Origin of the sequence: Paenibacillus vietnamensis (genome assembly GCF_020169515.1) — a bacterium.
GTDB lineage: Bacteria > Bacillota > Bacilli > Paenibacillales > Paenibacillaceae > Pristimantibacillus > Pristimantibacillus vietnamensis.
On the sequence record NZ_JAHMHW010000029.1, the window covers coordinates 1 to 52,076 of the forward strand.

At 54.4% G+C, this 52,076-nt stretch carries 33 protein-coding genes and 2 pseudogenes; 31 read left to right on the plus strand and 4 right to left on the minus strand.

Going from position 1 to position 52,076, the window contains the following annotated elements; translation table 11 throughout:
• Positions 1–113: 113 nt before the first annotated feature.
• Positions 114–227 (plus strand): annotated as a pseudogene (locus KP806_RS28055) (DUF3231 family protein); the annotation flags it as partial.
• A gap of 105 nt (positions 228–332) precedes the next feature.
• Here KP806_RS28055 and KP806_RS26660 read toward each other — a convergent pair.
• On the minus strand, positions 333–1,208 hold the full coding sequence (locus KP806_RS26660) for an AraC family transcriptional regulator (protein ID WP_224726788.1): 876 nt from the start codon (positions 1,206–1,208) through the stop codon (positions 333–335).
• A gap of 144 nt (positions 1,209–1,352) precedes the next feature.
• Between KP806_RS26660 and KP806_RS26665 the strand changes: the two genes are divergently transcribed.
• On the plus strand, positions 1,353–3,815 hold the full coding sequence (locus KP806_RS26665) for a glycosylhydrolase-like jelly roll fold domain-containing protein (protein WP_224726789.1): 2,463 nt from the start codon (positions 1,353–1,355) through the stop codon (positions 3,813–3,815).
• Positions 3,816–4,050: 235 nt separating this feature from the next.
• Here the strand turns inward: KP806_RS26665 and KP806_RS26670 are convergent, their stop codons facing one another.
• Positions 4,051–5,805 (minus strand): SulP family inorganic anion transporter, encoded by a 1,755-nt coding sequence (locus KP806_RS26670; protein WP_224726790.1) that lies wholly within the window; start codon positions 5,803–5,805, stop codon positions 4,051–4,053.
• A 170-nt stretch (positions 5,806–5,975) separates the two neighbouring features.
• Positions 5,976–6,311 carry an ArsR/SmtB family transcription factor gene (locus tag KP806_RS26675; protein WP_224726791.1) on the minus strand — a complete coding sequence of 112 codons (336 nt, stop codon included), beginning with the start codon at positions 6,309–6,311 and terminating at the stop codon, positions 5,976–5,978.
• A gap of 187 nt (positions 6,312–6,498) precedes the next feature.
• Here KP806_RS26675 and KP806_RS26680 point away from each other — a divergent pair, with 187 nt between their 5' ends.
• The 29 genes and pseudogenes from KP806_RS26680 to KP806_RS26815 all read left to right on the plus strand — a co-directional run bounded on the left by KP806_RS26680 (position 6,499) and on the right by KP806_RS26815 (position 50,819).
• A complete protein-coding gene (locus tag KP806_RS26680) occupies positions 6,499–7,140 on the plus strand; it encodes a hypothetical protein (RefSeq protein WP_224726792.1) in 642 nt (213 codons plus the stop codon).
• A 109-nt stretch (positions 7,141–7,249) separates the two neighbouring features.
• A complete protein-coding gene (locus tag KP806_RS26685) occupies positions 7,250–7,591 on the plus strand; it encodes a zinc ribbon domain-containing protein YjdM (protein WP_224726793.1) in 342 nt (113 codons plus the stop codon).
• Positions 7,592–7,595: 4 nt separating this feature from the next.
• Positions 7,596–7,766: pseudogene (locus KP806_RS26690) on the plus strand (GMC oxidoreductase); the annotation flags it as partial.
• Positions 7,767–8,022: 256 nt separating this feature from the next.
• On the plus strand, positions 8,023–8,130 hold the full coding sequence (locus KP806_RS28045) for a hypothetical protein (protein ID WP_397376436.1): 108 nt from the start codon (positions 8,023–8,025) through the stop codon (positions 8,128–8,130).
• Between the two features lie 153 nt (positions 8,131–8,283).
• On the plus strand, positions 8,284–10,545 hold the full coding sequence (locus KP806_RS26695) for a rhamnogalacturonan lyase (protein WP_224726794.1): 2,262 nt from the start codon (positions 8,284–8,286) through the stop codon (positions 10,543–10,545).
• 16 nt (positions 10,546–10,561) lie between these two features.
• On the plus strand, positions 10,562–11,578 hold the full coding sequence (locus tag KP806_RS26700) for an SGNH/GDSL hydrolase family protein (RefSeq protein ID WP_224726795.1): 1,017 nt from the start codon (positions 10,562–10,564) through the stop codon (positions 11,576–11,578).
• Positions 11,579–11,851: 273 nt separating this feature from the next.
• A complete protein-coding gene (locus KP806_RS26705; RefSeq protein WP_224726796.1) occupies positions 11,852–14,155 on the plus strand; it encodes a glycoside hydrolase family 2 TIM barrel-domain containing protein in 2,304 nt (767 codons plus the stop codon).
• A 139-nt stretch (positions 14,156–14,294) separates the two neighbouring features.
• Entirely contained in the window at positions 14,295–16,625 is a 2,331-nt protein-coding gene (locus KP806_RS26710) for a TIM barrel protein (protein ID WP_224726797.1), read from the plus strand.
• Between the two features lie 188 nt (positions 16,626–16,813).
• Entirely contained in the window at positions 16,814–18,625 is a 1,812-nt protein-coding gene (locus KP806_RS26715) for a sialidase family protein (protein WP_224726798.1), read from the plus strand.
• A 5-nt stretch (positions 18,626–18,630) separates the two neighbouring features.
• Entirely contained in the window at positions 18,631–20,058 is a 1,428-nt protein-coding gene (locus tag KP806_RS26720) for a glycoside hydrolase family 28 protein (RefSeq protein WP_224726799.1), read from the plus strand.
• Between the two features lie 48 nt (positions 20,059–20,106).
• Positions 20,107–22,830: a hypothetical protein gene (locus tag KP806_RS26725; protein ID WP_224726818.1), complete on the plus strand. Its 2,724-nt coding sequence runs from the start codon at positions 20,107–20,109 to the stop codon at positions 22,828–22,830.
• A gap of 373 nt (positions 22,831–23,203) precedes the next feature.
• Positions 23,204–24,562 (plus strand): extracellular solute-binding protein, encoded by a 1,359-nt coding sequence (locus KP806_RS26730; RefSeq protein WP_224726800.1) that lies wholly within the window; start codon positions 23,204–23,206, stop codon positions 24,560–24,562.
• Between the two features lie 244 nt (positions 24,563–24,806).
• A complete protein-coding gene (locus tag KP806_RS26735; protein ID WP_224726801.1) occupies positions 24,807–26,963 on the plus strand; it encodes an MGH1-like glycoside hydrolase domain-containing protein in 2,157 nt (718 codons plus the stop codon).
• Between the two features lie 3 nt (positions 26,964–26,966).
• Entirely contained in the window at positions 26,967–28,055 is a 1,089-nt protein-coding gene (locus tag KP806_RS26740; RefSeq protein ID WP_224726802.1) for a sialidase family protein, read from the plus strand.
• 227 nt (positions 28,056–28,282) lie between these two features.
• Positions 28,283–29,167, plus strand: coding sequence for an AraC family transcriptional regulator (locus tag KP806_RS26745; RefSeq protein ID WP_224726803.1), 885 nt, complete (start codon positions 28,283–28,285; stop codon positions 29,165–29,167).
• A 579-nt stretch (positions 29,168–29,746) separates the two neighbouring features.
• Complete coding sequence (locus KP806_RS26750; RefSeq protein ID WP_224726804.1) at positions 29,747–31,219, plus strand: DUF5605 domain-containing protein; 1,473 nt, start codon at positions 29,747–29,749, stop codon at positions 31,217–31,219.
• A 38-nt stretch (positions 31,220–31,257) separates the two neighbouring features.
• Positions 31,258–32,382: an ABC transporter ATP-binding protein gene (locus KP806_RS26755; RefSeq protein WP_224726805.1), complete on the plus strand. Its 1,125-nt coding sequence runs from the start codon at positions 31,258–31,260 to the stop codon at positions 32,380–32,382.
• A 21-nt stretch (positions 32,383–32,403) separates the two neighbouring features.
• The gene (locus KP806_RS26760) at positions 32,404–35,382 is read left to right on the plus strand and encodes an extracellular solute-binding protein (RefSeq protein ID WP_224726806.1); all 2,979 of its coding nucleotides are present in this window, start codon (positions 32,404–32,406) and stop codon (positions 35,380–35,382) included.
• 37 nt (positions 35,383–35,419) lie between these two features.
• On the plus strand, positions 35,420–36,352 hold the full coding sequence (locus KP806_RS26765) for a carbohydrate ABC transporter permease (RefSeq protein WP_224726819.1): 933 nt from the start codon (positions 35,420–35,422) through the stop codon (positions 36,350–36,352).
• A 2-nt stretch (positions 36,353–36,354) separates the two neighbouring features.
• Positions 36,355–37,251 carry a carbohydrate ABC transporter permease gene (locus KP806_RS26770; protein ID WP_224726807.1) on the plus strand — a complete coding sequence of 299 codons (897 nt, stop codon included), beginning with the start codon at positions 36,355–36,357 and terminating at the stop codon, positions 37,249–37,251.
• A 19-nt stretch (positions 37,252–37,270) separates the two neighbouring features.
• On the plus strand, positions 37,271–39,415 hold the full coding sequence (locus KP806_RS26775) for a YIP1 family protein (protein WP_224726808.1): 2,145 nt from the start codon (positions 37,271–37,273) through the stop codon (positions 39,413–39,415).
• Positions 39,412–41,688: a DUF5696 domain-containing protein gene (locus tag KP806_RS26780; RefSeq protein ID WP_224726809.1), complete on the plus strand. Its 2,277-nt coding sequence runs from the start codon at positions 39,412–39,414 to the stop codon at positions 41,686–41,688. Before KP806_RS26775 ends, KP806_RS26780 begins: the two co-directional genes overlap by 4 nt.
• Positions 41,685–42,551: a carbohydrate ABC transporter permease gene (locus KP806_RS26785; RefSeq protein WP_224726810.1), complete on the plus strand. Its 867-nt coding sequence runs from the start codon at positions 41,685–41,687 to the stop codon at positions 42,549–42,551. The genes KP806_RS26780 and KP806_RS26785 overlap by 4 nt, the downstream gene beginning before the upstream one ends.
• A gap of 12 nt (positions 42,552–42,563) precedes the next feature.
• A complete protein-coding gene (locus KP806_RS26790; RefSeq protein ID WP_224726811.1) occupies positions 42,564–43,517 on the plus strand; it encodes a carbohydrate ABC transporter permease in 954 nt (317 codons plus the stop codon).
• A gap of 30 nt (positions 43,518–43,547) precedes the next feature.
• The gene (locus tag KP806_RS26795; RefSeq protein WP_224726812.1) at positions 43,548–44,969 is read left to right on the plus strand and encodes a DUF5060 domain-containing protein; all 1,422 of its coding nucleotides are present in this window, start codon (positions 43,548–43,550) and stop codon (positions 44,967–44,969) included.
• Between the two features lie 14 nt (positions 44,970–44,983).
• Positions 44,984–46,468 (plus strand): DUF5605 domain-containing protein, encoded by a 1,485-nt coding sequence (locus KP806_RS26800; RefSeq protein ID WP_224726813.1) that lies wholly within the window; start codon positions 44,984–44,986, stop codon positions 46,466–46,468.
• An 86-nt stretch (positions 46,469–46,554) separates the two neighbouring features.
• Positions 46,555–48,684 carry a hypothetical protein gene (locus KP806_RS26805; protein WP_224726814.1) on the plus strand — a complete coding sequence of 710 codons (2,130 nt, stop codon included), beginning with the start codon at positions 46,555–46,557 and terminating at the stop codon, positions 48,682–48,684.
• A gap of 3 nt (positions 48,685–48,687) precedes the next feature.
• The gene (locus tag KP806_RS26810) at positions 48,688–49,878 is read left to right on the plus strand and encodes an iron-containing alcohol dehydrogenase (protein WP_224726815.1); all 1,191 of its coding nucleotides are present in this window, start codon (positions 48,688–48,690) and stop codon (positions 49,876–49,878) included.
• Between the two features lie 11 nt (positions 49,879–49,889).
• Positions 49,890–50,819 (plus strand): pectinesterase family protein, encoded by a 930-nt coding sequence (locus tag KP806_RS26815; RefSeq protein ID WP_224726816.1) that lies wholly within the window; start codon positions 49,890–49,892, stop codon positions 50,817–50,819.
• Between the two features lie 29 nt (positions 50,820–50,848).
• Here the strand turns inward: KP806_RS26815 and KP806_RS26820 are convergent, their stop codons facing one another.
• Positions 50,849–51,832, minus strand: coding sequence for a sialidase family protein (locus tag KP806_RS26820; RefSeq protein WP_224726817.1), 984 nt, complete (start codon positions 51,830–51,832; stop codon positions 50,849–50,851).
• Positions 51,833–52,076: the final 244 nt, after the last annotated feature.

Below are 52,076 nucleotides of genomic sequence, written 5' to 3' on the forward strand. Positions count from 1 at the left end.
TAGTCTAATTTATTGTAGGGGAAGACTCCAGTTTAATTAGGGGGCTGTGGAGAAAACAAGGAAGAAATAGCGGAGAGAACGAACCTTACGCGAAATTTAAGGAGAAAATAAAAATGGGAATTCTAAGTGGTAATCCGAAAGACGAACCTATGCATTACGGGGAAGTTTACAACGTTTGGATGGCTTCGTGGGGCGCGAAAGGGGCAATATCCTGTTATCAGGCTTATTTTTTAAGAATTTTGCATCGATAGTCATAAAAGAGAACAGAGACGAGGGAGAGCCTCGTCTCTTTTTTGCGTAATTCCGAATGGAGCGGAAAGCAGGCGAATCCATTACCGGTTGTACATCCGGAACTCGGAAGGCGTCATGCCCGTCTCTTCCTTAAAACTCCTGTGAAAATAATGCGGGCCTCCATAGCCAAGCCTGCTGGCAATGACATCGATCGGCTCGCCGGCAAGCAAAAGCCGTTTGGCATGGCGAATACGCTGCTCCATCATGTAAGACTTCGGCGTTGATCCTACTGCCTTTTTGAATAACTCGGTGAAATAAGCGGTTTGATAACCGCAGGCATGGGCTAATTCAGGAACGGACCAGGCACGGTCCTGATGCTGCTCCAGCAATTGCAGTGCCGGCATGATTTTACGTTTGCTGCCGGGCTCCTTCTCTTCTCTCAGATGGCGAAGCAGTTCTGCAAGAAGAAGGCTCATTTTACCCCGGAGCGCGATTTCGTATCCGAACGACTGCAGCCGATATTCTTCCGCTATCCGGCTAATGATATCTTCCAGATGCGGCGCTCTTGTTGTAAAGGGAAGGGTGAAGCTGTCGCCGTCGTGCATCTTAATGGCAAGGGTTACCGGCTCCCGGTTCAACTGTTCCCTATCGCAATATACCATACGGGGGGACGGGTGAACGGGGCAGGCGGACTCGCGTTCCCAATCAAAATGAATGCTGTAATAGACAAAGGGGGTGTCCGAAGGGCTGCTCAGCATCATTGGCGTACCGCCCCCATATAGGCCGAGATCTCCCGGGCGGAGCTCGAAGGATTGCAGGCCAAGCCGCAATTCGGCCGTTCCCGAAAGGAGATAGACGAGATGGTAATCTGGGATAATACGAGGTCCCCAGCCGTAACCCGGTGCTGCGGCGGTTGTGCCCGCGTAATTAACAGATGGCCGAAGCTTGTCAAACTGGCCTACGATTAGCGCACACAATTTCATTCGCCTCCTTATTGCCTACATTATAAAGAAAATCCGGGAAAACTGCACGGTTAGCCGAGAAAGTTGCAATTACAGGCCGTGGCGCGCTCTGATATATTGGACTTTAACCAATCATTTGGCAAGGAGTGAGATAGCAATATGGTGCAGACGTTTGAAAGCTTAAAACAACATTTTACTGACCCGCCTGCCGAATTTTCGCCGATTCCGTTTTGGTTTTGGAATGATGAGTTATCGAAGGAAGAGATCATCCGGCAAATCCATGATTTCCACTCGAAGGAAGTGAATGGATTCGTTCTTCACCCCCGGATGGGATTGCCCCGGGAGATGCCTTATTTGTCGGACTCCTTCATGGAGATGGTAGAAGCGGCGGTAGCCGAAGCCGAGAAGCTGGGCATGAAAGTCATTCTTTACGATGAGGGGATGTACCCTTCCGGCTCCGCCTGCGGCATGGTCGTTAAGCAAAATGCCGGCTACGCCAGCCGCGGCCTGCAGCTCAGGGAGCATCCGTTAGGGGAAGGGAATGCTCCCGTGCGAATTCCTGTTTCACTGAGTCCGGGAGAGTCGCTCGTATCCGTACAAGCCGTTCGCAAGCAAACGGAACGCCGCATTGATGCAGGCAGTACCATCCTCCTTGCCTGCGTAGACGGATTTGTCGATTTCACCCCTCCGGTGCAGGGCGATTGGTCGGTACTTGTATTTGTGGATACGCCGTCGCAAGGGACGGTAAGGGGGGTTCATCCCGGACAGGATGACGGAGAACCCGATGCTCCGAAGGCCGCGGATTTGCTTAATCCGGAGGCAACAAAAGCCTTTATCTCGATCACACACGAACGCTACTACGAGAAGCTAAGCCGTTATTTCGGCGGAACGGTATTCGCCATGTTCACCGACGAGCCGGATCTGCTCGGCCGGGGGCATGTGCGTGGTCTTAAGCCATGGACGCGGGCGTTCCTGAACGAATATGAGGCATGCGGCGGCGGCGAACGGGATTTGCCGGCGCTCTGGTTGGATGCGGGGGAGGAGACCGATTCCATCCGGTCGCGTTTTGATGCGGCGATTCGAAGCCGCTTGATCCGAACTTACTACAAGCCCCTGGCCGATTGGTGTGAGGCGCACGGCATCGGGCTGACCGGCCATCCGGCGAGGAGCGACGATATTGGACTGTTGGAGCACTTTCAAATTCCCGGACAAGATGTCGTATGGCGATATATCGCGCCTGAAGACGACAAGTCGCTGACAGGCGTTCACAGTACGATGGGCAAATGCTCGTCCGACGCCGCGCGTCACCGCGGCAAGCGCCGGAATTTGAACGAATGCTTCGGCGTGTGCGGCATCGAAGGCGGGTGGACGCTTAGCGCCGACAACATAAAATGGTATTTGGACTGGTTGTTCATTAGGGGCGTTAATCTTATTAGCCCTCATGCCTTCTATTATTCCATTCGAGGCGAGCGCAGAGACGAGAGACCGCCGGATGTGGGCCCGAACAATATTTGGTGGCCGGAATACGCCAGGTTCTCCCGCTATATCAAACGAATGTCCTGGCTGATGACAGACTCCTTGAACAGCGCGAAGGTCGCCGTGCTTGCGGGCGAAGCTTTCCTGCCGTGGCAGATCGTCAAGCCCCTGTACCAGTCCCAGATCGAATTCAATTATTTGGAGGAAAGTCTGCTAGCAGGCAGATGCGAGATGATCGGCGGTACGATTCATATCGCGGGATATCGTTACCAGGCGGTTCTGATCGAGAACGGACGGCGACTGTCGCAGTCCAGTTGGCAGAGCCTTAAGAAGTTCGCTGAGCAGGGCGGCCGCCTTATCGAGCTAATCGCAGATGGCGAAAGCTCCCCGGACATCGGGCAATTACAGGTGAATGAGGAGTCACGGATACCGGAGCTGCTCGCCGGCACTTCCGGGACGGATTATGCGATAGAGCCTGCTGCCGCGGCGATTCGGATTAGCCGTATTCAGAAGGAGGGCCGTCTGTTCTACGTCATTGTGAATGAAGGCGAGACCGCTTACCATGGGAAGCTGCGGATGAGCGATACCGGCTTGACGGAATACTGGCGTCCTTGGACGGGAGAGTGCGATGCCGCCGCAGCCGAACAGTCGGAGGATGGTTTGACCATAGCCATTGCTGTAGAGCGTAGAGAAAGCTTAATCGTTGCCGTTGATCCAGGCCGTTCTCATGAAGGTGGGGGGCATCCGCTGGAAGCGAAGGCGATTTTGGATTTATCGCAAGGCTGGCGCGTGATCGAGGGTCCATGGAAGGGAAAATTAGCAGAGCTGTCGTCATGGACGGAATGGGAGGAGCTGACAAACTTCTCCGGAACGGTTGTGTACGAGAAGGAGTTCCAACTGGAAGATCCGGCCGAGGCTTCCGCTTGGATGCTGGAGTTAGGCGACGTGCATGAAGTCGCCGGCTTGCAGGTGAACGGCAAGGAAGCGGGCATTCAATTCTGGAAGCCATACGTGTTCGAAATCGGCAGGCACTTGCAGCCGGGCACAAACGTATTGCGCGTATCCGTGACGAATAGTTTGGCTAACGTATACGATGGCAAATCATTGCCTTCAGGACTGATTGGTCCAGTAAGAATTTACGGATAATAATACGGAAGGGGCAAGTATCCGGCTGCCGGGTACTGCCCCTTCTATTACATTCCAGTCTGGCATACGCTCGCCGATATAAGAATGCAACGTGTTCGAACGCAGGAAGAAACCTGGATCAAATTGGAAGGATGCGATGAAGGGGGAGGTAGTTGGTCGAGTGATTCGGATACGACAATCATGACCTTCCAACATAACGGAACGGAGAAGTGGGGAGAGTACATGACAAACCCGCTCATTTTCCGGATTTATGAGGTTCGTGGAACCTTCTAATTAGTAGGTTCTCTTTCGACACTGCTTCACATTCACGGAATGCGAAATGTTTACAACCAACACATTTGTTGAGGTCCAGCAGGGTTAATGCGTAATCAATTGCCTCACCTGTATGCTCAAAAAAGTGATCCTCTCCGACAAGTGAATACAATCCTGTTTTCTTAAATACTTTCAAAGACTGTTGTTGAACTCCCGAAATAAGGACGCTCCCGCCCAATTTCTCGAAATCATACACCAATCGGGCTAGCTTGGACTCGCCGGTCGTATCTGTGTAGGGTACCTTCGACATACGCAATAGTAAAATTTTTGGCCTTAGATAAATCATGTCCATAATAAACTTTTCTAATTTATTGGCGGTGCCGAAGAACAGCGGTCCTTCAAGTGTGAAAATGCTGATTTGCGGACAATCATGACTTTCGTTCACCATGTATGCTTTCACTTTTTCGTGTTTGTCGGTAGAATCGGGTAAAACTTTGGATACCGTCAATAATTCACTCATTCGCTTTACAAACAGAAGTACGGATAAGATTAAGCCGGCTTCAACAGCCGTTGTTAAGTTCGTAAGTATCGTTAGTAAAAAGGTGATCAGAAGCACAAAAGAATCGCTTGTTTTCGTTTTCAGGATATGAGCGAATTCTTTCCGCTCACTCATATTCCACGCAACCAACATGAGAATGGGAGCCATACTTGCAAGTGGAATAAGAGAAGCGTAAGGAGCAAACAAAAGGAGTACAAGCAAAACGACAATTCCATGAATAATACCGGAAAATGGAGATGCAGCCCCGTTTTTAATGTTGGTTGCTGTTCGTGCGATTGCTCCAGTCGCCGGAATTCCTCCAAAGAGAGGTGTTACTATGTTCGCAATGCCTTGGCCAATTAGCTCACGATTACTGTTATGGCGAGTACCGGTCATTCCATCGGCCACAACAGCCGATAACAAGGATTCTATCCCCCCTAATATGGCAATAATCAGGGCAGGTTGAATCAAGGTATACAAACGATCCACGGTTATGTCAGGGAAATGAAAATGGGGAAGCGTGCTCGAAATTTCCCCGAATGAAGAACCAATCGTTGCTACATGTCCTTTGAAGAACAAGGCTGCTATAACACTTGATGCCACAAGCCCCACTAACGAACCGGGAATCTTGGACAAAAATCTCGGCGAAAGTAGAGCTGTCGCTAAACAAATGGCAGCCGTAAAAACGCTGTAGATATTAATGGATGCTATATGCGTCACAATTTCGTTCATATTAGGAAGAAAATTTTCGTGTTTTTTCATATCATGAAGTCCTAAAAAATTAGCGATTTGACCGCTGAAGATGATGACGGCAATTCCTGCCGTAAACCCGATCGTTACGGGACGAGGGATAAATTTAATCAATGCGCCAAGCTTGAATACTCCCATGAAAACTAGAATGATTCCTGCTAAAAATCCGGCGATTAATAAATTTTCGTACCCATATTGTAGGACGATTGCGAAAAGAATGGGGATAAAGGCACCGGTCGGGCCGCCAATTTGAAATTTGGAGCCTCCGAACAACGATATTAAAATCCCGGCAATGATGGTTGTATAAATGCCGTACTCAGGCTTGACCCCGGAGGCAATAGCAAACGCCATCCCTAATGGGATGGCGATAATTCCAACTAGTAGCCCTGAAATGAGATCCTTACGAAAGGAGGCTGCATGATATTCATTATATCTTCCCGTCCATTTCATCTAAGTACCTCTATTCCTATATATTTGATTATTTGAATATATAAAATGTACTCCTGAGAGCCTGCAAAAGTCAAACGTAAAAATCCGAATTCTTTCCCCGAAAATGCAAGAAAAAAGAAAAAAAACAAGGTGCTCCTTGAAATTGCTCATGAATGCCCTTGTTTTATTGATTATTGTTCCTTCCGAATAACCTCAAGCAGCGAAATAGCATCGACGAGATGATTGTCAAAAATCTGCTTCGCAACAGCCAGCAACTCTTTAATCAGCGGATCTCTCAATGAATAAATCACTGATGTTCCATCTTTTATGCCACTCACTACATTTTTATTTCGCAGTACGGACAGTTGCTGAGAAACGGCAGAACCTTCTGAACCTAAGATGTTCTGTAATTCGTTAACGTTTCTATCGCCTTCGCTTAGAACTTCAAGTATTCGAATTCTCATTGGATGAGCTAGCGCTTTAAAAAAGTCTGCCTTAAACTGTTGAATATTTTGATTCTGATTCATAGCACATGCTCCTTAACACTCGAACTTTTGAATATATGATTATAATAGCATATTTCAAATCATCCTTTGTGGATAAAGGAAAAAAGCTCAGGAATCAATTGATTGTTATTTGGATGGATCTGCATTATAATGATTCTTATATTCAAATTTTTGAATATTTGATTTTTAGTTAAAAGGTGGACGACGAATGCCAAGCTTTCATTCAAATGACCAATCACAACCCAATTCGCAGTCCTTTTACGAATCAACCTGCAAAATGACGAATATGAGTAGACAAACGGTTATCAAGATTGGCGTCGATGCTTTGATTGAGGCCGGTTCCGATTTGATTTGCAAGGTCTGTATTATGAATGGGGGTTCCTGTTGTAATGGTTGCCGCCATCTTGCGGATGGAATTGGATGTAAAGAGCGTAATACAAGTTGTACGGCATGGTTGTGCGGATTTCTAAAATACCTGCTATATGCAACAGGGCTCCTGAAGGAATGGGATCATTTTTGGAGTCAAGTTCCTGGCCAAGATTATCGCGAAGATTTCACGCCGGAGTATTTTTTCGTGGAGAAGCCTTTACAAATGAAAAGTTTTCGGAATCTAAGTGAAGCCCTGGCGGCTGACCTGCAGGAGCTAGAATCAAGACATATTGCGATAGGGTTCATTATAACGCTCCGGGAGAAAATAGATAAAAACATCGATCGATTGGATCAGTGCAAGAATGATCCCAAAAGGCGGATTAAAATCGAAAGAAATATTAAAGTGTTATCTAGCCCGTTTCATCGTTTCCAAAACGAACTGCGTGAATACCATCATCAACTGAAGAACTCTCACACGTAACGATTACTAGCAGTTAGGTTTGTCATAGCGCAAAGGCTGTGATAGGATGTATGCCTACCGAACCCTTGAAAGTTATTGCACAGATCGAATAGATAGGAGAGAATGAACGATGGCGGATTTTCCAAATTGTCCTCTATGTAACTCGGAGTATACTTACGAAGACAGAGGATTATTTATTTGCCCGGTATGCAGTCACGAGTGGTTGAAAGAATCGGAAACTGAGAACAGTGAAGAAAATAAGATTATCAAAGATTCTAATGGGAATGTATTAAGCGACGGCGATTCCGTGACCATAATCAAAGATCTAAAAGTTAAAGGAAGTACATCTGTTTTAAAATTAGGTACAAAAGTAAAGAATATTCGCATTGTCGATGGGGATCATGACATTGAATGCAAGATCGACGGTTTTGGAGCGATGAAACTGAAGTCCGAATTTGTAAAAAAAGGGTAGGCAATCCTATGGACAGACGCATGTTATCGATAATTTATTCATCTGCGATGCTAGCACATTCGTGACTTCTGGCGGAGGGAACCCGACCAATACCGTTATGTCGCTAGCGCTGCGAACGGCAGATTATATCATTGAGAAAGCAAGAAAAAGGGAACTGCAGGCTAGCCGGTCTTAACCGGCCGGCCTGCAGTTTTTTGTTGCATTTCGTATGCGTATCGGTCAGCAATGTGCTTGATAGTCCTCGCTGAACAAACGCGGCTCCCAGCCGACATCCCCATAAATGCCCGCGCCCCCGAATTCCGTCATCAGCACCGGCGTATTGCCGGCTCCCATGGCTTCGGCTCGTTCATGGAACTGCCGCAGCATATCCTTAAAGCCGTCGACTTTCCCTTCATACCAGCCGTAGACCTACCATCTCTAACCTGCTGCGAATCCGGAAGGCAAAACAAATTTTATTGGAATCCAATCTCAGCATTACCCAGATCGCCTCGGAGGTCGGCTATGCCAATACTCAAAGCTTCAACCGGTTTTTATCCTGAAAACGCTTCAACACGGGAGTTGTCTCTGAAATACATCAAGATTTGCAATCTTTTCATCAATATCGGCTATGTCCTTTTCATCATCTGCTGTTACATTTAAAGGATACACTCCGAGAATTAGCTATGAAATCTCAATAAGGCGGGTAGTCATTTATGAAAACAGTCGATGAACAGCAGAAGAATAACGAAATCGAGAATTCCGCGGTGCAGCTTGAATACCTGGATCGGGGATTGGTTGCGGCAGCTACGTCTGAAGGAATTTTTCTCAGCTGGAGATTGCTCGGGAATGAAGTGACCGGCCATAGCGCCAGCGGTCTGACCGGCACCGATTTTAACCTGTATCGTGATGGCGTCTGTATCGCAGCCGTTAACGACAGCACAAACTATTTGGATCGCAGCGGAACTCTTGAATCGCGATATCATGTTTGCGCAGTCGTGGACGGACGGGAAGTCGACCGAAGCGCCGATGTCACCCCTTGGGTGAGTCCGTACTATGAATTGCCCTTGAAAAAACCGGCCGACGGCATCACGCCGGCCGGCCAAGCCTATACCTACTCGGCCAATGACATGAGCGTCGGAGACGTAGACGGGGACGGCGAGTATGAATACATCGTCAAATGGGACCCGTCCAACTCAAAGGACGTCTCGCATTCCGGCTATACCGGTCCCGTATATATCGACTGCTATAAGCTGGACGGAACGCTTCTCTACCGGATTGACCTTGGCGTGAACATTCGGGCAGGCGCTCATTATACACAGTTTCTGGTCTATGATTTTGACGGCGACGGGAAAGCCGAGCTGATCTTCAAGACGGCTCCCGGCACGAAGGTCATCCGGTACGATGGCGAGGGGAAACCATCCTCCGAAGCCTATATCACGATGCCTGCTGAGGATTTAGCTGCCGGCTGCAGCCATGAGGACGACTATCGAATGAGCAGTGCGGACTACTATGAGCATGTCGTGCGGATGTTCATGCGCTGGCACACACATGAAGAGGTCGTGGCCGGACGCTGGCCTTCCACGCTGGAAGAATGCTTCGGGATCGCTAATCTCTATCCATATCCGTTGTCGAAGGAGGATGCGGAGAGGCTGGCGGATCACTTCATCGATGTTTACGCTCCGGGCCGGAGCGGGCGCAACAGCTTGCGGACCTTCGAGGGCTTCATTCTCGAGGGGCCAGAATATTTAACCGTGTTTCGCGGGCAAACCGGTGAAGAATTGGAGACGATCCCTTATAAGCCGGGCCGGCATGATGACGGTCTGATGTGGGGGGATTATTCGTGGAACCGCATTGAGCCGGGCAACCGTGTGGACCGTTTCCTTGCCGGCGTGGCCTATCTGGACGGCAAAAAGCCGTATGCGATTTTCGCCCGCGGCTATTACACCCGGGCTGCCGTCGTATCCTATTCATGGGACGGCACGCACTTGAAGGAGAATTGGTTCGCAGACAGCGGCTGGATTACGATGAATAATCCTTTTCAGGATACGCTTCGCCTGGAAGACGGCCGGAACGAGAAATTCGGCAGCCTGGCCAAGCAAGGGGCGCATTCCTTAAGCATTGCCGACGTGGACGGCGACGGCTGTCATGAAATTATTTATGGGGCTGCGACGATCGACCATGACGGAACGATTCTGTACAGCTCCCGGGGGGTTATGTCTCCCGAAAGCAAGGCGCCCGGCAAAATCGTCAAGCTCGGACACGGCGATGCCCTTCATGTTGCGAACATCGATCCGGACCGGCAGGGATTGGAGATTTTTATGGTGCATGAAAGCGGCGCCTGGGGGCCTTACGGATATACGCTGCGAGATGCGGCGACCGGCGAGGTATTGTTCGGCGGCTTCGCTGACGATGACGTGGGGCGCGGGATGATCGGTCAGGTTGATCCGAATCTCCGGGGTCTTCAAGCATGGTGCAGCGAGGGTTATGAAAGCGACGAAACCTTCGGCTTGATGACGTGCAAAGGGGAACAGATTGCCAAGCAGGTTCCGGGTACGAACATGAACATCAGGTGGTCGGCCGACATGACAACCCAGATCGTGAGCGGCAGCTTCGATCAGCCTGTTGCGATCGACGATTGGAAACGGGGAAGGCTGCTTACGGCAGAAGGAACGGCTTCCAACAACGGAACCAAGGGAAATCCGTGTCTTGTCGCGGATGTATTCGGAGATTGGAGAGAAGAGCTGCTGGTCCGCACGGCGGACAGCTCGGCGATCCGGATCTACTTAAGCACCGAAGTAACGGATCGCAAAATGTATACGTTAATGCATGATGCCCAGTACAGAACCGGCGTCGCGTGGCAGAACGTCGTATACAATCAGCCCTGTTACCCTAGCTTCTATTTTGCTTCCGACATCGACTGGGCGAAGGTTCCGGTCCCGAATCTTCATCTGCCTAGGCGTCATTTTCAGAACTAACCAAGGAGGATCGCTTGTGATTAGTCATGATATGGAGTTTTATAACGTTGAAGAACTGGCCGATGCGCCGGGAGGGGGCTTGGCTTTACGCCGAATACCGTCCCGGGTGAGCGAGACGCTGAATCAGGGAGCAGCCGTCCATCGCTCCATCAATACATGCGGCTGCGAAATCCGTTTCAATATGGAGGACGAGGAAGTGCAGCTATTTCTGCGCCGTGACGTGGAAACCTCTTCTCCGTTTGGGATTGGGGAAGTTTACTTCGGCTCCTTCCAGGCGCCGTATGGCATTACGCCACAAATGATCGGCAAGGATACGACGGTCATTACGATCCGCAGGAAAGATGTAGAGGCGTCCAGCTTGCTGCAAAACAGTGACGACGGATTGTTCGACCGGAAGCTTGTCCGGGTGCTGCTGCCTTACGATTCGAAAACTTATTTTGTGGACAAGCAGGGTCAAACCTCGCCTCCATTGCCTGCCCAAGCACCTGCCCGGCGTTATTTGGCGTACGGGTCGTCGATTACGCATGGCGGCGATGCCGTTCGTCCCAGCGGCACATACGCCATGCGGCTGGCCAATATGCTGAATATGGATTTGATTAACCTTGGCTTTGCCGGGAGCGCGCAAATGGAGCCCTCGATGGCGGAATACATTGCCGAACGGAAGGATTGGCAGATCGCTACGATTGAAATGGGGATCAACGTCATCGGTCAATGGTCTGCCGCCAAGTTCAAGGACAGAGTGGACCGTTTTGTCGACATATTGGCACGGGATTTGGGAGATCGCAGCTTGTTTGTGACCGATTTGTACTTGTGCAAGTATGATCTGGAGAACGATCCGCTTATTTCGGAATATCGGGCAATTGTGAAAAACGCGGTTGAATGTGCAGGGCAAACTCGCCTTCATTATATTGCAGGCACGGAGCTGTTGGCGTCCGTTGAAGAGCTGACGGCCGATCTTATCCATCCATCGGCTGCAGGCCAGGAAGCGATAGCCCGGCGCTGGGATGATTTTATTCGCAGCCAAATGTCATAACTTAATTAATCCGCCATCATAGCTGAAGAAGCCTTACACCTGTTTTAAAAACAGGGTAAGGCTTTTTGTCTTTTTCAACGCTGATGCTTCCTCGAGGCCATATATGCTATTTTCCTTAATTTGCATTCCCCGCCCTTATTCCCTTCGCCCAAGCGCCTTCCGCTTATTCGATTATCTTAATATTTTAATGTTATTCTTAAAATCATTAGATTGTTAGGGTTATTTTATAAATTTATAATATAAATATATTAAAGTTAAAGCGAGGGTGCAACCATGAGCCGAATCGAAACGAAACTGATGGATGGCTGGCAATTTACATTAAGAGAGCCTGAGGATCAAAACTTTCAGCCTGTTCATCTGCCTCATGACTGGGCGATCCATGCCCCAATAAACAGAAAAATGAGCCAGGGGGAAGCACAAGGCTTCAGGGACAGATGGGGAATCGGATGGTACAGAAGAAACCTTGCACTTCAAGAAATAAAAGAAGGTTATGTTTACCAGATGCAATTTGACGGCGTTTATGAAAACAGTACGGTATGGGTCAACGGAAAAGAAGCAGGCGGACGCAAATACGGATATTCGAGATTTACGCTGGATATTACGGATCTCATCCACAAAGGGGACAATGTTATCCTGGTTAAGGTGGATAATACCGCTTTCCCGGCAGACAGATGGTATTCGGGGGCGGGCATCTACAGAACCGTTAAGCTGCTTGAGTTAAATAAACATCATCTGAAACCGGAAGATATTTATGCGAAAACAACAATTAACGGGGATAAGGGCCTCGTTACCATCACGACAGGAGTCTCATCCCTAGTAAAAGCATCTGTTTCCAATGAAAGTTTACGTCTCACAGGCGAATCCGACAACGGAACGATCCGTGTGGAAATCCCGAATGTGAAGCTGTGGAGTCCGGAACATCCGAATTTATACGATTTGGAGTTATCGCTTCTTGAGGGAAATGAAATAACGGATACCTATAAATTGCGGATTGGTTTCAGAGACATCGAAATGATCGCCGGCAAAGGGATGTACTTGAATGGCAAGGTGACAAAGATAAAGGGACTATGCGTTCACCAGGAAGCGGGCTGTCTCGGCATTGCCGTCACGCCGGAAATCTGGAGAGACCGGCTGGTCAAATTCAAAGAAATGGGATGTAATGCGATTCGTACCGCTCACCACATTCCAGCTTCGGAATTTTTGGACATCTGTGATGAACTGGGACTGCTCGTATATGAAGAACCGTTTGACAAATGGACCGGCGGTTCGTACAGACGGTATTTTGAGACGGAATGGCAGCGCGACCTGGAATGTATGGTAAAGAGGGATCGAAACCATCCGTGTATCTTTATATGGGGTGTCGGAAACGAAGTGGAAAATCAAGGACAGCAGTCCATGCTGGACATCTTGAAAATGCTTAAAGATCATTTGCTTACCCTCGATGATACCAGACCGGTTTCTTATGCGATGAATCCGCACTTTAAATATGAGAGTAACGCGGATCTTTCCAAGGTGAAGGATATACAGCAGTTTGTAGATGAAGTAAGCGATACGGAGATCTACGATTTGGACGAGAGAGTTGAGCGGATCCGGAGGATTGCCGAACACGTCGATGTGATCGGCTGCAATTATCAAGAGCAATGGTATCCTGCCATACACGAGGCCATTCCCGATAAATTAATTTTAGGATCGGAGACGTACCAATTTTTTAGAGGGCATCCCGATCAGATGCAAAATTTTAGCGAGGAAGTCCCTTGGCTGGATGTGGAAAAACATGATTATGTCATAGGCGGCATGCTTTGGACAGGCATTGATTATTTGGGCGAATCGATGGGGTATCCCGCCAAAGGGTGGGCGGGCTCCCTGTTCTGGACGAACAGCGAGCGCAAGCCGCTTTCTTACCTATATGAAAGCTATTGGTCGGAGAAACCGATGGTATACTTGTCGGTTATGGACTATTCTTTGCAGGATGAAGGGGCCAAGCAGCATTGGGACACTCCAAGATATGCGGGCCATTGGAACTTTCCACAGTTCAACAAGACGGTTATTCCCTATATGGTTGCAACGAATTGTGAAGAAGTAACCGTCGAATTGAACGGCAAACGGTTTTATGTCAATAAACCGTCCTCTTATCCAAACCGGATGATAACCGGCTATTTGCCATATTTACCGGGAACGATAACGGTAAGAGGTTTTATAGGCGGACAAGAGGTATGCCAATATATTTTGCAAACGGCAGGGCCGGCAGTGAAGCTTGGCTTTGATGCTGAAGCGCTTCAACTGGATGCGGTTGAAGGTTATCACAAGTTATTCACCGTCCGGGCAAAGGACGCGGAAGGAATACCCGTATTTCGTGAAAGCTCAAAAGTTACCTTCAAGGTGAGCGGACCGGCGGAAATCGTAGGCGTCGACAACGGCGATCTCTGTTCAAACGAGTCATATGACGAACATTGGATGCATATGTACCGGGGATTTGTCAGTACGGTCCTTAGATTAACGGGCGAAAAAGGGCGTGTCGTATTGACGGCGTTCTCCGACGGCATGGATCCTGCCGAGCTTGTTATTCATGTTAGTTAACAGGTGCCGATGAAGCTTTAACTTCAACCATCCAAGTGACCGTTTTTCCGGCAATCAGCCGGGAAAACGGTCATTTGCGTAATAATCGTGAAATCGAATCGTATGATATAAAAACTGTGCGCGAAAGGGGCCTACCCCCATGATCGAATTATCGGCCTTTGCGGATGAAATTTCTCCGGACTTGGACGTTCAAATGGACGTTTTGGACGCGGAACAGATCCGTTATATCGATTTGCGCAGCGTGGGGGGAAAACAAATTCTTGACCTCACGGATGAGGAAATCGCCGATATCAAGCAGCGCCTGGACGAACGCGGCTTTCACGTTTATAGCATTAGTACGCCGATCGGCAAAAGCGACATTACGGAGGATTTTACTCCGGAGCTCCAAAGGCTTGATAGGGCGATCGAGCTTGCGAAGCGGTTCGGTACACCTAATATACGGATCTTTTCTTTCTATACGCCTGCCGGAGAAGATCCTTGGAATTACCGGGATGAAGTGCTCCGCCGTCTTGATACGATGGTCCGGATCGCCGAACGGGAAGGGATCGTCCTAATGCACGAGAACGAGAAAGCGATCTATGGAGACAATGGCGAGCGAATACGGGATATTTTCGAGTCGATTCCATCCCCCCATCTGCGTTTAGCCTTTGATCCGGCCAACTTTGTTCAGTCCCAGGTGCTGCCGATGACGGATGCTTATCCGCTGGTCGAGCCCTATATCGGCTGGGTGCAGATCAAGGACGCCTTAGTCAATACCGGCAAAAATGTCCCGGCGGGAGAAGGAGACGGACAAGTACGCGAACTGCTGCGAGTGCTCAAGAAGAAAAACTATTCCGGTTTTATTTCCATTGAGCCGCATCTGCAGCCGACAGGAGAATATGAGGGACTCGGTCAGCCGGAATTGTTTCAAGTTGCTGCGAACGCAGTAAAAAAGCTGCTGGATGAGGAAGGGATCACGCCCCAGGCAGCTGCCGGTGCAGCCATTGTGCCTTTCCCTTTCAGGCCGGAGCAAACGTACAGCACGGAGGAGAATTGGATCCCGCTTACCTCGCTTGAGAAAATGTCGCAAACGGATTACGACGTGCTGATTGTCGGCAGCGGAGCCGGAGGGGGAGCAGCCTTATGGAGATTATGCGAGCAGTGGAGAAACAACGGAAAGCGGATTGGTATGATCGAAGCCGGCAATCTTTTTGTGCCTACCCACATAGCTAACATTCCAACCTCCAGTGTCGACGAGGTGGGCGGGGCTTGGAATTCTCCGAAATATGCCAGGCGATTTCAATCCGCCGTACCAAACGGAGGCATCCCTGTTCCGGTAGATTTTCTGGTCTCAACCGTGTTAGGAGGGAGAACGCTGCATTGGGGAACGGCATGTCCCCGTATGGACTCGTCCGCTCTTTCCCATTATCCGGTGTCTCCAGAGGAGATGAACAAGTATTACAACATTGCCGAAAGGGTGATGAGCGTCACTCCGTTTTTGACCGGCGATTCCGCGCTGCAATCCATCATGCTTGACCGCTTGCAAAATAGTGGACTGATCCATGCAATGACCTGTCCCCGGGCTGTCGATCTGCAGCCGACGCTGAATGGGCAAATTCATTCGAACGTTTTTTTTAGCTCGATTATTTTCCTGGCGATGGCGATGAATTGGAGGCCCGTCGATTTGGCGGTTCAAGCGCATGCGACCAAGGTGCTTACCCGGAATCGCAGCGTTACCGGCGTACAAGTCGTGTCTTCACAAGATAAGAAAACGTATGAGCTGAAAGCCAGGACGGTCGTCTTATCGACAGGCGCCATGGAAACGCCGCGGCTTTTGCTTTATTCCGGCATTCAAGGGGAGGCGATCGGCAGGTTTCTGGTCAACAATTCCAGGCTGGACGCCGCCGGTGCCGCTGCAAGATCAGAGTTTCCTGAGAATATGGGTATGCTTGATCTGCTGCTGCCCCGGTCCGGGCATCGTCCTTTTCAATTGCAGACGGACACCCTAAGTTTTTACCAGTATAGGGACGTTCCGTTTTCGGAGGAGGTTCGCTTTCGTCTCCTTCCTTCGGGTACGGTCGAATCGCGCTATGAAAACCGGGTTACCCTTGATCCGGCGAGAACGGATGAATTTGGGGTGCCCGAGCTGCAGGTTCATTTCTCTTACAGCGAAAAGGACTTCGAGATCATCAGGCGGATGGCTGAATTTGTAGAGCAGGCTGCAGAGGCCATGCAGATTACGTTATTAAAGAATGACGAGCAATCGGAGTTTTTCATAAGACCGGCCGGAGGAGAAAATCACGATAGCGGAACCTGCCGGATGGGAACCGACCCGGGCATCTCGGCCACAGATCCGTCTGGTCAAATTCATGGCGTTGCCGGACTTTATGTCGCTTCCAACAGCGTCCTTCCTTTTACAGGCGGGGTCAATCCGACTCTTACAACAGTTGCTTTGGCGATACGTACAGCCGATCATATTATGAGAGCATGAGCGGCCAGGGGGAAAACCTCATACTTTGGAGTAAAATTCGAAAGCCTTGATCATCAAAGGGGGACTGTCCTTGACGATCAAGGTTTTTTCTATTTTCTATCCCCCTATAAACAAAGTGCAATCGACCTATAAACGGAGCCCGGAAACCGTGTAAAGTATTGTTAAATAAACTAGGATGGAGGGTGCGAATGGGACAAACGGAGAATCAAATTCGATATGCCGGCGGAGTGACCGCCAATCTGGATTACCATCATGGACAGCTGCGTCCCGCGGTCGGCGTCCGGAGCAGGCAAGCGTTCAGGGCGAACCGTACGCATCCGGAGCTGTCGGATGGAAGCGGATGGACCTATAACCATGCGCCAATGCTGGCGTATTGGAAAGGAAGCTTTTATCTGGAATATTTGAGCTGCCCCGTTCACGAGCACGTACCGCCGGGCCAGACGCTGCTTACGACGTCCAAGGACGGCTGGCATTGGTCTGCGCCCGTTGTTTTGTTTCCTCCATACGTGCTGGACCATGAACATCATTATCCGGACGGCGAGTGCCTGCCGGAGGGGACGTACAGCGTCATGCATCAAAGGATGGGCTTTTACGCAGCTTCGAACGGACGCCTGCTGGCGCTCGGGTTTTACGGCTTTTGCCCGCTGCCGAGCGTAAGTCCGAACAACGGAAAAGGCATCGGCCGCGTCGTCCGGGAAATCGGGGAAGACGGCAGCTTCGGGCCGGTCTATTTTATCCGGCTGAACCGGCATTCGGGCTGGAACGAAAGCAATGTGAAATATCCGATGTATACGGAGTCCGGGGACGAAGGCTTTCGTGAGGCCTGCGGGGAGCTTCTGGCGGACCGCATCGCCACGCTTCAATGGTGGGAAGAGGACCGCAGCCGGGACGGCTTCTACGCGGTGGAAGCCGGAACCGCTTTCAATTCCTACCGGCTGCCGGACGGACGAATCGCGGGGCTTTGGAAGCATTCGGTTTATGCGGTAACGGAGGACGAAGGAAAGACCTGGTCCAAGCAGCAGCGCTCTCCTTCCCTTATTATGGCGGGAGGCAAAGTGTGGGGGGAACGCACCTCGGATTCGCGGTACGCCCTTCTTTATAACCCGTCGCCGATCGGCAACCATAGATGGCCGCTTGCGGTCGTAACGGGCGACGACGGTTTTACTTTCGACGACATGCTTGTTGTGAACGGGGAAGTTCCGCCGAGGCGCTATTTCGGATTTCATAAAAATTACGGCATGAGCTATACCCGGGGCATCGAAGCGGGAGACGGCGCGCCGCCGGACGGCAGCATGTGGGTCACCTACAGCTCGAACAAAGAGGATATTTGGGTCAGCGAAATACCCGTACCGGTTCGTTACCGGGTCAGCGGTCAGGTGAACGATACGTTCGACGGGCTGCGCCCGGAAGACCGGGTGCCGGACTGGAATGTGTACAGCCCGCTATGGGCAAGCGTTTCGGTCTCGGCGTTTCCGTCCGAGCAGGACAGGAGCCTGGAGCTCCGCGACTCGGAGCCTTACGATTATGCGAAAGCGGAGCGCGTGTTCGAGGAATGCGCCGCAGGCGAGCTTCGAATCCGTATGCTGGCGAAGCAGGCGGATGAAGGCCGGCTGTTTATCGAGCTGTGCGATGCCAAGAGCGCAGCGCCGATACGGCTTCGTTTCCATTCGGACGGCGCGATTCAAGTGCTGCAAGCCGGAACATGGATAGAGCTGCAGCGCTATGAGGCTGACAAATGGTACGAGCTGGCCGTCCGCTTCGATACGGAAAGGCAGCGGTTTGAAGTCCGGGTGAACGGCGAGCCTGCTCCGAAGGCTTACCAGTTCTCTATGCCGGCTTACACGCTCGAAAAACTCGTGCTGCGCACCGGACCGCTGCGTACGGAGCCGCATGCCGAGACGCCGCTTGTCGGTCCGGATCTGCCGGATGCGGACGAACAGGTGAAACCCGTTACTTATTATATTAATGAAGTGAACATCAAACCGATTACAGGAGGCTAGGACAAGTGACTACGACAAAATGGGCAGGCACCGAAGCATTGCCTTTCGACATGCCTGAGGTGGAATTGCCGGTAATTGAGGATAAAGCGTTCAACATTACGAATTTCGGCGCGATTGGCGACGGACTAACACTGAATACGGAGGCATTCGCGGCAGCAATCGATTTTTGCGCCTCACAGGGCGGAGGAACGGTCGTCATTCCGGCGGGCATATGGCTGACCGGCCCGATCAGGCTGCAAAGCGGAATCAGGCTGCACGCCGAAGCGGGGGCACTCGTCGTGTTTAGCGCGAACCGCGACGATTATCCGCTCATCCGCACAAGCTACGAAGGTCTTCGCACCGTGCGCTGCATGCCTGCGATTTACGGCGCTGATCTGGAAAATGTCGCGATTACGGGAACGGGTATTTTCGACGGCTCGGGAGAGGCCTGGCGGCCGGTGAAGCGAATGAAAATGACGGAGGGGCAGTGGAAGCAATTGCTTAACTCCGGCGGTTACGAGCAAGGAGGAATCTGGTGGCCGACGGAGCAGTCGCTGAAGGGCTCCGCGCTCGTGAAGAGCCTGATAGCGCAAAACGTCCAGGAGCCGTCCGCGTTCGAGCCGGCCAGAGACCATTTGCGGCCGACGCTTGTACAGCTCGACCGCTGCCGCAAAGTGCTGCTGGACGGCCCGACCTTCCGCAATTCGCCGGCCTGGAATGTGCATCCATGGCTGTGCGAGCATGTGACGATCCGGAACGTCTCGATCCGGAATCAGTGGCATTCGCAGAACGGAGACGGCCTTGATCTCGACTCCTGCCGGTATGCGAATATTTACGACTCCGTATTCGACGTCGGCGACGACGCCATCTGCATCAAGTCCGGCAAAGACGCCGACGGCCGGGCGCTGGGCGTTCCGACGGAATACGTCACGATCCGGAACTGCCAGGTGTTTCACGGACACGGCGGCTTTGTCATCGGCAGCGAGATGTCGGGGGACGTCCGGAATATTGCCATATCGGATTGCGTGTTCATCGGGACGGATGCCGGCTTGCGCTTCAAGAGCACGAGAGGCCGCGGCGGAACGGTCGAGCGAATCTATATCCGTAACGTCCTGATGAAGGATATCGCCAAGGAAGCGATTATTTTCAGCTCGTATTATTCGGGCAAAAACAATACGGACGAGCCGGTGCTCGTAACGGAGGAAACGCCGGTGCTCCGCGATTTCCATATAAGCGATACGACTTGCATCGGAGCGGGAACGGCGCTGCATATCAAGGGCCTTCCGGAAATGCCGGTCCAGAATATCGTGTTCGAGAGGGTGCTGTTGACCGCCCGTCACGGGGCGACCTGTACGAATGCACGGAATATTACGTTCCGGCAGACGAAGGTGCTGCCGGAGAACGGCGAGCCGTATACGTTGGACAATGCCGAGGAGATTCACGTAACCGATTAACGTAACCGGTTCATACACCTAACGAACGGAGGAAGCCGCTTGCTGGAGATGATTGCAATTGGATACGATTTGGATGCTTCGCCCCGTATGCTGCATGGCGTCCGGCTGCTGAAGAAGGAGCTAGAAGCTTGCGGGTATATGGTGGAGGAGAAGGCGGGCGGCTGGGCATGGAACCGGTACCGCGATACGGGTATCCGCAAAATTTACGTCGGCCGCCGCTCCGGCTCCGAGCTGCTGGCGGCGCTCGAAGAGCGCGATGTGCTGCTTTACCATACGGAGGAGCCGGCCTCGGAAGGCTTTTATTTGTGCTCCTGTCCGGGCCGGCTCGTCGTGGTCTCCGGCGGCGACGATAGCGGCGCCCTGTACGGCTGCCAGGAGCTGGCGAAACGGATTCGCGGGGAAGGCGGGCTGCCGCGCGAGCTGTCGTACGGGGACTCGCCCCGTTTCGCCTGGCGCGGACCCGTCATCGGCTTGCAGAAGCAGCAGGTGGAGCCGGGGCGGCAGCGCTTCGAGTATCCGCTTACGCCGGACCGCTTCCCCTGGTTGTATGACAAGGCGATGTGGCTGGACTACCTCGATATGCTGCTCGAGCACCGGGGAAATGCGCTTTACCTGTGGAACGCGAATCCGTTCGCCTCGCTGATCGATCTGCCTGATGAGCCTGAGGCCCGCGAGGTGACGAAGGAGCAGCTGGAGGCGAATGCAAGCTTGCTGCGCTGGCTGACGGAAGAGGCGGACAGACGCGGCATCCGGTGCTTCCTCGCCTTCTATAGCATTCATATCCCGCTTGGCTTTACCGAAAAACACGGCTTGCCGTACAGGCAGACTCAGCCCCTGCCGGTGACAAGCGGATATTTCCGCCGTTTGCTGGCCGCTTTCGTGCGCGAATTCCCGACGGTCGGGCTGATGGTATGTCTCGGCGAGAGGCTGAAGGGGCAGATGTACGGGGCGGAGTGGCTTTGCGAGACGATTTTGCCCGGCATTAAGGAAGGCTTTGGCGAGTCGGGCGCTGCAGAGCCGCCGCCGGTAGTGCTGCGCTCGCATGCCATCGACATCGAGAAGGTGCTGCAGGAAGCCGATTCACTTTATCCGAACTTGCATACCGAAATGAAGTACAACGGGGAATCCCTCACCACCTGGACGCCAAGGGGCGCAGCGCAGGCGCTGCACCAAAGGCTGGGAGCGCGTGACGGCAACCATATCGCCACGGTGCACATGCTCACCAATTTGGAGCCGTTCCGCTGGGGAGCTCCTTCGTTTATTCAACGCTGCGCCCAGGCGGCCCGGTATCGCTTAAAAGCGTCGGCGCTGCAATTTTATCCGCTGTCTTACTGGAGCTGGCCTTATTCGCCGGACCGGTCGGACGTCCGGATCAAGCAGACGGACCGCGATTGGATCTGGTTTGAAGCGTGGCTCCGTTACGCCTGGAATCCGGACCGGGACGTACTCGCAGAGAAGCTTCACTGGATATCCCGTCTGGAGGACAAATACGGAAGCAGGGAGGCGGCCGAGCATCTATTGCATGCCTATGAAGCGATCGGAACATGCGCGCCCAAGTTGCTGCGCCGATTCGGCATTACGCAAGGCAACCGCCAGACGATGAGCCTCGGCATGACGATGAGCCAGCTGACAAATCCGGAACGGCATGTCCCGTATAACGAGCTGTGGGAATCGCATGCTCCGCAGGGGGAACGGCTCGAGGAATTTGTGGTTAAGCAGCTGGCAGGAATGCCCCATCTGGGCGAGACGCCTCTCGACACCGTGGAGGAAGCGGAGCGGTCCTCCGAGGAGGCTTCCAGGGCGGTGAAGCAGGCCCGAATGACCGTGCAAAAAAATAAAGCCGAATTCGAGCGCCTCGCCGCAGATATTGAAGCGATCAAGGCGATGACGAGCATGTATACGTGCAAGGTAAGGTCGGCGCTGCTTGTATACATGTACAAACATACAATCGGCGGAAGATATACCGAGATGCTGGGACTGCTTGAGGAAGCGGCGGAGTGGCTGGATAAAAGCGTCGCTGTGTACCGAAAGCTGACGGATATGACGGAGAAGCAGTATTTGTCCGCTACTGCCATGCAGACGTCGCATCGTAAAATTCCGTTCCGCGACGGGAATGTTTTTCAGCATTGGAAGGACTGCCTGCCCATGTTCGAACGGGAGCTTGCCGCTTTCCGGCAGCGGATCGGGGAATTGCGGAAGGGCAAACCGCCGGCCTCTCTGGTTCAGGCGCCGTCCGTTTCCTACCGCCGTTATCGTGAAGCGGGCTTTAAGCTGCTGAACGAGGACGCGGAGCTGTACCGGATCGAGAAAGGCGCCCGCGTCTTTACCGACGGCGACATCCCGATTATATGCTGCGCGGAGGAGCTGTACGGCTTGACGGGGGTTCGTTACAGTCAGCTGAGCGCCGCCCATGCGGAAATTCAGCTTGAAGTGGAGCTGGAAGAGCCTTCCCTGATTCTGGTCGGATGCTTTAATTCCAGTGACGACCAATGGTTGAAGCCGGTCGGAGACAATACCGTGAATTATACGTTCGGACTCGGCCCGGTCATCCGCAGAGGCGTCAGGCTGTTCATCTATCCGTCCGTCCATGTTCATGCCGTGCCTTATGAGGCGGGCAGGCATACGATCAGCTTCGGTAAAGGCGCGTTTCTGATTTTGGGCGTCATCGAGCGGAATCAGAGCTTGTCCGACCGCGAATACGATATGCATAACGACGAGCGCAAGCTATTGGATTGGCTGTACGAAATAACGGAAGAAGCAGTGGTTCAGTGAAGCCCGAAATCGGAGCAATTGAAAATAGGGGGATATAGGGCTCCTGTTCCGGCTTTTCTCTCAAAAGTATCATTGTATTCCCCTATAAGAAAGCGGTTTCGCCCTACGGAAGGCAGTGAAATTCTAATTATAATTAGACTTGTCTGCAGCACGAAATCACATACGGCCGTCAAGCGAAAGGGGGAAAGGCGGTATTTTTTAAAAATATAAGAAGTATAAATTACACTTTATACTGGACTTATATTTCATCGCGAAACGAGCTTTTTCCGCCAAAGGACGGCATCAGCCGTTTACGCTTGGACAAGTTTAGACAGCGCTTACAGTGGGGAAACGAAATCTGCGGTTACTTAGAAAAAGGGAGGAAATGTTGATTATGGTACGGAAAATGGTCTCAATGATGCTTTCCTTGGTAATGCTTATAACCGTTCTGGCGGCATGCTCCGGCAATTCCGGCGGCAATGCGGAGAACACGCAGGGCAATACGCCTTCCGGCTCGGAGGCGCCTGATAACTCAGGCTCTGACGGCGTCGCAGCCAATCCGGCGGATGTGAAAGCCGATCTGACCTGGTTTGGCTTGACGAGCCCCGAGCAGTTCGAGGAACGTTACGGCCAATATATTAAACAAAAATTCCCGAATATCAATATCACTTATATTAACCAGACGGACGATCGGAAGCTGGAGCAAGTTATCGCATCCGGCACGGAGATCGATATGTTCCTGTCGTCGGCAGGCGAATTAAGGGAAGACTACGTACCGGCCAACATGGCGATGGACCTCGGTCCGCTGCTCAAAAAGCACGACGTCGATACCGGCACCATCGAGCAGGCTTATCTGGATCCGGTCACGATCGACGGAAAGGTGAATCTGCTTCCGGTCAGCGACAATAAATTCGTTATGTATTACAACAAGGGCATCTTCGACCGCTTCGGCGTGGAGTATCCTAAGGACGGCATAACTTGGGACGAAGCGCTGGAGTTGTCCAAAAAAATTACCCGCAATGAGGGCGGCAAGCAATATATCGGCCTGTGGATGTCGCCGAAGCATTATCTCCGCGTAGCTCAAAATTCGGCCGGCTTTGTCGATCCGGAGACGAATAAGGCAACCGTCAACAACGACCAATGGAAATTCATCTTCGAAAAGATTTTCTACAACTTCACCCGGGATCCGGGAGTACAGAAGCGCGCAACGGACGATTGGTTCGCGCACGTGGACTTTAACAGGGATTTCGTAATCGGTATGTATGTTTATACGTCTGGCTGGATGCAGGATGCCGAAAAAAATCTTGCAATGGATTGGGATATTGCAGCCGTTCCATCTTTCGCGGATATGCCTGGGGTGAACACGCAGCCGTATGCGACTTATGTGGGCATTTCGGCGCTCTCGAAAAATCAGGACGCATCCATGCAAGTGATGAAATATCTGATCTCGGAAGAGTATCAGACGATTATGTCCAAGAAGGGCATGATTACGCCTCTTAAGACTCAATCGGTACGGGATGCGGCATTCGCCGACTATCCGTTCGCCAGCGAAAAGAACATCGCCGCGCTTTACTACGGCAAGCCGGCTCCTTCCCGCGTCCTTACGCAGTACGACGAGCTTGTTATCGAAAATGCGTTCGACCAGGAAGCCGTCAAGCAAATCGCAATGGGCAACCTCGACGTCAATACGGCGCTGCGGCAAGCGGAAGAAAATGCGAATAAGCTGATTCAGGAGCAATTGGCGCAAAAATAATTAATCGGCTGACTCCGCTGTTCGGGGGCGCTAAGCAAGGGGGGATGGGCAGCCATCCCCTTTTTTTGCGCGTGCCGGGCGGATCGGTTATCAAGCATAGGGGGGAAAGAATCCGGAGGAATGGCTGGAATTCGGAAAGCGAGTTGAATTGCCCTATAAATTTTCCCGATAACCCCGCAGAACAACAAAAGCTTGGCCGATATACTGGTAACTAAGAAACGAAAAGACAGGAGGCAGTTGCAGCATGATCGACAAGGAGCTAAAGGCGGGAAGGAAAGTGCTGAGCACCGTCCCGGGAGGTCTTCTGCTCGGTCCTACGGGCGCGCGTTTATGGGCCGATTACGTGCAGGCCGCACCGGGCTTTGTCGGCCGGTTCGACTTTATTCATAAAGTAAATATTCCGCTTCTGTTCGCCATTACGGTTAACGGTCAAGCTTACAACATGGAAACCGCATCGGCCGAATGGTATCCAAGCCAGCTGAGGCTTTCCTACACCGACGACCGGATCGGATTCGAAGAGTCGAAATTTATAACTTGGGAGGACTGCGCCGTTTCCTGCCAGACTTGGACGAACCGGTCTGACGGCGAACTGCTGCTGCAAGCGGCCGCACCGTCCGGCTTTCAGGCTTATGGCGAGGAAGGCATGCAGGGCGGCTTCGATATTCCGTTTTACAGCTATGACATCGACGCGTGCCTTGCGGCGAGCGAACCCTCCTTGTGGAATGGCGGCCTGAGGCTGCAGCCGGGAGAGAAGAAGACGTTTGTCGTCGCTGCCGCGCTCGGAATCCGGTCGCTGGACAGCGCTGAAGTGCTGATGAGCCGGGCATCCGGATTCATCGGCAAGCCTGCAAGCCTTGAAGATATCGCATCCGGGCAGCAGGCGGAGTATCAGAAATGGTTCGACGGAGCGCCGCAGTTCAAGAGCAGCGATCCGGTGCTGAACAAAACGTGGTCGTACAGATGGTTCCTGCTCCGCCACAACATGGCCGATCCGCGTTACGGCTTGCTGCAGCATCCGCTGTTCTACGAAGGTCGTTCCCATAAGAAGAGCAAACGCCCGTTTTCCAAGGGCGGCTGGGAATTCAGCAAGCTGATCAACTTGTCCGTGCCGCTCCATTTGACGGATGCAAGGTGGCATCACAATTCCGGGCCCAGCATGGGAGCGCTGCGGAATATGCAGGAATCGCCGGCGGATAACGGCATGTACGTCTGCCTGACGGCGGATGAACGGATGCACTCGTTCGCCAACTATATCGGTTGGGCGGCTTACCGGCTGTTCCTCGTTCACCGTAACGAAGACGCAATTGTGGAGGCGCTTCCAGGCTTGAAAGCCCAGCTTTCGAGCTGGCAGGAAGTGTACGGCAACGAACAGGACGGCCTAATGACGGAATACCGGCATACCCGGACGGGCAAGGAGTACCAGCCGAGCTATTGGTATTTCCACAACTATCCCCGCAATCCGAAGGATCCGGAAACGTATACGCATGTGAAGCGGGTGGACAGAACCGTCTACCATTATTTGAACGCTCTTGGCGTAGCCCGCTTGTGCGAGATGACAGGCGATCCGGAAGCGGATCAATACCTGCAGCTTGCGGAGAGGATCAGACGCGATGTGCTGGAGAAGATGTGGGACGAAGAAACGGCATTTTTCTATGATCTGCATTATCAGACGGACGAGAAGGCGCTTGTCAAAAATATCGTCGGCTTCTACCCGGCATGGGCGGATATGCTCGACGAAACGCATAACGGCCTGATTGCTCATTTGCTGAGTCCGGACGAATTCGCCACAGGCTGCACGTATCCGACGGTGTCGGCCGACAGCGTCGCTTATGCGAGGGAAGGCGGCTGGTTCGGCCATTTTATAAAAGGACGCCACGGCTGCATGTGGAACGGCCCTACATGGCCGTACACGAACTCGATTACGCTCGATGCGCTCGCCCGCGAAAGCAAGCGGAACGGATATGCTTATAATGAAGCGTTTGCGCGCGGCCTGCGGGAATATTCGTTCCTCCATTTCCAGAACCGGGATTTGAACCGGCCGGGACTGGTAGAGCATTACAACAGCGGATCGGGTGAGCCGCTGAGCGACGAGCAGGAATACAACCACTCGTATTATATCGATCTGATCGTCAGCCATGTGGCGGGGCTTTCCGTCGATGCCGACTGTATCCGTCTCGATCCGCTCGATATCGGGCTCGATTATTTTGAACTTGGCCGTGTGAAAGCGGCTGGACAAGAAATACGAATGACCTACGGCAAGCCGGGCCTTGGCAGGTATCCGGACGGAATCGAAGAGGGTTACCGTCTGTATCTGAACGGAAAACTGGCCTTTGCCTCGAATACTCTGGCAGCCGGAACCGTGCCGCTTGAATTAAGGGAAGAAAGACTGGAAGGTGTGTAAACGATGCAATTAACAGAAAGATATAACGGAATATTAAATCAATCGGAGCAGGATCCGCAGCTGACGGAAGCGCTGCTGCCAATCATGTACGAGCCGGACAGCCATTCGGCGAATTTGCTGGAGCTCGACAACGGGGATATGCTCTGTGTCTGGTTCTCCGGAAGCGGCGAGGGCAATCCGGATACGAATGTGCTGCTGTCAAGGCTTCCGGCAGGCGGCGACCGGTGGGAGGAGCCCCTCGAGGTAGCGGCAGACCCGGAGCGCTCGGAGCAAAACCCGCTCGTCTTCCAGGCGCCGGACGGCAAAGTATGGCTGCTGCATACGTCCAATGAGCCGCATGATCAGCAGACCTCCAAAGTGGTCGGACGGATCTCGGAGGACCGCGGATACACATGGGGGGAGCCTTTTGTTCTGCATGAGGGACCCGGAATGTTCCTTCGCCAGCCGATTCTCGAGATGAGCAACGGAGAATGGCTGCTGCCGTGCTACTACTGCAAGCCGGGCGGTCATTACAGCGTCGTGCTGCTTTCGGCCGACGAAGGAAAGACGTGGACGGAATACGAGGTGCAGGGCAGTTTGCACCGGGTTCAGATGAGCGTCGTGGAGCTTGACGACCGCACGTTGTTTGCCGTCTTCCGGAGCCGCAATGCCGACCGTATTTACAGCAGCGTCTCCGCCGATTTTGGGAAAACGTGGAGCGAGCCGGCCAAGATGACCTTGCCGAACAACAACTCCTCCATTCAAATGGCGAAGCTGGCGAGCGGACATCTGGCGCTCATCTTCAACGATTCCACGATGGAGAGAGACCAGTACCGCTGGATCGAGAGGAACGGCGAGTTGCGCAAGAAGCCGCTGCGGACGCCGCTGACCGTCGCTATTTCGGAGGACGGCGGAAAAACCTGGCCCTATGTCAAAAACATTCAAATATCGGATCTCGAGCACCGGGAGAAGCCGACCGGCTATTCTTATCCGTGCATTATGGGAACGGCTGACGGCAGCATTCACGCCGCATATTCGTATCTGCGGAAGGCGATCAAATACGTGCGTTTTACCGAGGATTGGGTGAAGCAGGACGGAAGAACGCCGAGCTGAGCGGACACTCCTATACTGACGCCTATATCTTACCGCGAAACGTAAGCTATAGCCGCCTCAGGACGGCACAGAACCGGGCTGCGCAAAGGTGCAGCTAACGGTTCGTGCGCAGCGAAAGCCGTTTACGCTTATGTCACTTTGTAATCGCTTTATTGGTAAAATTTTGTTACGATGTACGGTACTGAAGTGTCCATGAAGTTACTTACACACTCGACCGGGGTGATGGTATGAATTGGCGTGTCATTAAATTGAACGGGGACCGATTTTTCAACCCTGACTTTGATATCTTTATCAATCGCGAAGTAGAATCGTTTAGTCTATCGCAGCATACTCATGATTTTATTGAAATCAGCTATGTGGAGGAAGGCAACGGGTATCACTATGTCGAGGATCAGATGATCCCGATCAAACGAGGCGATCTGTTCGTTATTCCAATCGGCACGTCGCATGTGTTCCGGCCGACTTCCCAGGACAATCCGCTTGTCATTTACAACTGCATTTTTCGGACCAGCATGCTGGAGCAATTGAGATCCGTCGTCCGCGAGCCGTCTATCCTGCACAGCCTTTTTTACGGCTCGCAGCCGTCCGCGGTCAAATGGCTTCAATTCCAGGACAAGTTCGACAAGTTTCTGACCGTTATGCAAGGGATGTACAGGGAATTTTTGAAGAAGGAAGCCCAGTATGAGTTTTTGATGATGGGGCAGCTGATCCAGGTTCTGGCCATGCTGCAGCGCTATGAATGCGACGGCAGCCTTGTCTCTACTCCGACGAACAAGATGGATGACGCTATCCAATATATTAACGATCACTATGCTGCGAATCTGACGGTTCAGCAGGTGTCGGAGCGGTCGTTCATGAGCCCGAGCCATTTTCAACGGCTGTTCAAGAAAACGACGGGCGTTACGTTCATGACCTATTTGCAAAATTTCCGGATTCAGCGCTGCTGCGAGCTGCTCAAATCGACCGAAATGACGATTCAGGAGGCGGCCAATCAAGTCGGTTATCAGGATATGAAGTTTTTCCACGAGCTGTTTCGCAAGAAGACCGGCGTCACGCCGAGAGAGTACCGGCGAAACTCGCCGGACATGGATTATAAACTTGCCTCCATGTAACCAAGAAGCGCATTTCCCTGGGGGAGCGGCGCTTCTTTTTTTGTGGAGGCCTTATTCTAATGGACAAAAATGACGCTTATACAGCTAATCATGCCATTTGTCCATTCTAAAGGTCACGATAGTAGATTAGAGCAAGTATTCCGAAGGAAACTTTGCATCAAGCAGTTCTAAGCACCGCTCCTGACCGTTAGCCGACTACTCACACTGATTAGACCCTCTAGGCGACGGATATGTCCATTAGCTGACCTTAGGCGATAATCGGCCAGAAAAGGCCGACTGCTCGCACTAATTAGTCCCTCTAAGCGGCGGTTTTGTCCATTAGCTGACTTAGGCGCCAATCGACCCAACGGCCGACTACTCAATTAGCTGACTTTAGTGGCCAATCGGCCGGCCGGCTGCGTGCTATTCTCCGAGCTTTCGAGCTCGTCTGTGCGGGGCTACCCCCTCAGCTTGTATCACCCTATAGAAACGGTCTTAATCACCTATATGGGGGGTAGAACGGCATTGTATAATGAGAAAAATTCGCTACGGGCAGACCCGTTTGCGGGTTTGCCGATCACGCGGAAGGAGTGGCGAGGCTTGATTAGTCAGAAGAAAGTAGAACGCTGGGGCGTGTTTGAAACCGCTGTCACAATCGGTGAAACGCATGAGAATCCGTTTAGCGGCGTACGGCTGGAGGCCGTATTCCGGAACGGAAGCCGGACGGTCAAGGTGAACGGCTTTTACGACGGGGACGGCGTCTATAAAGTCCGGTTTATGCCGGATACCGTCGGAAGGTGGACATTCTCGACCAGCAGCAGCGACCCGTCGCTTGATGCCTTAACCGGCGAATTCGAATGCACGGACGCCGGAGCGGGCAATCGCGGACCGGTCCGCGTCTGCTCACGGGACCATTTCGAATACGCGGACGGATCGCCCTATATCCCGTTCGGAACGACCTGCTACGCCTGGATTCATCAGGACGAGGAGCTGCAGGCCCGGACGCTCGAATCGCTGCGCCAATCTCCTTTTAATAAAATCCGCATGTGCGTATTTCCGAAAAGGTACGCCTTCAACGCCGCCGAACCGGAGCTGTTTCCGTTTCCGGGCTCGAAGGAGTCCGGCTTCGACCTTGAGCGGTTCGATCCGCGCTTTTTCCGGAGGCTGGAGAAGCGGATCGGGCAGCTCGCGGAGCTCGGAATTGAAGCGGATGTCATTTTGTTCCATCCCTACGACAAGGGGCATTGGGGCTTTGACGGCATGAGTGCGGACCGGGACGAGTTTTATCTGCGTTATGTGATCGCTCGTTTGTCCGCTTATCGCAATGTATGGTGGTCGCTGGCTAACGAGTACGATTTTATGCGCGAGAAGCGGAAGGAAGACTGGGACCGGCTGTTCCAAATCGTACAGGAAAACGATCCTTACCAGCATCTTCGCTCCATACACAACGGAACGAAGATGTACGACCCGTCGTCGCTCGATCTGTACGACCATGCAAAGCCGTGGGTGGATCATGTGAGCCTGCAGCACTGGGATCTCACCGCAGTCGACTCGGTCCGCCGGGAATACGGGAAGCCTGTCGTCGTTGACGAGTGCTGCTACGAAGGTGATATCCCCCGCCGGTGGGGCAACATTACCGGAGAAGAGATGACGCACCGGTTCTGGGAAGGAACGGTCCGGGGCGCATATGTCGGGCACGGCGAAACTTACTTGCATCCCGAGGATATTCTCTGGTGGTCGCATGGAGGCGAGCTGCACGGTACGAGTCCCGAGCGTATCGGATTTTTGCGCCGGATGGTTGAGGAAGCGCCTCAGCAGCCGGCCGTCATCGACACGATCAAGGACGTGCCGGCAATCGGCGTAGAGGGAGAATATTACTTGCTGTACTTCGGCATTCACCGGCCTGCCGTCAGGCCCGTTCAGCTGCCGGAGGACGCCGTGTATACCGCCGAAATCATTGATACCTGGAACATGACGATCGAGCCGGTTGAAGGGACCTTCTCCGGCACCTGCGAGATCAGCCTTCCGGGAAGACCGTATATGGCGCTGCGAATTCGGCGCAGCATGCAATAAAGGCTGACCGGCTTTATCACCTAATTGGAGGTGCCGCCATGGGGCGCATTGTACTAAAAAATGTTGAGAAACGTTATGGCAAAGACAAGCAGTACGCCGTTAAGGATTTTAACCTGGAGATCGAGGACGGCGAGTTTCTCGTTATGGTCGGAGGGTCGGGCTGCGGCAAATCGACGACGCTGCGCATGATCGCCGGGCTGGAGGATATTACTTCGGGCGAGCTGTACATCGGGGACAAGCTGGTGAACGATTTGCCGCCGAAGGACAGGGATATCGCCATGGTTTTCCAGAACTACGCGTTGTACCCGAATATGAACATCTACGAAAATATTGCGTTCGGCCTGCGCCTTCGCAAGGAGCCGAAGCATGAGATCGACATGTCGGTCAAAGGGACGTCCCGCATTCTGGAGATCGAACAGTATTTGGACCGGAAGCCCAGACAATTGTCGGGCGGTCAGCGCCAGCGCGTCGCGCTCGGCCGGGCGATCGTCCGGAAGCCGAGCGTGTTCTTGATGGACGAGCCGTTGTCGAACCTCGATGCCAAGCTAAGAGTCCAGATGCGTACGGAAATTATCCGGCTTCATAAACAGCTGGGAGTGACGACGGTTTATGTAACGCACGATCAGGTGGAAGCGATGACGATGGGCAACCGGATCGTCGTCATGAAGGACGGCGTCATCCAGCAGGTCGATAGTCCGCGGGTCATTTACAGCAACCCGAGGAATATGTTTGTGGCGAGCTTTATCGGGACGCCGCCGATTAACTTTATCGAAGGGAAGATCGTGGAGTCGGACGGCGGCAGGCTGCAGCTGCAGACGCAGCGGAGCTACCTTGAAATCCCGGACGCGCATGCAGAGCTGCTGCGGAAGCACGGCAAGGTGAACCGGAGAGTCGTGCTCGGCATTCGATCCGAATTTGCGCATGTAGAGCCGGAAATGACGGACCGTCACCCGAAAAGCCAAATAACAGGCACGCTCAAGGTGGCCGAGCTGATGGGTGCGGATATGTATCTGTATGTCGATATCGGAACGGATAAGCCATTTGTCGTCCGGACCCTCTCGGGCTTTGACCGGAGTGAGGATGAGCGGATAACCGTTGCGCTGGACATGTCGAAAGCGCTTTACTTCGATAAAGATACGACGGAAAGCTTGATGTACGAATGATGGAGCAAAGGGGAGAGATAGATGTTAGGGGCGCTTAAGAGATGGCGTACAATAATCGTACCTTTGTTGATCTTCGCACTGCTTCTGCCGGCCGCTGCGGGAGCGGCGGGGAACGCGGGTGCGGCACAGTCGCCGGACACCGCAGAGAACGCTCCTGCCGATGCTTCGGCGGGGGAGCCGCAGGCGGAAGCCGCGGATGAGACGGGCGATCCTTATTTTCTGGACAAGCTGGCGGAATGGAAGAAAGCGGGTGCGCCGGACGAACACGACGGAAAGGTCAGCTTGTCCGCTGCCGGCTTTACGAGGGCGTCCGAAGGCGCCCATGCCGGGTCCGGTACGGTAGACGGCCGGTCGGGAGTGCTCGATTGGCGCCTGGGAAACGAGGAATGGATCGAATACGATTTTTCCGTTGAGAAGGCCGGGCTGTACAAGATCGATCTGTCTTACCGTCCCGTCACGGACGATAACCGGCGCAGACCGATTCTGCTGAACGTCTCGGTCGACGGGCGAAACGAATTTCTTGAAGCGAGATCCGTCACGCTGGACCGCCGCTGGAAGGATCCGTTCCCGGCGACTCTCGATTCGAACGGCGACCAGATCCGTCCGATGGCGGAGGATATCAGCGGATGGATCACGACCTCGCTTCGCGATTCGGGCGGCGCTTATGTCGATCCGCTGCAATGGTATTTGACTCCCGGGAAGCATACGCTCCGCTTCACCAGCAACGAGCCGTTTGCACTGGACACTATCGAGCTGTCGGCTCCGGAGCAAGTTCCGGGTTACGAGACGGCAAAGCAGACGAATGCCGGCGGCGGCAGCGGAAGCGGCGAGCCGATCGTCATCGAAGCCGAGCAGGCCGATTGGAAAAGCGTCTCTTCCATCTCGCTTCGCTATGACAACGAGATTTACAGCACGCCATATAAACGCGGGAATATTACGTATAACACGATCGACGGCTCACGCTGGTCCTCCGGCAACGGCGAAATCAGCTGGACCTTTGACGTAAAGGAAAGCGGATATTACAAAATCGGGATGAGGGTCAAGCAAAATTACTCCTCCAACCGTTCGTCCTTTCGGACCGTCATGATTAACGGCAAAATTCCATTCGCCGAAATGAAGGCCTACCAGTTCCCGTACGGGTCCGGCTGGCAGGGCGTTCAGCTCGAGGACGAGCAGCAGCAGCCGTACTTGTTCTATCTGGAAAAAGGAAGCAACACGATCACGATGAGAGCAACCCAGTCTCCCGTCAAGCCGATGATCTCCGAGCTGGAGAAAACGGTAGACGAGCTGATGCTGCTGTCGGAAGATCTGAAGGCGTTGACCGGCGGTTCGAGCGACACGAACAGAACCTGGAAAATTGACAAGGAGCTGCCCGGGTTTACGGATGATCTCGGCGCGATTGCCGATAAGCTGGACGCTGTTCAGCAGCAGCTGGTCGAGGTCAACGGCAGAAAGGATGCCGTAACGCAAGGCCTTTTTACTCTGATCAAGGATATCCGCTCGATGCTGGCCGATCCGAACCAGATTCCGTACAAAACCTCCCGTTTTGTCACGATGCAGGGCAAGGTGGCCGAACTGCTGCAGCAGCTGAAAAGCCAGCCGCTTGGGCTCGACCGCATTTTTATTGTGCCGGAGAACGAGAAGTTTCCGCAGATGGAAGCGGGCTTCTTCAAGAAGATGAAAGGAGCGTTCGTCAACTTCTTCTATTCCTTCCAGTCGAAGGAGGGGCTTAGCGGCATGGATGACGATGTGCTCAACGTCTGGGTGCTTCGCGGACGCGATTATATTAATCTTCTGCAGCAGCTGGTAGACGAGCAGTTTACGCCGACGACGGGAATAAAGGTTAAGGTGAATCTGCTTCCGGATACGAATTTGCTTGTGCTGATGAACGCGGCCGATATTGCGCCGGACGTCGCGCTCGGGCTTCCGCAGACGCTGCCGTTCGATTATGCGATCCGCAACGGGTTATACGATCTGACGAAGTTCCCGGATTTCGATACGATGTACAAGCGTTTCGCGCCGGGCACCTGGACCCCGTTCTACTATAACAAGGGATACTATGCATTGCCGGAGACGCAAAGCTTCTCCATGCTCTATTACCGGAAAGATATATTGAAAGAGCTTGGCCTCGAGGTGCCGGACACCTGGGAAGACGTGTACAACATGCTTCCGACCTTGCAGCAGAACAATCTTAACATGGCTCCGGTTCAGCATATGCCGTTTTTCTTTCAGAACGGGGCCGATTATTTCACAAAGAACGGGCTGCAGACGGCTTTGGGCACGGAAGCGGGCTATAAATCCTTCAAGGAATGGACCGATTTGTACAACGTCTACGCCGTAGACCAGCAGCTGGCAAGCTTCTATCAGTCGTTCAGAAGCGGCACCGTGCCGATCGGCATCGCGGACTTCAGCATGTACATCCAGCTGGCGGTGGCGGCTCCCGAGCTGAACGGGTACTGGGGCATCGCGCCGATTCCGGGTGTCAAGCAAAGCGACGGGGAAACGGCCCGATGGATGGGCGGCAATCTGCAATCGTCCGTTATCTTCAAGAAGACGAAAAAAGCCGAGCAAAGCTGGGAGTTTCTCAAATGGTGGACCTCCGCAGAGGTACAGGAGAGATACGGCTCCGATCTGGAGACGATTAACGGCCTGTCCTTCCGCTGGAACACCTCGAATATCGAAGCGTTCGTCCATCTGCCGTGGAAGCAGGAGGATTTGAACGCGATTCTCGAGCAATGGCGCTGGTACAAGGAAATTCCGAACGTTCCGGGCAGCTATTTCCTGGAGAGGGAGCTGCAAAACGCCTGGAACCGGAGCGTCGTCGACGGAATCAATTACCGCAGCTCGCTTGAAACGTCGATCGGGGAGATCGAAAGGGAGATGCAAAGGAAAATGCAAGAGTTCGGCATTATCGACAGCGGGGGCAAAGTCCTCCGGCCGCTTGAGCTGCCTGAAGTCAACAAGCCATGGGAAGGGGTGAACCCGTATGTCCGAAAGTAGTGCGCAAATTTTAAAAAATAACGACGCCCATTCCGGCATGGCCGTCCGCACGAGGGGAAAGGCGTCCGAGCTGCTGAGGGAAATGTGGCGGTCCCGGTTGTCATATCTGTTCATCGCGCCTTTTATGCTCTGTTTCATAGTGTTTATTATGATTCCGGTCGTTTGTGCGTTCGCGCTCAGCTTTATGTCCTATAACTCGCTTGAGCCGCCGCGTTTTATCAGCTGGTCCAATTTCCGCTATATGATTTCGGAGGATTTGCTGTTTCTGCAATATGCGCTGCCTAATACGTTCAAATTTGCGGTCATTGCGGGACCTTGCGGCTACGTCGCCTCCTTCCTGCTGGCATGGCTGATCACCATCCTTCCCGGGCGCTCGCGCAAATGGTTTGCGCTCGCTATGTATTCCCCGTCGCTGATGGGAGGGGTCGCCATGACAATCGTCTGGCTGCCGCTCCTCAGCGGCGACAGGATCGGCTACCTGAACAGCTTCATGCTCGAGTGGGGGTTCATCAGCGACCCTGTGCTGTGGGTGACAAGCAAGGAGCATCTGATGACATCCATGATCGTCGTAACGCTATGGTCCAGCATGGGGATCGGCTTTCTGGCGATGATGGCGGGCATTTTGAACGTAAATCCCGAGCTTTACGAAGCGGGAAGGCTGGACGGCATCAAATCCAGGCTCGAGGAAATCTGGTACATTACGGTACCGTCCATGAAGCCTCAAATGCTGTTCGGCGCGGTCATGGCGATCGTCGGCACATTCAAGGCGGGCAGCATCGGCACCGAGCTGTCGGGCATGAACCCTACGCCGCAGTATGCCGGCCATCTGATCATGAACCAGATTGACGATTACGGCTTTATCCGCTTCGAGCTGGGTTATGCATCCGCTTTGTCCGTGTTCCTGCTGCTGCTCATGTATTTATCCAATAAGTTTTGCTGGGGACTGTTCGGTTCAAAGGGGGATGAATAAAGATGGCAATGCCGCTAATCCGCAAGCCTTTCCGTTTCAGGAGGCGGTCCAAGCTGTTCCGGATGAGCCGTTTCGAGAAAGTAGTCGTTTTCCTGCTCGTTCTGTTCAGCGCGTTTATGCTTCTGCCGCTTGTCTATATTTTCAATCACGCGTTTAAGCCCTATGAGGAATTGTTCGTTTACCCGCCGACGATTTGGGCACGAAATCCGTCGTTTCAAAACTTCGTAGAGCTGTTCCAAATGACGTCGGACTCGGTCGTTCCGGTTACGCGCTACATTTTCAACAGCTTATCCGTAGCCGTGCTGAGCGTCATTGCCGTGACGGGAGTAAGCGCATTATGCGCCTACCCGCTGTCCAAGCACAAGTTTCCGGGAGATAAGCTCGTATTTGCGACCATTATGCTCACGCTGCTATTTGCGCCGGAGACCGTTTCGATACCGCGTTATCTCGTTGTCAGCCATTTAGGCATCATGAACACTTACTGGGGCCATATTTTGCCTATGGTAGCCGTACCGGTCGGCGTCTTCTTAATGAAGCAGTTCATCGACCAGATTCCGAACGAGCTGCTCGAATCGGCCCGGCTGGACGGCGCGAGGGAGATTATGGTGTTCCTGCGGATCGTCGTCCCTGTCATTTTGCCGGCGGTCGCTACAATCGGCATTATCTCGTTCCAGTCCGCCTGGGGCAACACCGAGACGTCGACTCTATTCATGCAGGATGAGCAGATGAAGACCTTTCCGTTCTTTATCTCGACTCTGACAACGAATATGGCGAACAACGTGGCAAGGCAGGGGGCCGCCGCCGCCGCCGCGCTGTTCATGTTCATTCCGAACCTGATTATTTTCCTCGTATTCCAGAGCAAGGTCATTGCAACAATGGCCCATTCCGGCATCAAATGAAACCGCGGGAGGAGAAGCTATGAAGCCTTCACAATTAAACATGATCCGTCTCCTGCGGGGCTTGCTGGCCGTGTGCCTCGTATGGGTCGCTTTTCCGGCGGTTGTATCCGCCGATTATCCTTATTCAACCAATTACAAATCCGGAACCGGTTCACTTGTGTGGACGCAGGCCGCTTTCGCGCCGGAGCAGGTGCTTGGCAGGGATATATTTATCGCTGATCCGAACGATCCGTCGAAGCAAGTGCAGTCGCCGCTCGCGCAGCCGCGCGATCTGTTCATCGATTCCGAAGACCGGATGTATGTCGCCGATTCGGGCAACAACCGGATTGTCCTGTTTCACCCGAACGGCGAATTCGACCGGATTTTGCCGGCGCTCGAAGGAACGCCGCTGTCGAATCCGCAAGGCCTGTTCGTCGATGGGAAAAACCATCTTTATGTCGCCGATACCGGCAACGCCAGGGTCGTTATGCTCGACCGGCAGGGTAAGCTGCTGAAGGAGTACAAGCTTCCGGAATCGAGGTTCATTCCGGAGGATTACCGCTTCGAGCCGATCAAAGTGGCGGTCGATAAACGCGGATTTTTGTACATTGTATCGCTCGGAAGCTATAACGGGCTGCTGCAGCTCGATCCCGAAGGCGGCTTTGTCCGCTTCTTCGCAGCCAATAAGGTTCCGTTCACGGTCCTCGACTCGATCAAGCGAATGTTTTATTCGAAGGAAATGTACGAGAAGCAGCTCAGCAAGCTGCCTCCGGCTATCAACAACGTGAACATCGACGATCGGGGGTTTACGTACACGGTTTCTTTCGGGGAGCAGCTGGACAGCGAACAGGTGAAGAAGCTGAACAATGCCGGCAAACATTTCCTCGGTGCCGGAAGCAACCTGGGGCCGGGCAATAATACGTTCGGCGAGTACCGGTTCCGCACGGCCGCTCAGAAGGCGAATCTGAAGGACATCGCTATCGACGCGAGCGGCAACTTCTCCGTGATCGACGGAGATTCCAAGATGGTCAGCCAATATGATGCATTCGGCAACCTGCTGTTCTTTTGGTCCGGCGATGCGAGCCCGAACACGACGCAGCTCGGCATCGTCAAGAGCCCGGCGGCCATCGACATCAATTCGAAGAACGAGCTGTTCATTTTGGACGATAACGCGAATTTGATCCAGACGTACCATCAGACCGAGTTCGGCGCGCTCGTCTATAAGGCGAACAACCTTACCGTTGACGGAAGGTATAAGGAAGCCGAGCCGCTATGGCGCGAGGTGCTTCATCTTAACGCGTATTATGCGCCCGCGATGATCGGTCTTGCCCAGTCCGCCTACGCCAGTAAGGATTTTGCGGAGGCGAAGAAGCTGTTCCTGGACGCGGGCATTCAGGAAGGGTTCTCGAACGCTTTCTGGAAAATCCGCCTGCAATGGTTCCAGGACCGATTCGGTTTCTTTATGAACGTTTTTCTGGCGGCGGTTGTCGTGTTTCTCGCGTATAAAATGGCGGCAAAACGTTTTCCGGCGCTGCAAAATCCGCCGATCCGGCTTCGGATACGGTCCCGCTTGCTGGGGCAGCTGAAGCATTCGCTGTACGTGCTGCGCCATCCGATCGACGGCTTCTCCGCGCTCCGTTACGAGAATAAGGGCAGCTACTTGAGCGCATTCATTATCCTGGCGCTGGCTTATATCTCTTATGCGGTGTCCCGGACGCAAACGAGCTTTACCTTTAATATGGAAGCGATCAAGCCGATCAGCGGAATGACCGTCTTTCTCCAGTTTTTCCTGGTGTGGATCGGATGGGTCGTATCCAATTATTTGGTCAGCAGCATTTTGCGGGGCGAGGGACGTTTCATGGACGTGTTCGTCGGCAGCGCCTATGCGCTTACGCCGTTTATCGTAGTCGGCCTGCCCCTCACGCTAATCTCGAACGGCATGTCGCTTAGCGAAGCGTCGATTTACAATTTCCTTCACCAGGGCATGATGGTATGGATCTTCCTGCTGCTCGTCTGGAAGGTTCAGTCGCTTCAAAATTACTCGGTGGGCGAAACCGTAATCAACCTGCTGTATACGGCCGGTACGATGATTGTTATCGGCGTGCTGTGCTTCATTTTGTTCGGTCTCAGCACCGAGCTGCGCAGCTTTATTTATTCGATTGTTCAGGAGGTGTCGGCGCGTTGACGGAAGCAAGCAAATCTTACACCAAGCTGCGCAGGCTGCTTCCTTGGGCGGCGCTTTCCGCGGCCGTTATACTGGTCGTTCTGTATGTGTGGACCCATTCCATAGGCCCCGATGAGGGACAGGCGGAGCAGGTGCAGGCACAGCAGACCGCCGTTCCCGCAGGACTGAAGCCGGCCGTGAGCTCGAACGGGGAGCTGCCTAACGAAGCCGATTTCGAGCAGGTGGCCGAAAGCGGGACGCTCGTCCTCTATGCGGATAAGAACACCGGACATTTCAAAGTCCGCGACAAACGGGACGGGCACGAGCTGCGTTCGTACCCGGATCCGGAGGATTGGAAGCTGGAGACGATTTCCGGCGCCTGGCGGAACCACCTCCTGTCGCCAATCGTGATGGAGACGGTCGAGAACGCTTCGAAGACGGAAGTAAAGGTAAGCAGTCTGCTGTCGATGAAAGGCGGCATTATGAGCTGGAAGCCGCTCGAAGACGGCTTCGCCGTTACGTTCGGGATTCCATCCGTTCAGATGGCGGTTCCGATCGAGGTGCGGCTTAAGGACGATTACGTGGAAACCAAGGTCATTGACGCGGAGCTCGCCGAGGGTAAGGTTTCGCTGATTAATTTGAAGGTTTACCCGTTTCTGGGCGCGGCACAGCCGGGCGGACAGGACGGATATTTGCTTCTGCCGGACGGCTCGGGGGCCATCTACAACATCAAGGAAAATATCTCGAACGACCGCAGCGTGTACCGCGAACCGATCTACGGCATAGACAGCGCGTTCAACTCGGTCTATACGAACCGGAAGCCGATTACGATGCCGGTATACGGGATCAAGTCGGGGGGCAGCGCCTTCCTGGCCGTTGCGGACGAAGGGGAGGAGTACGGTTACATGTATGCGGCGCCTTCAGGCGTTTACAGCCGGTATGCCTGGGCTACCGTCGAGCATAATTACCGTCTTCAGTACTTTCAGCCAACGACGTATGACAAAGCCGCAGGTTTTTTCACGTTCAGCAAAATCAAATTCGGCGGCGACCGCAAAGTGCGTTATTACGTCCTGCCCGAATCGGCAAGCGATTATTCCGGCATGGCTGCGAAATACCGCGATTATTTAATGAAGGAGAAAGGCCTGAAGCAGCTGGAAGCAGGCGGTTCGGAGCTCCCGCTGTATCTGGACTTAATTGGCGGGGATTCGGAGAAGGGCTTCCTTCGCAACAAATTTATTACCGGAACGACGACGGACGAAGCGAAGTCGATCGTGGACCGGCTGCATGCGCAGGGCGTTCCGCGGCTGGTCGTCACCTATCAGGGCTGGCAGACCGGAGGCGCAAGCCGGATCGGCTTCGGCACGAAGGTCGACAAGCGGCTTGGCGGCAATGACGGCATGCGAAGCTTCGCCGAATACGCGAAGTCGAAGGGCGACACCGTCCTATTGCAAACCGATTACACGCTGAACACCGACGGCGACGATTTTGATCCGAAGAAGCAGGCGATGCAGGATCAGGCGGGCTCCGTCATGAAGTTCTCCCGCCTGCAGTCGAATGACGAGGTTGCGATCGTGAGCCCTAAGGTGTCGCTGAACAAGATGAAGGATGCGCTGAACGGCTTTGCATCGCTGGGCGTTGACGGCCTTCAGCTTTCGGGAACCGGCAATATGCTGTTCAGCGATTACAACCGCAGATCCCTCAGCAGCCGGGAGGAGGCTTCGGCGCTGCAGAGCGAATTGCTTGATACCGTGGGGTCGAAGCTTGCCGCGGTAACGGTGGCGGGCGGCAACGCCTACGCGCTGAGCGGCGCGGACGCAATCAGGCAGATGGCGGGCGATTATTCGTACGACCTGTTCCTGGACGAAGCGGTGCCTTTCGCCCAGATGTCGCTGCACGGGCTTGTGCCGTATACGATGAACTGGGGCAATGCGAGAGACGAGTACCGCAAGGATTTTCTGCGCAGTATCGAATACGGGGCGGCTCCGACATTCGGCGTGATGCATGCCAAGACGGAGAAGATGAAGAGGGCTTACACCGTCTGGCAGTACAGCTTGAATTACGACGAATGGGAAGAGGCGATCGTGAAAGAGTACAACCGCTTTAACGAAGCGCTTGGAGATGTCCAAGGCGAATTTATGACGAGCAACCGGACGATCGCTCCGAAGGTGAAGGAGTCGGTATTCTCGGGCGGAAAGAAGATTATCGTGAACTACAACGATACCGAGGTAACGGTCCTGGGAACAACGGTTCCGGCGCAAGATTTTGTAGTGGTGAAGGGGGGAGAGGCGCAATGAACGGCTGGATTCGGATGAAAAACAGAATGTCGCAGCGATACGAAGGCATCTTTCTCATTTTGCCTTGGATCATCGGATTTCTCCTGTTCGTCTCGTTTCCTCTCCTATACTCGCTCTATATGAGCTTTCATAACGTCCGCATTACCGGGACGGGCATTTTGCACGAATATGTCGGCACCAAGTACTACAACAACATTTTGTTTCAGGACGGCGGCGTCTTCTACGATCAGCTTCTGCCGTTTCTGAGACAGGTTCTGTTCATGATTCCGATCATCGTCATTTTCTCTTTCATGATTTCCATCATGCTGAACCAAAAATTTCTGGGAAGAGGCTTGTTCAGAGCGGTGTTCTTCCTGCCGGTCATCTTCTCCTCCGGCAACGTTATCGAACGTTTCTTGAGCCAGGGAAGAGGACAGCTCGGGTTTCTGGAGCAGTTCTCGATTTCGACGGCGCTTACGCAATATTTGCCGGCTTCCTGGTCCACGCCGATCGTCAGCGTTCTGAACTCTTTCGTTCTTATTTTGTGGTATTCCGGCGTGCAGATCCTGCTGTTCCTTGCGGGCCGCCAGACGATTTCGGCGTCCGTTTACGAGGCGGCGCGCATTGACGGCGCGAATCCATGGGAGATGTTCTGGAAAATTACGCTGCCGGCTATGATGCCGTTCGTGCTGCTGAATACGATATACACGGTCGTGGATCTGTTCACCTTCCCGGGCAATCCGATCATTGCCAGCGTCAATCCGACGCAATACGGACCGACGAGCGCATTGATCTGGGTCTACTTCCTGATCATACTGCTGTTCATGGGACTGGTGATGCTGCTGCTCGGCAGGGCGGTCCGCGTCACGACGCAAACGAGGTAGGAGGAGAGAAGGATGGAGAAAGTATTGAATGTTCTCCGGCAGCGGCAGCAGCAATTCGGCCTGCTCAAATGGGCCGAGCGTCTTCGGCTGCTGCTTGTAGGGCGGGAAGCGGATAAAGGGCTGTTGTTTCGCATTTTCATTTACATTGTGCTGATCGAAACGGCGTATCTGTATCTCAATCCTATTTTATATATGATATCCAACATGGTAAAAGGGCTCGACGATTTGCTGGACCCGACCGTGAACTGGATTCCGAAGGCGATCTATTGGGGGCATCTGAAAGAGGCCTGGGAGCTGCTGAACTATCCGAGCTCGTTCGGCGTCAGCTTCGGCCTGTCCATAGGCGCGTCGCTCTTTCAGCTCGTCGCCTGCGCGATGGCCGGATACGCGTTCGCCAGGGTGCAATTTCCGTTCAAGCGCTTCTGGTTCGCGTGCCTGATCTTTACCTTCGTCATTCCGCCGCAGGTAACGGTGCTGCCGCTGATTATTATGTACCGGGAAGTAGGCTGGATCGATACGTACTTCCCGATGCTGGTTCCGGCGCTGTTCGGGCACGGCCTGAAGGGCGCGCTTTATGTCATCATTTACCGCCAGTTTTTCTCCATTCTTCCGAAGGAACTGGAGGAAGCGGCGAAGATCGACGGCGCGAGCCTGTACCGGGTGTTCTTCAAGGTCATGCTGCCGATCGCAACGCCGGCGATTGTCGTCGTCTTCCTTTTCTCTTTCGTGTGGAACTGGAACGACAGTTATTTTCCGATGATGTTCCTGTTCAAAATGCAGGACGTTCCGCTCTCCATCGCGCTGGTGAAGGCGACAGGAGACTTGACGACGGAAGAAGGACGGCTGTTCGCCCAGTCGATCGACATGGCCAAGTCGTTTCTGGCGGTCATGCCGCCGCTGGTGCTGTACCTGTTCACGCAGCGCTGGTTCGTCGAAGGCGTCGAGCGGACGGGTCTTGTGGAATAGCAACGAATTGAAGGGAGTGCAAGCAGGATCATGAGCATGCAAGAGGTGGAACGCTGGGGAATATTCGAGGTTGCCTTGACCGGTCCTTCGGCAGGCAATCCGTATGCGGAGGTCGCTTTGTCGGCGACCTTCGAATACCGCAACGACCGGATCGAGGTCGAAGGCTTCTATGACGGGGACGGCATCTATCGGGTCCGGTTTATGCCGGATCGGGAAGGGACTTGGCGGTATGTCACGAAGAGCGCCGAGCCGGAGCTGGACGGCGCGGCGGGAAGCTTTGTCTGTACGGCGCCGTCAGCCGGAAATCACGGGCCCGTAAGGGTAAAGAACGGTTATTTGTTCGCATACGAGGACGGAACGGGCTACATGCCGTTCGGTACGACCTGTTATCACTGGACTCATACGGGGAACGGGGCGCACGAGCGGCAGACGCTGGAGGAGCTGGAGAAGTCTCCGTTCAACAAGGTCCGGATGTGTCTGCTTCCTACGCGGGACATGCGCCCGGACATGGTCGTATTCGCCGGGACATGCCCGGAGGATGCGGATACGACCCGGTTCAATCCGGCGTTCTTCGCCCATCTGGAGGGGCGGATCGCCGATTTGATGAAGCTCGGAGTGGAAGCCGATCTGATTTTGTTCCATCCCTACGACAAGGAGGGCGGCTGGGGCTTCAACAATATGTCGCGCGAACAGGACTTCTACTACCTGCGTTACGTCATCGCCCGTTTGGGAGCGTACCGCAACGTCTGGTGGTCGCTGTCGAACGAATACGATTTCAACAAGAGGAAGACGGTGGAGGATTGGGACCGGCTGCTGCAGTACGTGCAGCGTAAGGATCCGTACCAGCGGCTTCGTTCGATCCATAACGGTACAAAAATGTACGAAATATCGTCTTTGTACGATTTTTCGAAGTCATGGCTTACGCATCAAAGCATTCAGCACTGGGATACCGTGCCGACAACCGAATGGCGGGCGGCCGTTCGCAAGCCGATCGTTGTCGACGAAATTTCCTACGAGGGCAACGTCGGCAAGCGATGGGGCAACATTACGGGCCTCGAGCTTGTGCACCGTTATTGGGAGGGCTTGACGAGAGGCGGCTTCGTCGCCCACGGAGAATGCTTCGAGAATAAGCCGACCCGGTCCTGGATATCGGCCGGAGGCCGCCTGTACGGGGAGAGCACCGAGCGGATCCGTTTTCTGCGCCGGCTGATGGAGGAAGGCCCGGAGGACTGGATGGCGGCTCGCGAGGAAGGCGCATATGCGCTTCTGTACATGGGCAAATACCGCCTGACGTCCTGCAAGCTGCCGCTGTCCCCCGACCGGGAATACCGGATCGAGCTTATCGATATTTGGGACATGTCGGTCACGCCGCTGGACGGCACATACGCGGGACAGAGCGAGCTGGCGCTGCCGGCTAAACCTTACACCGCTTTGCGCGTGCAAGCAGTTTGAGAGGAGAGAACGGAGTGATTCAATACCAAGATACAGTGGAGCGCTTTGGCAAATTCGAGCTGAGGCTGGAGGGGCGCAAGGACGACAGCCTGTATGCCGATCCGGGCCTGCGGGCCGAATTCAGCAAGGGGGAGCGTCATTTTGAAGCCGAAGGCTTCTACGACGGCGACGGATGGTTAGCCGTCCGTTTCATGCCGGACGAGGAGGGGGATTGGTCGTTCCGGATCGAAGGCGGGTCCGTGCAGGCAGGCGGGTATACCGGACATTTCCGGTGCATGCCGGCAGGTGCCGGCAATCACGGGCCGGTGGGCGTATCCGGCGAAACGCGCTTTGCTTACGCGGACGGCACGCCGTTCACGCCGTTCGGAACGCAGCTTGCCGCATGGCATGTACAGAACGGCTCCAGCCGCAGCTTGACGCTCCGGACGCTGGCGTCGGCGCCTTTTAACAAAGCGCGGATGTATGCCATTCCGCAGGCCGGGCAAGCGGCAGCCGGCGAGACGGCTATTTCCCCGTTCGCGGCAGGCCCGGACGGACTTCCGGACGGCGGCCGCTTCAATCCGGCTTATTTCGCCAGGCTGGAGGAATGTGTGGAGAGCCTGTCCCGTATCGGCGTGGAAGCCGAGCTTATCCTGCTGCCCGCAGATTCGGAACGGGAAGGAGCTGTCCGGCTGACGCCGGAGCAGGAAGAGCGTTATATCCGGTACGCGGTTTCCCGTTTGGCCGCTTACCGGAACGTCTGGTGGACGCTGGCGGATTTGGGAGACGGCGGCGGACGATGGCAGGATGCCGATTGGCTGGCCTATTTCCGGGCGCTTCGCGAATGCGATTTCGGTCATCATCTGACCTCGATCCACGGCACTCCTTCCTCGTTCGACTGGGGCATTCCGTGGCTGACGCATATCAGTCTCCGCCAGGAGGACGTGATGCTTGCCTCGGACTTCACGCTGCAGTACGAGAAGCCGGTCGTCATTGACGATTGCGGCCGCGAGGGTGCAGGCTCGAATCCGATGGATGCGCTGACGCCGGAAGATATGGTGTACCGCGTATGGGAAGGCTTATCCCGCGGAGGCTTTGCGGCCCATGGGGAATCGCTGCGCCGGGCGGATGGAACGAGCTGGTCGATTCATGGCGGCGAGCTGATCGGCGAAAGCGCGGAGCGGATTACGTTCCTGCGCGGTCTGCTGGAGGATGCCCCGAGCGGCTTGACGTACAGCAGATTTAGCCATGACGCTTCGACCCTGAACCGCAAGGGAGAATTTTATTTGCAGTATTATGGGCCTCATCGTTTCACTTCGCGAGCCTTCGCGATGCCGGAGGGCGATTTTGCGGTGGAGCTCATCGATACATGGAACATGACGGTAGAACGGCTTGACGAAACCTACCGGGAAAGATTTGTGATCAAGCTGCCAGGCGAGCTTTACCGCGCCCTGCGAGTGCGCAAAATCGGCGAAGGGACGGCGCCGGCCGAGGCGGGCAAGGATCAGGTGACAGCTTAGCATTGAGAAGACGAAGCCTTCCGCCAGGACGAACAGACCTGATAGCGGAAGGCTATATTTCGAAGAACGGAAGGAGACCGCTGGAAATGAACGCATACCGATTAACAAGTTCGGCCGGAAAGCGAAGCGTTGACGTCAGGCAGTCGGACAACGATATCTTTATTCAATTATCCCGGGATGGAGACTCCAAGCCTTATTTTCAAAATTCGCTCGGAAGCATGGCCGTTTTTTCCGAGGGTCGTCCATGGCGGGAGGAGCGCCTTCGCCTAAAAGATGCCCGAATCGGGCAGCACGGCGGCACGCTGCGAATCGAAGCGGACGGCGGCGGGCTGTTCCTGACCGTTGAGCTTTCCTTCGATGCGGAAGGGCTGCTCCGGGTAAACACGATCTGGGAGAACCGCTCGGGCCGGACGATATATGACGCCGCAGTCGGCCTCGAATGGGAGCTGTCTACATGCGGCACGGACAACGTGACGATTCCGCATATGATCTACAACAATAACCCGTCGGCCGACCCTGCCAGACTTGTGCCTCATCTCGGCGCAGGCGAAGGCAAGGGCTTTATTTGCGAGGAGCACCGACTTCCGATTCCATGCGTGAACGTGGAGTGGACGGAGAAGGGGGACGAGTGGCGCCGGTTTTTGACGATGTTCTCTCTCCCTTCTTATATCGAGCTTCCTGACGGCACGGTCCATTACGGCTCACTCGGCGCATATAAGCGTGAAGGCAGCGTCGCGATTGCGGCGATGAGCGGCGTGCTGATGTTCAACGGCGAGAAGGACATCGTATACGTCAGCAAAAGCCAAATTGAGCCTTATTCCGGCGGCTATACCGATTTTGCGCCGGGCTTTGCACTCTCGAAAAGCTATGCGCTCGAATGGGGACCGCAGAAGGAGCCGGGCCGCGCTTTCTCGCAAGCCGTTCACCGCGCCGTGGCGCTGTACGATCCGCAGGGTGCCGCTCCGCTATCGCTGGAGGAGATGATCCGGCTGAAGACGGCGGCCATGGATGACCGGTGGAGGGAGACGGACCGGGCTGCAGGCTACGTCAAGTTCAACGACCGGAATTCGTTCGGGCTTGTGTCGAAGCATGGGCTTCACTTCATGTACGGCTGGACGGGACAATGCCTGAAGCTGGCCTGGTGCGACGCATTCCTCGGCTTCGACGGGCAAATGAGCGAGCGGGTCGAGCGCTGCCGGAAGGCCGTTGAATTTTACCTCGCCGAGAGCGGCACCGCAGTGCCAGGCCTCCGGAGCGGGGCTTATCACCTGGAGGACGGCAGCTGGCGCAATTTCAGCCGTCAGCAGGAGCCCGTCATCTCGAGCCGCGCCTTCGGGGAAACCGTCGGCGATCTGGCCGATATCATTCTGCTGTTCCGCAGCCGGGGAGAGCAGGTTCCTTCGCACTGGACAGCGGCGCTTGAGCAATCCGCGGCCTTCCTGCTCGGTGCGATTTTGCCGTCCGGCATTTTCCCGGCCACATGGAAGCTGGACGGAAGCGCGGCCGAAACGGAAATTACGGCCGCAGGCATTCCGTGCCTGATCGCGCTGATCAAAGCTTGGCAGGTAACGGGAGCGAGCACGTACCTGGACGCCTCCCGCGCTTGCATGGAGCAATATTATGTGCTGCATGCGGAAACGTTTGAGCGGCCGTTCGCCCGTTCCACGCTTGACGCAAGATGCGAGGACAAGGAAGCCGGCATGTTTTTCTTCGTTGCGGCTTACGAGCTTTTCCGTCTTACCGGCGAGGCCAAATTCCGGAGATGGGCGGAGCTCGCGGCGGATTGGCAGCTCACCTACGTCTATATGTGGAATCCGGAATACGATCGCGGCACGTCGTTCAGAGAAAAGAACTTCCAGGCGATCGGCTGGCCGGGCGTGAGCGTGCAGAACCATCATATCGACGTCTTTTTCCCTACCTTCGAGCTGTGGCAGTTCGGGCTTCTTACCGGGAACGAGATGTATGTGCGTCTGGCGCGGACCGTATTTGGCGCGCTTGGCCAAGGCATATGCACCGAGCCGGGCGAATGGGGCTTTACCGTCGTCGGGGAGCAGGCGGAAGGCTTTTTCCCGTCCAACTTCCAAGGCAGGGGCCGTTCGAACACCTGGAACCCGTCCTGGGTCATTTCCGAGGTGCTGCATCATGCCCTGCGGTTTCGCGAGGCTTCGGATAAGGGAGAAGTTCCGCAAGCCGCTGTTCAAAAGAAGGAGGGGTAAGCCATGTCCATCTTATTTCAAACGGCAAGTTCGATTGTGGCGGGAACGGGCTCGTTCGGCACGGTTGCCGGGCATATCCGCTCGCAGCTTGGACCGGTCAAACGCGCGTTGCTCGTGACCAGCCCGAGCATCAGAAGAAACGGTTTGGCGGAAGCGCTGCGGGTGCAGCTGGATAACGCCGGAATCGCCTCCGCTTTGCTGGAGGACGACATCCGTCCCGAGCCCGAAGCGGGCGATATCGAAGCGATGCATGCCAAGCTCGGCGGAGAAGCGTTCGACGTCTATATCGGACTTGGCGGCGGAAGCGTGCTGGATGCGACAAAGCTGCTGGCGGCGCTCGCAAAGAACGACAAGCCGCTTACGAGCATGCTGGGCATTGACAATATCGAGAACGACGGCGTACCGACCGTGCTTATCCCGACGACGTCGGGCACCGGCTCGGAGGTGACGCCGAATGCGATCGTGACGATTCCGGAGCGGCAGCTGAAGATCGGCATCGTCAGCCGCCGGCTGTATCCGAAGCTTGCGGTGCTCGATCCCGAGCTTACGCTTACGCTTCCGAAGGCTGTAACGGCCGCGACCGGAATGGACGCCTTCACTCATGCGCTGGAGTCGTTCATCGGCCGGAAAGCGAATCCGATCAGCGACATGTTCGCGCTGGAATCGATAAGGCTCATTAGCGGAAGCATAGTGGAGGCTTACGAGAACGGCAGCTCGATCGCCGCGCGCTCGGCGATGCTGTACGGCTCCGCTTACGGGGGCATGGCGCTTGCGGCTTCGGGAACGGCGGCCGTGCATGCGCTCGCCTATCCGCTCGGCGGCCGGTTCGGCATCGCACACGGCGTCGCGAATGCGATGCTGCTGCCGCATGTCATGGAGGCGCAGCTCGGTGCGGTCGCCGGCCGCTTCACGCTTGTCGCCGAGGCGATCAGGCAGGGAACGGGAGCCGCCACAGGCCGGTCAAACGATGAAGGGGCCGAAGCGGAGTGGGCGCTCGCGAGAATTGCCGAGTGGACGCAGTGGGTCGGCATTCCGCAAAATCTGGCGGAATACGGGGTGACGGAGGCCGACCTTCCGTCTTTGGCCGAAGGCGCGTCACAAGTGAAGCGCCTCATGGACAATAATCCGAAAGCATTTTCGCTCGGCGAGCTTGAGCAGATCTACCGCAAGCTGTTGCCGGCCGCAGGAATATAGGAGGCGCTCATATGCGAACGATTGTGGTTGACCGTAACGGCCGCGGCGATTGCCGGACCGTTACGGAAGCGATTGCGGCCGCGCCGGATTTCGCTTCCGAACGAACGCTGATTATGGTGAGGAACGGAACGTACAGGGAGAAAATAACCGTTCCGCCAAGCAAAACCCATTTGTGCATCGTTGGAGAAAGCCGGGACGGGGCCGTCATCGTCTATGACGATTCCGTTTCTAAGATCAAGCCGGACGGCGTGAAAATGACGATGTACGAAACGCCGTCCTTTACGATACTAGCGGATGATTTTTATGCGGAGAATGTGACGTTCGCCAACTCGGCCAGCAGGCTGGAGCCTCGGGGCCAGGCGCTTGCGCTTCATGTCGAGGGGGACCGTGCGGTCTTCCGGAATACGGCAATTGTCGGCCATCAGGATACGCTGTACACGCCGGGAAGCGGCAGGCAGCTCTATGACAGCTGCTATATCGAGGGGACCGTCGATTTTGTGTTCGGATCCGCGACAGCTGTGTTCAAGGAGTGCGAGCTTCATAGTCTGGATCGTCATAACGGATATGTGACGGCGGCTTCCACCGGGGAATCGCAGCCTTACGGCTACGTCTTCCTGGACTGCCGGCTGACGGGAGCCGCGCCTCCCGCGACCGTCAGTCTCGGCCGGCCCTGGAAGCCTTACGGAAGCGCGATATTTGTCCGCACATGGATGGATCGGCATATCCGTCCGGAAGGCTGGGATAACTGGCGCGATCCGGCCAGGGAAATGACTTCGAGGTTCGGGGAATACGGAAGCACGGGACCGGGGGCGGAGACGGCTGCCCGGGCAGGCTGGGCCAGAGAGCTGCCTGCGGAAGAGGCGTCGGCATTGACGGTAAGAGGCGTGCTGGAGGGCCGCGACGGCTGGAATCCGGAAGAGGTGCGCGCGGCCGCCCAATGAGCTGGTTGCGATAGGGAGCGTTTGTGGTTTTATTCTTTCAAGACAAGATGATAGAAAGCGATCCGCTCCCGTCTCCAGGTGTAGGTGACATAAATGTCGTTGCCTTGAGCGACGACCGCGGGATACGAATATTGGCTGATGCCCGAATCGAGCGGAAGCTCCTCGCCCCATGTCGCGCCGTCGTCGCGGGATATCCGCAGCACAAGCGGGGTGCGGGGACCTTTCCCCTTCGGGTCGTCCTCGCGCGGCAGCGTCGGATTGTAGGCCATAGCCAGCGAGCCGTCAGGCAGCTGCGCCAGATCGAAGCCGCTGTTATTGTTCGGCATATCGGTCGGATAAGCCTCGCACCAAGTTCGGCCTCCGTCCTGCGAATCGCTGCGGTACATGGCTCCTTCGGTGCTCCGGGCCAGAAAGTGGACCGAGCCGTCCGCCGATTCCCAAAGCGTCGGCTGAATGATGCCCTTCAGCTTCAGCTTGCTGTGATCAAGCGGAACGGCAGCCGTCTGCGTCCACGTATCGCCCTGATCGTCGGATATTTCGATGAAAGCGTCCCATGCGGGCTCTATTGAATTCGGTGCGAGCAGCGTGCCGTTACGAAGCATGATCGGCTTGTTCTTGACGGGGCCGCGTCCTCCGATGTCGCCGGGCACCAGCTCCTTGGGCTCGGACCAGGTAAGGCCGTAATCGTCCGAATGAATGATGCGGGTGAACCACTGGGCAACCCGGGGGCCGACCTTGTAGAAAAGCAGCAGCCTGCCGTCGGGCCTGAGGTACAGGACTGGATTCCAATGCGGAACGCCTTCCTCGTCCGCGGCCTTGACCGGCGCGGCCCATTCGCCGTCCGTTCTGCGCGCCGTCCAGATCGCCACGTCGGGAGCGCCTTCGCGGGAGCCGCCGAACCAGGCGGCCAGCACATCGCCGTCCGGCAGAACAACAAGCGTGGACGCGTGACAGCTTGCAAACGGGCGGTCGTCTTCGAATACAAATTGTTTGGCTTCAACCGATAACGTCATGAAAAAACAACACCTCCGAAATGATTGGCTTGACTATAATTGGATCCGATAGGGAAGCCGTTACCATCTAGCGTATGCCGTTGCATGATCCGGTTCAATAGGGCATTCCGGTACGAGGATCGTGTGATAGCGCTTATTAATGAATAAAAAGGAATGGCGGTGCCGGGATAGATCCAGGCTCGCCATTCCTTTGTGCGCTTGGCAGCGCAATCGACTAAGGAGTGGAAGTCTCCAGTACACCGCG

Excerpts from the sequence above, each read along its gene's own strand:
- KP806_RS26665 (WP_224726789.1), top strand. The coding sequence starts at position 1,353 with ATGGTGCAGACGTTTGAAAGCTTAAAACAACATTTTACTGACCCGCCT.
- KP806_RS26670 (WP_224726790.1), bottom strand. The coding sequence starts at position 5,805 with ATGAAATGGACGGGAAGATATAATGAATATCATGCAGCCTCCTTTCGT.
- KP806_RS26675 (WP_224726791.1), bottom strand. The coding sequence starts at position 6,311 with ATGAATCAGAATCAAAATATTCAACAGTTTAAGGCAGACTTTTTTAAA.
- KP806_RS26680 (WP_224726792.1), top strand. The coding sequence starts at position 6,499 with ATGCCAAGCTTTCATTCAAATGACCAATCACAACCCAATTCGCAGTCC.
- KP806_RS26685 (WP_224726793.1), top strand. The coding sequence starts at position 7,250 with ATGGCGGATTTTCCAAATTGTCCTCTATGTAACTCGGAGTATACTTAC.
- KP806_RS26695 (WP_224726794.1), top strand. The coding sequence starts at position 8,284 with ATGAAAACAGTCGATGAACAGCAGAAGAATAACGAAATCGAGAATTCC.
- KP806_RS26705 (WP_224726796.1), top strand. The coding sequence starts at position 11,852 with ATGAGCCGAATCGAAACGAAACTGATGGATGGCTGGCAATTTACATTA.
- KP806_RS26710 (WP_224726797.1), top strand. The coding sequence starts at position 14,295 with ATGATCGAATTATCGGCCTTTGCGGATGAAATTTCTCCGGACTTGGAC.
- KP806_RS26715 (WP_224726798.1), top strand. The coding sequence starts at position 16,814 with ATGGGACAAACGGAGAATCAAATTCGATATGCCGGCGGAGTGACCGCC.
- KP806_RS26725 (WP_224726818.1), top strand. The coding sequence starts at position 20,107 with ATGATTGCAATTGGATACGATTTGGATGCTTCGCCCCGTATGCTGCAT.
- KP806_RS26730 (WP_224726800.1), top strand. The coding sequence starts at position 23,204 with ATGGTACGGAAAATGGTCTCAATGATGCTTTCCTTGGTAATGCTTATA.
- KP806_RS26735 (WP_224726801.1), top strand. The coding sequence starts at position 24,807 with ATGATCGACAAGGAGCTAAAGGCGGGAAGGAAAGTGCTGAGCACCGTC.
- KP806_RS26740 (WP_224726802.1), top strand. The coding sequence starts at position 26,967 with ATGCAATTAACAGAAAGATATAACGGAATATTAAATCAATCGGAGCAG.
- KP806_RS26745 (WP_224726803.1), top strand. The coding sequence starts at position 28,283 with ATGAATTGGCGTGTCATTAAATTGAACGGGGACCGATTTTTCAACCCT.
- KP806_RS26755 (WP_224726805.1), top strand. The coding sequence starts at position 31,258 with ATGGGGCGCATTGTACTAAAAAATGTTGAGAAACGTTATGGCAAAGAC.
- KP806_RS26760 (WP_224726806.1), top strand. The coding sequence starts at position 32,404 with ATGTTAGGGGCGCTTAAGAGATGGCGTACAATAATCGTACCTTTGTTG.
- KP806_RS26765 (WP_224726819.1), top strand. The coding sequence starts at position 35,420 with ATGGCCGTCCGCACGAGGGGAAAGGCGTCCGAGCTGCTGAGGGAAATG.
- KP806_RS26770 (WP_224726807.1), top strand. The coding sequence starts at position 36,355 with ATGGCAATGCCGCTAATCCGCAAGCCTTTCCGTTTCAGGAGGCGGTCC.
- KP806_RS26775 (WP_224726808.1), top strand. The coding sequence starts at position 37,271 with ATGAAGCCTTCACAATTAAACATGATCCGTCTCCTGCGGGGCTTGCTG.
- KP806_RS26785 (WP_224726810.1), top strand. The coding sequence starts at position 41,685 with ATGAACGGCTGGATTCGGATGAAAAACAGAATGTCGCAGCGATACGAA.
- KP806_RS26790 (WP_224726811.1), top strand. The coding sequence starts at position 42,564 with ATGGAGAAAGTATTGAATGTTCTCCGGCAGCGGCAGCAGCAATTCGGC.
- KP806_RS26795 (WP_224726812.1), top strand. The coding sequence starts at position 43,548 with ATGAGCATGCAAGAGGTGGAACGCTGGGGAATATTCGAGGTTGCCTTG.
- KP806_RS26805 (WP_224726814.1), top strand. The coding sequence starts at position 46,555 with ATGAACGCATACCGATTAACAAGTTCGGCCGGAAAGCGAAGCGTTGAC.
- KP806_RS26810 (WP_224726815.1), top strand. The coding sequence starts at position 48,688 with ATGTCCATCTTATTTCAAACGGCAAGTTCGATTGTGGCGGGAACGGGC.
- KP806_RS26815 (WP_224726816.1), top strand. The coding sequence starts at position 49,890 with ATGCGAACGATTGTGGTTGACCGTAACGGCCGCGGCGATTGCCGGACC.
- KP806_RS26820 (WP_224726817.1), bottom strand. The coding sequence starts at position 51,832 with ATGACGTTATCGGTTGAAGCCAAACAATTTGTATTCGAAGACGACCGC.